General features: G+C 66.9%; 45 protein-coding genes and 1 pseudogene (2 of these 46 cut by a window edge). 31 read left to right on the forward strand and 15 right to left on the reverse strand.

Annotation, left to right across the window (positions count from 1 at the left end; all coding sequences use genetic code 11):
• The 8 genes from carB to WFH44_RS07625 all read left to right on the forward strand — a co-directional run.
• Positions 1-1,061: the end of a carbamoyl-phosphate synthase large subunit gene (gene carB / locus WFH44_RS07590; protein WP_336713009.1), read on the forward strand. It extends 2,236 nt beyond the left edge of the window; only the last 1,061 of its 3,297 coding nucleotides appear in the window; its start codon lies beyond the left edge, outside the window; its stop codon occupies positions 1,059-1,061.
• Positions 1,054-1,902 carry an orotidine-5'-phosphate decarboxylase gene (pyrF, locus tag WFH44_RS07595; protein WP_336713011.1) on the forward strand — a complete coding sequence of 283 codons (849 nt, stop codon included), beginning with the start codon at positions 1,054-1,056 and terminating at the stop codon, positions 1,900-1,902. The genes carB and pyrF overlap by 8 nt, the downstream gene beginning before the upstream one ends.
• Before the next feature lie 124 nt (positions 1,903-2,026).
• Positions 2,027-2,344 carry an integration host factor, actinobacterial type gene (gene mihF, locus WFH44_RS07600; protein ID WP_336713013.1) on the forward strand — a complete coding sequence of 106 codons (318 nt, stop codon included), beginning with the start codon at positions 2,027-2,029 and terminating at the stop codon, positions 2,342-2,344.
• A gap of 19 nt (positions 2,345-2,363) precedes the next feature.
• Entirely contained in the window at positions 2,364-2,936 is a 573-nt protein-coding gene (gene gmk, locus WFH44_RS07605) for a guanylate kinase (protein ID WP_336713015.1), read from the forward strand.
• 48 nt (positions 2,937-2,984) lie between these two features.
• The gene (rpoZ, locus tag WFH44_RS07610) at positions 2,985-3,245 is read left to right on the forward strand and encodes a DNA-directed RNA polymerase subunit omega (protein WP_005268284.1); all 261 of its coding nucleotides are present in this window, start codon (positions 2,985-2,987) and stop codon (positions 3,243-3,245) included.
• A 32-nt stretch (positions 3,246-3,277) separates the two neighbouring features.
• A complete protein-coding gene (gene coaBC / locus WFH44_RS07615; protein WP_336713017.1) occupies positions 3,278-4,498 on the forward strand; it encodes a bifunctional phosphopantothenoylcysteine decarboxylase/phosphopantothenate--cysteine ligase CoaBC in 1,221 nt (406 codons plus the stop codon).
• Positions 4,499-4,544: 46 nt separating this feature from the next.
• Entirely contained in the window at positions 4,545-5,750 is a 1,206-nt protein-coding gene (gene metK / locus WFH44_RS07620; protein ID WP_336713019.1) for a methionine adenosyltransferase, read from the forward strand.
• A 10-nt stretch (positions 5,751-5,760) separates the two neighbouring features.
• On the forward strand, positions 5,761-7,902 hold the full coding sequence (locus tag WFH44_RS07625; RefSeq protein ID WP_336713020.1) for a primosomal protein N': 2,142 nt from the start codon (positions 5,761-5,763) through the stop codon (positions 7,900-7,902).
• Positions 7,903-7,915: 13 nt separating this feature from the next.
• On the opposite strand, the gene WFH44_RS07630 is transcribed toward WFH44_RS07625, so the two are convergent.
• Genes WFH44_RS07630 through WFH44_RS07640 form a run of 3 tightly spaced genes read right to left on the reverse strand, consistent with a single transcriptional unit; the run spans position 7,916 to position 10,724 of the window.
• A complete protein-coding gene (locus WFH44_RS07630) occupies positions 7,916-9,004 on the reverse strand; it encodes a glycosyltransferase family 4 protein (protein WP_336713022.1) in 1,089 nt (362 codons plus the stop codon).
• A complete protein-coding gene (locus tag WFH44_RS07635; RefSeq protein ID WP_336713024.1) occupies positions 9,001-9,882 on the reverse strand; it encodes an alpha/beta fold hydrolase in 882 nt (293 codons plus the stop codon). The genes WFH44_RS07630 and WFH44_RS07635 overlap by 4 nt, the downstream gene beginning before the upstream one ends.
• A complete protein-coding gene (locus WFH44_RS07640; protein ID WP_336713025.1) occupies positions 9,879-10,724 on the reverse strand; it encodes an aldo/keto reductase in 846 nt (281 codons plus the stop codon). The genes WFH44_RS07635 and WFH44_RS07640 overlap by 4 nt, the downstream gene beginning before the upstream one ends.
• 154 nt (positions 10,725-10,878) lie before the next feature.
• On the opposite strand from WFH44_RS07640, the gene glpK reads away from it, so the two are divergent.
• From glpK to WFH44_RS07680, 8 genes are all read left to right on the forward strand, one after another.
• Complete coding sequence (gene glpK, locus WFH44_RS07645; RefSeq protein ID WP_336713027.1) at positions 10,879-12,393, forward strand: glycerol kinase GlpK; 1,515 nt, start codon at positions 10,879-10,881, stop codon at positions 12,391-12,393.
• Between the two features lie 209 nt (positions 12,394-12,602).
• Positions 12,603-15,092 (forward strand): leucine--tRNA ligase, encoded by a 2,490-nt coding sequence (gene leuS, locus WFH44_RS07650; RefSeq protein WP_336713029.1) that lies wholly within the window; start codon positions 12,603-12,605, stop codon positions 15,090-15,092.
• Between the two features lie 13 nt (positions 15,093-15,105).
• A complete protein-coding gene (locus tag WFH44_RS07655; protein WP_336713030.1) occupies positions 15,106-16,059 on the forward strand; it encodes a DegV family protein in 954 nt (317 codons plus the stop codon).
• 107 nt (positions 16,060-16,166) lie between these two features.
• Entirely contained in the window at positions 16,167-16,982 is an 816-nt protein-coding gene (locus WFH44_RS07660) for a ComEA family DNA-binding protein (protein ID WP_336713032.1), read from the forward strand.
• Positions 16,983-17,176: 194 nt separating this feature from the next.
• Positions 17,177-19,756 carry a ComEC/Rec2 family competence protein gene (locus tag WFH44_RS07665; protein WP_336713033.1) on the forward strand — a complete coding sequence of 860 codons (2,580 nt, stop codon included), beginning with the start codon at positions 17,177-17,179 and terminating at the stop codon, positions 19,754-19,756.
• Positions 19,757-19,828: 72 nt separating this feature from the next.
• Complete coding sequence (holA, locus tag WFH44_RS07670) at positions 19,829-20,836, forward strand: DNA polymerase III subunit delta (RefSeq protein WP_336713034.1); 1,008 nt, start codon at positions 19,829-19,831, stop codon at positions 20,834-20,836.
• A 1,323-nt stretch (positions 20,837-22,159) separates the two neighbouring features.
• Positions 22,160-22,990: a hypothetical protein gene (locus tag WFH44_RS07675; RefSeq protein WP_336713035.1), complete on the forward strand. Its 831-nt coding sequence runs from the start codon at positions 22,160-22,162 to the stop codon at positions 22,988-22,990.
• 130 nt (positions 22,991-23,120) lie between these two features.
• Positions 23,121-24,008, forward strand: a complete 888-nt coding sequence (locus WFH44_RS07680) for an SAM-dependent methyltransferase (RefSeq protein ID WP_336713037.1) — start codon at positions 23,121-23,123, stop codon at positions 24,006-24,008.
• 87 nt (positions 24,009-24,095) lie between these two features.
• Here WFH44_RS07680 and WFH44_RS07685 read toward each other — a convergent pair.
• Positions 24,096-24,667 (reverse strand): annotated as a pseudogene (locus tag WFH44_RS07685) (recombinase family protein).
• A 256-nt stretch (positions 24,668-24,923) separates the two neighbouring features.
• Positions 24,924-26,162, reverse strand: a complete 1,239-nt coding sequence (locus WFH44_RS07690; protein WP_336713039.1) for an MFS transporter — start codon at positions 26,160-26,162, stop codon at positions 24,924-24,926.
• A 161-nt stretch (positions 26,163-26,323) separates the two neighbouring features.
• Between WFH44_RS07690 and WFH44_RS07695 the strand changes: the two genes are divergently transcribed.
• Positions 26,324-26,779 (forward strand): DUF3237 domain-containing protein, encoded by a 456-nt coding sequence (locus WFH44_RS07695; RefSeq protein ID WP_336713041.1) that lies wholly within the window; start codon positions 26,324-26,326, stop codon positions 26,777-26,779.
• An 85-nt stretch (positions 26,780-26,864) separates the two neighbouring features.
• Here the strand turns inward: WFH44_RS07695 and WFH44_RS07700 are convergent, their stop codons facing one another.
• Complete coding sequence (locus WFH44_RS07700) at positions 26,865-28,148, reverse strand: PucR family transcriptional regulator (RefSeq protein ID WP_336713042.1); 1,284 nt, start codon at positions 28,146-28,148, stop codon at positions 26,865-26,867.
• Between the two features lie 196 nt (positions 28,149-28,344).
• Between WFH44_RS07700 and WFH44_RS07705 the strand changes: the two genes are divergently transcribed.
• The 3 genes from WFH44_RS07705 (at position 28,345) to WFH44_RS07715 (ending at position 32,951) form a co-directional block, all read left to right on the forward strand.
• Positions 28,345-29,910 carry an FAD-binding oxidoreductase gene (locus WFH44_RS07705; protein WP_336713044.1) on the forward strand — a complete coding sequence of 522 codons (1,566 nt, stop codon included), beginning with the start codon at positions 28,345-28,347 and terminating at the stop codon, positions 29,908-29,910.
• Between the two features lie 66 nt (positions 29,911-29,976).
• Positions 29,977-31,431, forward strand: coding sequence for a carotenoid oxygenase family protein (locus tag WFH44_RS07710; RefSeq protein WP_336713046.1), 1,455 nt, complete (start codon positions 29,977-29,979; stop codon positions 31,429-31,431).
• A 44-nt stretch (positions 31,432-31,475) separates the two neighbouring features.
• Entirely contained in the window at positions 31,476-32,951 is a 1,476-nt protein-coding gene (locus WFH44_RS07715; protein WP_336713047.1) for an aldehyde dehydrogenase family protein, read from the forward strand.
• A gap of 177 nt (positions 32,952-33,128) precedes the next feature.
• On the opposite strand, the gene WFH44_RS07720 is transcribed toward WFH44_RS07715, so the two are convergent.
• The gene (locus WFH44_RS07720; protein WP_336713049.1) at positions 33,129-33,923 is read right to left on the reverse strand and encodes an IclR family transcriptional regulator; all 795 of its coding nucleotides are present in this window, start codon (positions 33,921-33,923) and stop codon (positions 33,129-33,131) included.
• Between the two features lie 128 nt (positions 33,924-34,051).
• On the opposite strand from WFH44_RS07720, the gene WFH44_RS07725 reads away from it, so the two are divergent.
• From WFH44_RS07725 to WFH44_RS07735, 3 genes are read left to right on the forward strand one after another with little or no spacing between them, the layout of a single operon-like run.
• Complete coding sequence (locus WFH44_RS07725) at positions 34,052-35,626, forward strand: bifunctional 3-(3-hydroxy-phenyl)propionate/3-hydroxycinnamic acid hydroxylase (RefSeq protein ID WP_336713050.1); 1,575 nt, start codon at positions 34,052-34,054, stop codon at positions 35,624-35,626.
• A gap of 58 nt (positions 35,627-35,684) precedes the next feature.
• On the forward strand, positions 35,685-36,608 hold the full coding sequence (locus WFH44_RS07730) for a VOC family protein (RefSeq protein WP_336713052.1): 924 nt from the start codon (positions 35,685-35,687) through the stop codon (positions 36,606-36,608).
• Between the two features lie 32 nt (positions 36,609-36,640).
• On the forward strand, positions 36,641-37,468 hold the full coding sequence (locus WFH44_RS07735; RefSeq protein ID WP_336713054.1) for a fumarylacetoacetate hydrolase family protein: 828 nt from the start codon (positions 36,641-36,643) through the stop codon (positions 37,466-37,468).
• A gap of 521 nt (positions 37,469-37,989) precedes the next feature.
• Here the strand turns inward: WFH44_RS07735 and WFH44_RS07740 are convergent.
• The 3 genes from WFH44_RS07740 to WFH44_RS07750 form a co-directional block, all read right to left on the reverse strand.
• Positions 37,990-40,389: a penicillin acylase family protein gene (locus tag WFH44_RS07740; RefSeq protein ID WP_336713056.1), complete on the reverse strand. Its 2,400-nt coding sequence runs from the start codon at positions 40,387-40,389 to the stop codon at positions 37,990-37,992.
• A 361-nt stretch (positions 40,390-40,750) separates the two neighbouring features.
• A complete protein-coding gene (locus WFH44_RS07745; protein WP_336713058.1) occupies positions 40,751-41,449 on the reverse strand; it encodes a GNAT family N-acetyltransferase in 699 nt (232 codons plus the stop codon).
• A gap of 18 nt (positions 41,450-41,467) precedes the next feature.
• A complete protein-coding gene (locus WFH44_RS07750) occupies positions 41,468-41,932 on the reverse strand; it encodes a GNAT family N-acetyltransferase (RefSeq protein ID WP_336713060.1) in 465 nt (154 codons plus the stop codon).
• A 156-nt stretch (positions 41,933-42,088) separates the two neighbouring features.
• On the opposite strand from WFH44_RS07750, the gene pdxR reads away from it, so the two are divergent.
• From pdxR to WFH44_RS07770, 4 genes are all read left to right on the forward strand, one after another.
• Positions 42,089-43,531, forward strand: a complete 1,443-nt coding sequence (gene pdxR / locus WFH44_RS07755) for a MocR-like pyridoxine biosynthesis transcription factor PdxR (RefSeq protein WP_336713062.1) — start codon at positions 42,089-42,091, stop codon at positions 43,529-43,531.
• 482 nt (positions 43,532-44,013) lie between these two features.
• Positions 44,014-44,370: a hypothetical protein gene (locus WFH44_RS07760; protein WP_336713063.1), complete on the forward strand. Its 357-nt coding sequence runs from the start codon at positions 44,014-44,016 to the stop codon at positions 44,368-44,370.
• Positions 44,364-44,915, forward strand: coding sequence for a hypothetical protein (locus tag WFH44_RS07765; RefSeq protein WP_336713064.1), 552 nt, complete (start codon positions 44,364-44,366; stop codon positions 44,913-44,915). The genes WFH44_RS07760 and WFH44_RS07765 overlap by 7 nt, the downstream gene beginning before the upstream one ends.
• Before the next feature lie 9 nt (positions 44,916-44,924).
• Positions 44,925-45,329, forward strand: coding sequence for a hypothetical protein (locus WFH44_RS07770; protein ID WP_336713065.1), 405 nt, complete (start codon positions 44,925-44,927; stop codon positions 45,327-45,329).
• Between the two features lie 226 nt (positions 45,330-45,555).
• On the opposite strand, the gene WFH44_RS07775 is transcribed toward WFH44_RS07770, so the two are convergent.
• The 5 genes from WFH44_RS07775 to WFH44_RS07795 all read right to left on the reverse strand — a co-directional run bounded on the left by WFH44_RS07775 (position 45,556) and on the right by WFH44_RS07795 (position 51,912).
• Positions 45,556-45,837, reverse strand: coding sequence for a winged helix-turn-helix transcriptional regulator (locus WFH44_RS07775; protein ID WP_336713067.1), 282 nt, complete (start codon positions 45,835-45,837; stop codon positions 45,556-45,558).
• The gene (locus tag WFH44_RS07780; protein ID WP_336713068.1) at positions 45,834-46,238 is read right to left on the reverse strand and encodes a VOC family protein; all 405 of its coding nucleotides are present in this window, start codon (positions 46,236-46,238) and stop codon (positions 45,834-45,836) included. The genes WFH44_RS07775 and WFH44_RS07780 overlap by 4 nt, the downstream gene beginning before the upstream one ends.
• A 1,216-nt stretch (positions 46,239-47,454) precedes the next feature.
• A complete protein-coding gene (locus tag WFH44_RS07785; protein ID WP_336713069.1) occupies positions 47,455-48,834 on the reverse strand; it encodes an FAD-binding oxidoreductase in 1,380 nt (459 codons plus the stop codon).
• 40 nt (positions 48,835-48,874) lie between these two features.
• Complete coding sequence (locus WFH44_RS07790; RefSeq protein ID WP_336713071.1) at positions 48,875-50,656, reverse strand: thiamine pyrophosphate-binding protein; 1,782 nt, start codon at positions 50,654-50,656, stop codon at positions 48,875-48,877.
• A 275-nt stretch (positions 50,657-50,931) separates the two neighbouring features.
• Entirely contained in the window at positions 50,932-51,912 is a 981-nt protein-coding gene (locus tag WFH44_RS07795) for a LacI family DNA-binding transcriptional regulator (protein WP_336713072.1), read from the reverse strand.
• Between the two features lie 168 nt (positions 51,913-52,080).
• Between WFH44_RS07795 and WFH44_RS07800 the strand changes: the two genes are divergently transcribed.
• The 4 genes from WFH44_RS07800 to WFH44_RS07815 all read left to right on the forward strand — a co-directional run.
• Positions 52,081-53,010, forward strand: coding sequence for a sugar phosphate isomerase/epimerase family protein (locus WFH44_RS07800; RefSeq protein ID WP_336713074.1), 930 nt, complete (start codon positions 52,081-52,083; stop codon positions 53,008-53,010).
• Positions 53,011-53,061: 51 nt separating this feature from the next.
• Positions 53,062-54,252 (forward strand): Gfo/Idh/MocA family protein, encoded by a 1,191-nt coding sequence (locus WFH44_RS07805; protein WP_336713075.1) that lies wholly within the window; start codon positions 53,062-53,064, stop codon positions 54,250-54,252.
• Positions 54,253-54,316: 64 nt separating this feature from the next.
• Entirely contained in the window at positions 54,317-55,348 is a 1,032-nt protein-coding gene (locus tag WFH44_RS07810) for a substrate-binding domain-containing protein (RefSeq protein ID WP_442892888.1), read from the forward strand.
• A 287-nt stretch (positions 55,349-55,635) separates the two neighbouring features.
• A protein-coding gene (locus WFH44_RS07815) for a Pls/PosA family non-ribosomal peptide synthetase (protein WP_336713077.1) crosses the window boundary here: on the forward strand, positions 55,636-57,671 show its 5' portion. Its footprint extends 823 nt past the window's final position; 2,036 of the gene's 2,859 nt are visible here — the first part of the coding sequence; it begins with the start codon at positions 55,636-55,638; its stop codon lies beyond the right edge, outside the window.

Below are 57,671 nucleotides of genomic sequence, written 5' to 3' on the forward strand. Positions count from 1 at the left end.
ACCCGGTGCTGGTGGACCGGTTCCTCGAGGACGCCATCGAAATCGACGTGGACGCGCTCTTCGACGGCAAGGACCTCTACGTCGGCGGCATCATGGAGCACATCGAGGAAGCGGGCATCCACTCCGGCGACTCCGCCTGCGTGCTGCCCCCGATCACCCTCGGCGCGGACGTCCAGGACCGCGTGGCCCGGGCGACCCGAGCCATCGCCGAGGGCGTCGGCGTGCGCGGCCTGATCAATATCCAGTTCGCGCTGGCCTCGGACGTGCTCTACGTGATCGAGGCGAACCCGCGGGCCTCCCGGACCGTGCCGTTCGTATCCAAGGCCACGGGCGTCCAGCTGGCCAAGGCCGCGGCGCTGATCGGCACCGGGGTGACCATCCACCAGCTGCGGACCGCGTACAAGATGCTGCCCGAGACCGGCGACGGCGCCAGCCTGCCGCTGGAGGCCCCGGTTGCCGTGAAGGAAGCCGTGCTGCCCTTCAGCCGCTTCCGCACGCCGGAAGGCACCGTCGTGGACTCGCTGCTCGGCCCCGAGATGCGGTCCACGGGCGAGGTCATGGGCATCGACAAGTACTTCGACACCGCCTTCGCCAAGAGCCAGGCCGCGGCCAACAACCCGCTGCCCACGGCCGGCAAGGTGTTCGTCTCGGTGGCGAACCGCGACAAGCGCTCGTTCGTCATGCCGGTCAAGCACCTGGCCGACCTCGGCTTCGAGATCGTCTCCACCGGCGGCACCGCCGACGTGCTGCGGCGGAACGGGATCCAGGCCACCGTGGTGCGCAAGGTCCGCGAGGGTACCGCCGAGGGCGAGTCCAACATCGTCGACCTGATCACGGACGGCTCGATCGACATGATCCTGAACACCCCTTCCGGCGGCGACGCCCGCGGGGACGGCTATGAGATCCGTGCCGCCGCGACCTCGGTCGGCACGCCCGTGATCACCACGGTTGCCGAGTTCGGCGCGGCCATCCAGGCCATCGAGGCGATGCGCCAGTACGAATGGGACGTCACCAGCCTGCAGGAACATGCCGCCAAGCTGAAGGCCGGCACCGGTGCCTGAGCCCCGCGCGGGCTTCGGCGCCAGGCTGCAGGCGGCCATGGCCGCCCGCGGCGCGCTGTGCGTCGGCATCGACCCGCATCCGGGCCTCCTGCAGGCGTGGGGGTTGAACGACGACGCCGGGGGACTGGAGCGCTTTTCCCTCACCGTCCTGGAGGCGGTGGGGGAGCAGGCTGCCGCGGTCAAGCCGCAGGTCGCGCTGTTCGAGCGGCACGGTTCGCGCGGACTGGCCGCCCTGGAGAAGGTCCTGGCCGCGGCGGCGGGTGCCGGGGTGTTGACGATCGCCGACGCCAAGCGCGGAGACATCGGCTCCACCATGGCCGCCTACGCGCAGGCCTGGCTCGCCGACGGCGCTCCGCTGGCCGCTGACGCGGTGACGCTGAGCCCCTTCCTCGGGTACGAGTCGCTGCGGCCCGCCCTGGACCTGGCGGAGCAGACCGGCCGCGGGGTGTTCGTCCTGGCGCTGACCTCGAATCCCGAGGGCGCCAGCGTGCAGCACGTCGGCGGCGAGGACTCCGTGGCCCGCCGGATTGTGCGGGCGGCCGCGGCGGACAACGCCGCGGCCCGGGACGCGGGCACGTTGGGTTCGGTGGGCTTGGTCGTCGGCGCGACGGTTGGGGATGCACCGGCCCGCCTGGGCCTGGACCTGGCCGGCCTGAACGGCCCGGTGCTGGCTCCGGGCCTCGGGGCCCAGGGCGCCACCGGCGCGGACCTGCGCCGCTCCTTCGGGCCCGCCTTCGGCCAGGTGCTGGGGACGTCGAGCCGTGACATCCTCAAAGCAGGTCCGGATGCGGCACGCCTTCGCGACGCCGTGGCGCGTACCCTGGAGATGGTCGCCGGCTGAAGCCGGAGACCGCCGGTGGGCCCCGGAAAAGGCATTGCTTTCCCGGGGCCTTACCACTAGGTTCAGTGCAAGTGGATTAGCTCCATGCCGCGGCCGGCGGCAGCGCAACGATGTGGAGAAGCCTGTGAGTCTGAAACCGCTGACGGACAGCGAACGAACGGCAGCCCGCAACAAGGCCACGGCGGCCCGGGCCGAGCGCGCCGAAGCCAAGGCCAAGCTGAAGGACGGACGCACGAGCATCTCCGAAGTCATCGAGCTGGCCAAGACCCAGGAGTCGATTGGCCGGCTGCGCGTGGCCGAGCTCCTGGAGGCACTGCCCGGCATCGGCAAAGTCCGAGCCGCCGGGATCATGGAATCCGTCGGGATCGCACCGACCCGGCGGGTGCGCGGTTTGGGGGTCCATCAGCGTAAGGCGCTGATCGATCTGCTCGAACCGCGCTGAACTGCTATAGATGGAAAGCATGTCTGACAAACCCACCCTGACTGTCCTCGCCGGGCCCACCGCCGTCGGTAAAGGTACGGTCTCCACCTACATCCGCGACCACTACCCCCAAGTCTGGCTCTCCGTCTCGGCGACCACCCGTCCTCCGCGGCCGGGAGAGATCAACGGCGTCCATTACTATTTCGTTTCCGCCAGCGACTTCGATGACCTCGTGGCCAACGGATCGATGCTCGAGTGGGCCGTCGTCCACGGACGCAACCGCTACGGCACCGTCCGCGAGACGGTCGAACGGGCCATGGCCGAGGGCAAGTCGGTCCTGCTGGAGATCGACCTCCAGGGAGCGCGGCAGGTCAAGCAGACCATGCCGGACGCAAATTTCGTCTTCCTGGCACCGCCAAGCTGGGACGAAATGGTGCGCCGGCTCGTGGGCCGCGGCACAGAAACGCCCGAGGAACAGCAGCAGCGTCTGGAAACCGCTAAACTGGAACTTGCTGCCGAATCCGAATTCGACCACACCGTCATTAATGACGACGTCCAGCGGGCGGCGGAAGAGCTTGTTTCGCTGATGGGACTCGTGCCGAACCCGCGTTAGGCACCGGAACAACAGCGCAGCATTACCTACAGAATTTTTGGAGAATACGTGTCGACCAACCTCGAAGGCATCATCAATCCGCCGATCGACTCCCTGCTGGAGACGACGGACTCGAAGTATGCCCTGGTGATCTACGGTGCCAAGCGTGCCCGCCAGATCAACGCCTACTACTCGCAGCTGCATGAGGGGCTCTTCGAGTACGTCGGCCCGCTCGTGGACACCAAGCTGAACGAGAAGCCGCTCTCCATCGCCCTGCGCGAAATCAACGAGGGGCTGCTGGTTTCCAAGCCGGTAGAGAAGAACGACTAGCAGGCCCGGGCAGCGGACCTGGCGGAGCAGGCATGCGGATCATCCTTGGCGTAGGCGGCGGTATCGCCGCCTACAAGTCCGCATTCCTGCTCCGGCTTTTTAAGGAAGCCGGGCACGACGTCACGGTCATCCCGACCGCGGCCGCCGAGCAGTTCGTCGGCCGCCCGACGTGGGAGGCCCTGTCCGGCCGTCCCGTCTCCACCACCGTCTTCGACGCCGTGGACACCGTCAACCACGTCCGGCTCGGACAGGAAGCGGACCTCGTCGTCGTCGCCCCCGCGACCGCTGACCTGTTGGCCCAGGCGGCCGCCGGGCTGGCCGGCGACCTGCTGACCAACACGCTCCTGGTGACGCGCGCCGCCGTCGTTATGGTCCCGGCCATGCACACGGAGATGTGGCAGCACCCGGCCACCGAAGCCAACGTCGCCCTCCTGCGCAGCCGCGGAACCGTCGTCATGGACCCGGCCAGCGGCCGGCTCACCGGCAAGGACACCGGCCCGGGACGGCTGCCGGATCCCGAGGACATCTTCGCCTTCGCCCTCGGGCAGGTCCCCGCGGTTCCCGCGCCGGGTGCGGCGCCCCTGCTGGGCAAGCGCGTCGTTATCACGGCGGGCGGCACCCGGGAGCCGCTGGACCCGGTGCGGTACCTGGGCAACCGCTCCTCAGGCAAGCAGGGTGTCGCCCTGGCCCGCGCGGCGGCCGCGGCCGGCGCCGAGGTGGAGCTGATCGCCGCGCACATGGATGTCGCCCCGCCGGAGGGCGTCAAGACCGCCCGCGTGGAGACGGCCCTGCAGCTGCGTTCCGCGGCCCTCGATGCCGCGGGACGCGCAGACGTGGTCATCATGGCCGCCGCGGTCGCGGATTTCCGGCCGGCCGAGCAGGCCCGGACCAAGATCAAGAAGCGCGACGACACGGCGGATCCGGTGATCACTCTCGTGCGGAATCCGGACATCCTGCAGGAGCTGGTGCAGCAGCGTCTGGACAGCGGCACCGGCCCGGAACTGATCGTCGGCTTTGCCGCCGAGACCGGGGACAGCCGCGGCGACGTGCTCGAGTACGCGCGCCAGAAGCTCGAGCGCAAGGGCTGTGACCTGCTGGTGCTCAACCAGGTGGGACAGGACCTCGTCTTCGGTCAGGACCAGACCTCGGTGAGCATCCTGCACCGCAACGGCGGCGGGCCGCAGACCTTCAGCGGCACCAAGGACGAAGCGGCCCGGGCGATCATCGCCAGCGTGGCCGAAGAACTGGGCTGACGCGCCCGCGCACGGAACCGTCGGCGGGAGCAAGTAAAGTAGGGCTGTGACTTCTTCAGCTACCCCCTTGCGGCTTTTCACGTCCGAGTCCGTTACGGAAGGCCACCCGGACAAAATCTGCGACCAGATTTCCGATGCCATCCTCGACGCCCTCCTGCGCGAGGATCCCGAGTCGCGGGTCGCGGTCGAGACCCTGACCACCACGGGCCTGGTGCACGTGGCCGGCGAAGTCACCACCCAGGGCTACGTGGAGATCCCGCAGATCGTCCGCGACACCGTCCTCAACATCGGCTACAACTCCTCGGACAAGGGGTTCGACGGCGCCCGCTGCGGCGTTTCGGTCTCCATCGGCCAGCAGTCTTCGGACATCGCGTCCGGCGTCTTCAACTCCTGGGAGGCCAAGCAGGGCCTGCTGGTGGACGACTACGATGCGCAGGGCGCGGGGGACCAGGGCATCATGTTCGGCTACGCCAGCGACGAGACTGATGTCTTTATGCCGGCGCCGATCTGGCTGGCCCACCGGCTCTCCGAGAAGCTCACCGAAGTCCGCAAGTCCGGCGTCCTGCCCTACCTCCGCCCGGACGGCAAGACCCAGGTCACCGTGGGGTACGACGGCGACAAGCCGGTATCGGTGGACACGGTGGTTGTGTCCACCCAGCACGAGTCCGGCGTGGACCTGGAGCATCTCGGCCGCGATGTGAGCGCCAAGGTGATCGAACCGGTGCTGGCCGCCTCCAACCTGGACATCTCGAACGTCCGGCACATCCTCAACCCGGGCGGCGAATTCGTCATCGGCGGCCCCGTCGGGGACGCCGGCCTGACCGGCCGGAAGATCATCGTGGACACCTACGGCGGCATGGCCCGCCACGGCGGCGGCGCGTTCAGCGGCAAGGACCCGTCGAAGGTGGACCGCTCGGCCGCCTACGCCATGCGCTGGGTCGCCAAGAACGTGGTCGCTGCCGGCCTGGCCCGCCGCGCGGAAATCCAGATCGCCTACGCCATCGGCATGGCGCGCCCGGTGGGAATCTACGTGGAGACCTTCGGCACCGAGACGGTGGACCCGCTGCGGATCGCAGACGCCATCCACGAGGTGTTCGACCTGCGCCCGCTGGCCATCATCAACGACCTGCAGCTGAAGCGGCCGATCTACCTGCAGACCGCCGCCCACGGCCACTTCGGCCGGGAGCACCACAACTTCACCTGGGAGCGCACCGACCGGGCGGACGCCCTGCGCAGCTTCTTCAACGCGTAGCCGGGGCCACATGCCGCAGGAGCCAGGAGCGGATGAGGCCGTCCAGCTATCCCTGCTGCAGGGGTTCGGCGCGCCGGCCAAGCCGCGGGGCACCACGCAGCCGGCCGCCCAGGACCCGGTGGCCGAGGTCCTGGTCGAATCGGCCGTGCCGCACCTCGACCGTGGTTTCGACTACCTGGTGCCGGCGGAGCTCGCGGCGGACGCGGTTCCCGGAGCGAGGATCAAGGCGCGCTTCGGCGCGCAGGAGGTCACCGGTTACATCACACGCCGCAAGGCCGAGGCGGCCGAGGGCATCAAGCTGAGCCGCCTGGCCAAGGTGGTCTCGCCCCAACCCGTGCTGACGCCCGAGCTGCTGCAGCTGGCGCAGGCCGTTGCCCGGCGCTATGCCGGGACCGTCAGCGACGTGGTCCGCGCCGCCGTCCCGCCGCGCGTGGCCCGCGTGGACAAGGAGTTTCCGCCGGCGGCGGAAGGAACCGAAGTGCAGGCGGGAACGACGACGGACCTACCCGTCGCGTCGAGCACGCCAGACGCCCTCGATCCGGCAGCGCAGGAAACGCGCGGATTGCAGGCGGGGGAAGCGCCCGATCCGGCCGAGGCCTTCGCCGGCTATCCGGCCGCCGGTGCGTTCCTGGCCCATCTGGCCGCCGGGGGCTCGCCGCGTGCGGTCCTGTCGGCGCACAAATCCTACGGCGCCGCCTCCTGGGCGGCCCAGCTGGCCGCCGTCGTCCACGCGACGCATACCAGCGGCCGCGGGGCGCTCGTAGTGGTGCCGGACGCCAAGGACCTGTCGCTGCTCGCGGCGGAGCTGGAACGCAGCATCGGCGCGGACGGCTTTGTCCGGCTGACCGCTGAGGACGGGCCGACGCCCCGCTACCGGAACTACCTGAAGCTGGTGCACGGGCAGGCCAAGGTAGCCATCGGCACGCGGTCGGCGGCCTTCGCGCCCGTGGCCGACCTGGGGTTGGCCGTCATTTGGGACGACGGCGACGACCTCCATGTGGAGCAGCGGGCCCCGTACCAGCACGCCCGGGACGTGCTGCTGCTCCGCGCGGAACAGACCGGCTGCGGGGTGCTGCTCGGCGGCATCAGCCGCAGCACCGAGAGCCAGCGCCTGGTGGAAGCCGGGTGGGCGCAGCCGCTGCAGCCGGAGCGGCCCGCGGTGCGGGCAGCGGCGCCGCGCGTGGTCAACACGGCGGACTCCTTCCAGCAGGAACGTGATCCGCTGCTGCGGCACGCGAGGCTGCCCCACGCGGCCTGGCAGGCGGCGCGCGAGGGGCTTGAACGCGGCCCCGTACTGGTGCAGGTGGCCCGGACCGGCTTCGCACCGGCGCTTGCCTGCCAGGACTGCCGCACGCCGGCCCGCTGCAGCCAGTGCCAGGGCCCGCTCGCGCAGACCGGTCGCGACAGGGTGCCGGCCTGCCGCTGGTGCGGGCGCCTCGCCGCCGGGCACCGCTGCGCCGAGTGCGGATCGCCCCGGCTCCGGGCGCTGGTTGTCGGGGCCTCGCGCACCGCGGAGGAACTCGGCCGGGCCTTTCCGGGGGCCGCGGTGGTTTCCTCGGCCGGAGAGCACGTCAAACAGAGCATCCAGGCGGGGCGCACCCTCGTGGTCGCGACGCCCGGCGCAGAGCCCGCTGTAGATGGCGGCTACGCTGCGGCGCTGCTGCTGGACGGCAACGCCATGCTGGCCCGGGAATCCCTACGCGCCTCCGAGGATGCGCTGCGCCGCTGGTTCACCGCCGCCTCACTGGTACGCCCGGCGAAGGAGGGCGGCGTCGTCGTGATCACCGCCGAACACGACGCCGTGGTCGGGAACCTCGTGCGGTGGGACCCGGCCGGCGCCGCCGCGCGCGAGCTGGAGCTGCGCCGCGAACTGCAGCTGCCGCCGGCCGTGCGTATCGCCGCGCTCACCGGATCCGCGGAGAGCCTCGAGGTCTTCCTCGACGGCCTCGACCTTCCGGAGGACGTGCGTACGGTAGGCCCGGCGGAACTGCCGTTGCCCGGGTCGGCGGGAACGCACCGGACGCTGCTGTTCTTCACCTACCGGCAGGGCAACACGGTGACCCAGGCGCTGCGGGCCCGGAAGGCGGCCGTCTCCGCCCGGCGCCTGGCGGAACCGGTGCAGGTGCGCTGCGACGGGCTGGACCTGCTCTAGCGGCGGACCTGCCCTAGCGGCCCGCGGGGGCCTGCCGCCGGCGCCGGACCTCTTCCGCCATGGCCAGGAGCTGGGCGGCCGAGTGGTCCCAGCTGAACTCCCCGGCCCGGCCGGCCCCTTCCTTGCTGGCCCGCGCGCGCCGGTCCGGATCCTCCAGGGCGCGCACGGCGGCGGCGAACGCCTCCGGCTCGTCCGGGTCGACCAGCAGCGCCGCTTCGTCCGCCACCTCGCGGAAGATGGGGATGTCGCTCGCGATGACGGGTGTGCCCGCGGCCATGGCCTCGATCAGCGGCAAACCGTACCCCTCGTCCCGCGACAGGCTGACCAGCGCGGTGGCACGGTGCAGCAGCTGGCGATACTCGCCGTCGGACACGCCATGGTGGAAGACCAGCTGCCCCGGGTCGGCCGCACCGGCCGCCAGCTCCGCCTCCCGGGCGGCGGACACCGGGCTGAGCAGGTGCAGCCGGTAGTCCGGCAGCAGCGCCATGGCCGCGATGAGCGTCTCGACGTTCTTGTAGGGCATGTAGGAGCCCATGTACACCAGGTCCTTGTCCGCCGGTGCCTGCGGATCCCGGGCAGCGCCGGGGGAGTGCGGCGCATTCGAGACGATCCTGATGTCGCGGCGGGTCAGCCGGGCCTGCTCCAGCAGAGACTTGGTGGTGCGGCTGATGGTGGCCACCATGTCGGCCCGGTTGAGCAGCAGCCGCTGCGGCCAGTAGGCCTTGTGGTACAGCCGCCAGAGGCCCCGGACGGGCAGCGGCAGGAAACCCGGAGGTTTGGGATGCCGGTAGTAGATCAGGTCGTGGATGGTCAGGATCAGACCGTAGCGGCGGCCGAAGCTGCCCATGGTCTGCATCGGGCAGACCACCACGTCGGCCCCCAGCTTGTTGATGCGGCGGGCGACGAACAGTTCGGCGGGGGAGAGCGGGCTGTTGATCTTCACCCACGGGACGTCCGGCAGGAACTGCAGCTGCCGCTCGTCATGGATCAGCATGCGCACGTCCGCCTGCCGGGCCGTGGCCGCGATCAGGTTGGCGCCGTACCGGCTGATCCCGTCGAGCTGGTCCGTACGGGTGTAGCGCGCGTCGATCAGCAGCCTCACGCGGCGAGCTCCCCGAGGAAGCGGTTGATCATCCGCGCTGCGGTTTCGGGCGCCTCGTAGTGGATCAGGTGCCCCACGCCGTCGATAATCTCCAGGTGCGATCCCGGGATGTGCGCGGCAAGGCGCCGTTGGCTGGACACGGAGCCGAGGTCGTCCTTGGCACCGGCGATGAGCAGCACGGGTAGCGTGAGCGCGGGCGCCGCCTCGACGACGTCGTGGGAGATGGACGCGCGGAAGGACTCCAGCACCACCGCACGGTTGGCAAAGGAGCTGAAGTAGGCGTCGTGCTGGGCGTGGATGAAGCTCCGCAGCTGGGGCTCCTTCGTCTTGGCCATCATCATGCTCATGACGCGCACGATCGCCGGATGCTGCAGCAGCGCCAGGCCGGCGCGTTCCGGCAGGCGGGCACCGAGGAAATAGTAGAACTCGGCCAGGCGGGAGGCGGCGGCCCGCGGTCCCTTGAGCGCCGGTTCGCTGATCGGGTTGACCAGGACGGCGGCGGCGAAGGAGCCCGGGCGGGCGGCCAAGTGGTGGGACGCGACGATCGACCCGAAGGAGTGGCCCAGCAGGACCGTCTCGGGTCCGAGGCCCAGCGCCGCCGCGAAGTCCTGCACGAACCCGGCGTAGCTCTCCACGCTGTGCTCCCGGTCGCTGAACGGCTGCGAGGCGCCGAAGCCGGGCAGGTCGGGGGCGATGATGCGGTGCTCCGGCAGCGCGCGGGCCAGCAGGTCCAGGCCGTGGTGGTCGCCGCGGAAGCCGTGGATGAACAGCAGGTCCGCGCCGGCTCCCGGCTGCCGGGCAGGGTACTCCCAGTAGCTCACCTCGCCGGTAGCCAGCGTGACGGTGCCCGCCGTGGCGCGGTCCTTTGTGGCGGTCACGCCCAGTTCACCTCGTCCGGGTGGGAGCCAAGCCGGCCGTTGCGCTCCAGCGCGCCCAGTTGGCGCATGGCGTCCTCGTCCAGGGCGAAGTCACGGACGCGCAAGTTCTCCCGGATGCGTTCCGCCGAGCTGGCCTTCGGGATCACGGTGTTGCCCAGCTGCAGATGCCAGCGGAGGACGACCTGTGCCGGCGTGCGGCCGTACCGCGCGGCGAGGCCGCTCACCACGGGGTCCTCCAGCACGGAGCCGCGGCCGAGCGGGCTCCAGGCCACCGTCCGGATGTTGTGTTCCTCGTGCAGTTCGCGCAGCTCCCGCTGCTGCAGCCACGGGTGCAGCTCCACCTGGTTGACCGCCGGGACTACTTCGGTCGCGGCGAGCAGGGTCTGAAGGTGCTCGGGCTGGAAGTTCGAGACGCCGATCGCCCGCACCCGTCCCTCGTGGTAGAGCTGCTCCAGCGCGCGGTAGGTCTCGACAAAGAGCCCGCGTTCCGGCAGCGGCCAGTGGATCAGGTACAGGTCGGCGTACTCCAGGTCCAGCTGGTCCAGTGACTTCCTGTAGGCGTCCAGGGCGGCCTGGAAACCGTGGCTGTCGTTCCACAGCTTGGTGGTGACGAAGATGTCCTCGCGGCTGACCTCGGGTTCCTCCGCCGTGAACTTGGCCACTGCCTCGCCCACGCCCTGTTCGTTCCCGTAGAACGCGGCCGTGTCGATGTGCCGGTACCCCGCCTCGAGCGCCTGGTAGCACAGGCCCGAAGCGTCCGCCGGCGGGACCTTATAGACGCCGAAGCCCACCTGGTCCATCAGGACGCCATTGTTGAGTGCCACCTTGTGCGCTGTTGCCATAGCAGAAACTCTACCGACCGGCGGCCGTCCCCGCGGACCGACGCTCCCGGCACCGCCATTGACCGCCACCCGCCCGGCGGCTAGGTTCGAGCCCAGTGGGCCGGGCCGCCGGATTGCCGGTCCCGGTATCAGCAGGCAACAGCAAAGGTGGGCCATGCCCGGTTACGTACTGGCCATTGACCAAGGTACGACGTCGTCCCGCGCCATCATCTTCGACCGCGGCGGCAGCATCGTCTCCACCGGGCAAAAGGAACATCGCCAGCTCCTGCCGAGGGCGGGCTGGGTGGAGCACGACGCCGTCGAAATCTGGGACAACGTACGCGAGGTGGTCGGGACCGCGCTCTCCCGCGCGAGCCTGACCCGCCACGACATCGCGGCGGTCGGACTGACGAACCAACGCGAAACCACCGTGGTCTGGAACCGCTCGACCGGCCGGCCGGTCAGCAACGCCATCGTCTGGCAGGACGTGCGCACGCAGGCGATCTGCGACGAGCTCGCCGCCGGGGCGGGCCCGGACCGGTTCAAGGACATCACCGGCCTGCCGCTGACTCCGTACTTCGCGGGCACCAAGCTGCGCTGGATCCTCGACCACGTGCCCGGCGCGCGCGAGCAGGCCGAGGCGGGCGAGCTGCTGTTCGGCACCATGGACAGCTGGGTGGTCTGGAACCTCACCGGCGGGACCGACGGCGGCGTGCACACCACCGACGTGACCAACGCGTCCCGGACGCTGCTGATGGACCTGCGGACGCTCGACTGGTCGCCGGACATCCTGGCGGCCTTCGGAATCCCGGCGGGCATGCTGCCGTCGATCCGCTCATCCTCCGAGGTGTACGGGACGGTCCACGGTTCGCAGCTGCTGCGCGAGGTGCCGATTGCCGGCATCCTGGGGGACCAGCAGGCGGCCGCCTTCGGCCAGGCCGCATTCGGCTCCGGCGACGCCAAGAACACCTACGGCACCGGCTGCTTCGTGCTGGTCAACACCGGCGGGCGGGTTGTGTCGTCGGCGAACGGCCTGCTGGCCACGGTGGCGTACCAGCTGGGCGACCAGGCTCCGAGCTACGCGCTGGAAGGGTCGATCGCCGTCGCCGGTTCCCTGATCCACTGGCTCCGCGACAACCTGGGCATCGTGGCCTCCGCCGCCGAAGCCGAGGAGCTGGCCGGCTCCGTCGCGGACAGCGGCGGCGCCTACTTCGTCCCGGCATTTTCCGGCCTGTTCGCCCCGTACTGGCGCCCGGACGCCCGCGGGGCGTTGGTGGGGCTGACCCGGTTCGTGACCAAGGCGCACATCGCCCGCGCCGCCCTGGAGGCCACGGCCTTCCAGACCCGGGAGGTGCTGGAAGCCGTCAATGCGGATTCCGAGGTGCCGCTGAAGGAACTGAGGGTCGACGGCGGCATGGTCGGCAACGATGCATTGATGCAGTTCCAGGCGGACATCCTCGGCGTGCCCGTGGTCCGGCCTCGGGTCGCCGAGACAACTGCCCTCGGGGCCGCGTACGCCGCCGGGCTCGCCGTGGATTTCTGGCGAGGGCAGGACGAGCTGGCGGCCAACTGGGCCGAAGACCGGCGGTGGGAGCCGGACATGGAGGAGGCGGAGCGGGACCGCCGCATGCGCCTCTGGAGGAAGGCGGTGTCCCGGACGTTCGACTGGGTGGACGAGGACGTGCGCTGAACGTGCCGGTGCGGCCGCCGCGGCCACCGCGGGGAGGGGCCCCGATCTGCGCTAAAGTAGACCTATGTCTGCACTTGAGCTTAGCCAGCCGCGCTGATTTTCGGATTCCAATCCGCAGTGCGGCCGCCCCTCCCGCGTCGAGGGGCTTTTGTGTGTCCGGAACAGTCCGGCAAGTGCACCGCAAACCAAGAGGACGAGGGCAAGGCAACGTGAGTACGCACGCTGGTACGGAACAGAACGAGTACAGCTTTTCAGCGATGGAGGGCAAGTGGCCCGCGGTCTGGGAGGAACTGGGCGTCTTCAACGCCGTCGATGACGGTTCCAAGGAACGCCGCTACGTGCTGGACATGTTCCCGTATCCGTCGGGCGACCTCCACATGGGCCACGCCGAGGCGTTCGCCATGGGCGACGTCGTTGCCCGCTACTGGCGCCTGAAGGGCTTCGATGTCCTGCACCCGATCGGCTGGGACTCCTTCGGGCTCCCGGCGGAGAACGCCGCCATCAAGCGCAACGCCCATCCCTCGGAATGGACGTACGCGAACATCGACACCCAGGCCGCCTCATTCAAGCGGTACGCCATCAGCGCGGACTGGTCCCGCCGGCTGCACACCTCGGACCCCGAGTACTACCGGTGGACCCAGTGGCTCTTCCTGCGGTTCTACGAGCGGGGCCTGGCCTACCGCAAGAACTCGCCGGTGAACTGGTGCCCCAAGGACCTGACCGTGCTCGCCAACGAGCAGGTCGTCAACGGAGCCTGCGAACGGTGCGGGACCACGGTGACCAAGAAGAGCCTGAACCAGTGGTACTTCAAGATCACCGACTATGCCGACCGGCTGCTGCACGACATGGAAGAACTCAGGGGCCACTGGCCGGAGCGCGTGCTGGCGATGCAGCGCAACTGGATCGGCCGCTCCGAGGGCGCGCACGTCAACTTCCGGATCGAGGCCGCCGATAGCCGGCCCGAGCGCGACGTTACGGTCTTCACCACCCGCCCGGACACGCTGCACGGCGCCACGTTCTTCGTGGTCGCGGCGGACGCCCACCTCGCCCTGGACCTGGTCACAGCGGAGCAGCACGACGCGCTGATGCAGTACCGCGAGAAGGTCAAGGCGCTCTCCGACATCGAGCGCCAGTCGACCGAGCGCGAGAAGACGGGCGTCTTCCTGGGCCGCTACGCCGTGAATCCGCTCAACGGCGAGAAGCTGGCGGTGTGGGCCGCCGACTACGTGCTGGCGGACTACGGCACCGGCGCCATCATGGCGGTGCCGGCACACGACCAGCGTGACCTGGACTTCGCGCGCACCTTCGACCTGCCCGTGCGTGCCGTCCTGGATACCGGCGAGGAGGACCCGGCGTCCACCGGCATTGCGACGGCCGGCGAGGGAACCCTCGTCAACTCGGGCGAACTGGACGGACTGTCGAAGACCGAGGGCATTGCCAAGGCCATCGAGATCGTCGAGGCCGCCGGCACGGGCGAGCGGGCGGTGAACTACCGGCTGCGTGACTGGCTGCTGTCCCGCCAGCGCTTCTGGGGCGCGCCCATCCCGATCATCCACTGCGATGAATGCGGCGAGGTCCCGGTCCCGGACAACCAGCTGCCGGTCCGGCTGCCGGACGACCTGCGCGGCGAGGCGCTGTCGCCCAAGGGCACGTCGCCGCTGGCCGCCGCCGTGGACTGGGTCAACGTCGACTGCCCGAGCTGCGGACGCGCCGCCCGCCGGGACACCGACACGATGGATACCTTTGTCGATTCGTCCTGGTACTACCTGCGGTTCGCCTCACCGGACTACACCGAGGGCCCCTTCGACACCGAGGCCGTCAACCGCTGGCTGCCGGTGGGCCAGTACGTCGGCGGCGTCGAGCACGCCATCCTGCACCTGCTCTACAGCCGGTTCTTCACCAAAGTGCTCAAGGACCTGGGCCTGATCGACTTTGACGAGCCGTTCAGCGCCCTGCTGAACCAGGGCCAGGTGCTCAACGGCGGAAAGGCCATGAGCAAGTCGCTCGGCAACGGAGTGGACCTCGGCGAGCAGCTGGACAAGTTCGGCGTGGACGCCGTGCGGCTGACCATGGTGTTCGCTTCGCCGCCCGAAGACGACGTCGACTGGGCCGATGTTTCCCCCTCCGGCAGTGCCAAATTCCTGGCCCGCGCCTGGCGGTTGGGCCAGGACGTTACCTCCGCCGTCGACGTCGACCCTGCCACCGGTGACGCCAAGCTACGCGGCGTGACCCACCGCACGATCGCCGACGCAGCGGACCTGCTGGACCATCACAAATTCAACGTCGTGATCGCGCGGCTGATGGAACTGGTCAACGCCACCCGCAAGGTGATCGACAGCGGTGCCGGGGGAGTGGACCCCGCCGTGCGCGAGGCAGCCGAGGCGGTCGCCGTGATCCTGAGCCTCTTCGCCCCCTACACGGCGGAGGACCTCTGGGCGGCGCTCGGGCACGAGCCCTCGGTGGCGAACGCCAGCTGGCCGGAGGTCGACGAAAGCCTGCTGGTGCAGGCGACCGTCACCGCCGTCGTCCAGGTCCAGGGCAAGGTGCGCGACCGGCTGGAAGTCGCCGCGGACATCACCGAGGAGGAGCTGAAGACGAAGGCGCTGGCCTCCGAACAGATCATTAAGACCTTGGACGGCCGCGGAATCCGGACGGTGATTGTGCGGGCGCCTAAGCTGGTCAACATCGTCCCGGCTTAAGGGCCGGAACCAGGTGGCGTGGCTCGAGGAACTGGTCCGGCGGTCCCGGGCCCTGCTGAACCAGCCGGTCCGGTTCCCCGGACCGAAGCCGGCGCGCCCCTCGGTCGCGGTGGTGACCGATTCGGCGGCCGCGCTGCCTGCGGCCTGGGCGAAGGAACCGGTCACCGCGCTGTGCCTGCAGGTCGTGCCGATGCCGGTGATGGTCTCGGGGCAGATCTACGGCGAGGGCGTGGACGACGTGCCCGCCGCGCTGGCGCTCGGACTTGCGGAGGGTAAGGACCTCAAGACGTCCCGGCCGTCGCCGGGGCTGTTCCGCAAGGCCTACGAAGAGCTGGCTGCGCAGGGGTTCGACGCCGTCGTCTCCGTGCATATTTCGTCGGACCTGTCCGGCACCGTGGAAGCGGCGTCGCTGGCCGCGGCCCACGTGGACATCCCCGTGGAAATCGTGGATACCAGGACGGTGGCCATGGCCGAGGGCTTTGCCGTCATTTCTGCCGTGCTGGCGGCGCAGGCCGGGAAACCGGCGGCAGAGGTGGCGGCCGCGGCCAGGCAGGCGGCGGAGGCCGGACAGGTGCTGTTCTACGTCCCAAGCCTGGAACAGCTGCGAAGGGGCGGCCGGATCAGCCCGGCCAGCGGATACCTGGGAACCCTACTGTCGATCAAGCCCATACTGGGGATCAAGGACGGCGCGGTCGTCGGGCTCGAAAAGATCCGGACCGCGGCCAAGGCGAAGGCCCGGCTCCAGCAATTGGCGGTGCGCGGGATCGAGGAGCTGGACTACGCTCCGCAGCTGGCGGTGCATTACTTCGGCAACGAATCCGAGGCTCGGGAGCTGGCCGACGAGCTGGCGGCGCACGCGAGCAACGAGGTCCTGCTGACGCCGCTGCCGTCCGTGCTCGCGGCGCACGCCGGGCTGGGCGTGCTGGCCGTGGTGATCGGGCCGGCCATGGCGGCCCAGGAATCCTGAGCCCGGCCTGAGGGACCTGATCTCCACAGGCCGGAGCCGGCGCCGGCCCATCCACATCGGGACGGGCGGCTGTCTGCGGCGGACGTTGCGTTGCCTACGGTGGCTGCATGGGCCGCCACCGCTGGGCAGCAGCGTCAACCGATAGCGCGGCCGCCGGGACGCCTAAGCCTGTCCGGCGGCCGCGGTGGAAGATCGCGCTCGGTGCCGCGCTCGTGGCAGCCGGCCTCATCTTGGGCTACGGCATCGTGGTGGTGGCAACCGCAGACCTGCACCGTGCGGAGTCGGATGTGCTGGCCTCGGTGCCCATGGCCAGCCAACCGCCGGGCGAGGGCGGGAAAGGCTCCGGAGCGCCCAGTACCGGGGAGGATGATGCCGCGCGGCCCGGCGACGGCGAGGACACGGCTGTCCCGCCCGAACCGGACCCCGGGCCTTCCGCCGAGGTGTCCGGAGCCGGCGGCCTGGTCGTGCACGTGGCTGGTGCCGTCAAGATGCCTGGCGTCGTCAGGCTCGCGGCCACGGCCCGCGTCTTCGAGGCCTTGGACAAGGCGGGCGGCGCGCTGCCCGAGGCGGATCTGGCCGCGCTGAACCTCGCGGCAAAGGTGAGCGACGGACAGCAGATTTTCGTACCGTCTCCGCAGCACCAGCCCCCGGGCGGGGCCGCTGCCGGCGCTCCTCCGGCTACGTCCGGCGGCCCGGGCGCCGCTGGCGGCCAGGCCGGCAGCGGCAATACCGGCAAGGTCAACCTCAACACCGCGACCATCGAGGAGCTGACCGGACTGCCTCGGGTCGGGCCGGTGCTGGCACAGCGGATCGTCGACTTCCGCGAACAGCACGGCGCGTTCACCCGGCCGGAGGACCTCGACGCGGTGCCCGGGATCGGGGAGGTGATGCTGGCCAACCTGATCGAGCTGGTCACCGTATGACGGCCAGGCCGCGCTGGCACGAGTATGCCGCCGCCGCCCGCACCCGGACGCCGGCCGATCCTGGGAGTCTCCGCGCGGGGGAGTTTCTTGGCGGCGGGGACCTCTCGGAGCATGGAGAGCCGCCGGGCTGCAATGAGCCCAGCGGCCGGATGGTCGCTCGCGGCCGCGGCGCAGGGGACCGCATTCTTGCCCGGATGCTCACCCGCGCCCTGGCTGCCCTGCGTGCCGCCGTTCTCAACAGGGATCGGGAAGTCCCCTCCACCCGGGATCCCGATAGGGCACGGCTTGACCTGCGGCTGGCGGGGGCGGCCCTGCTGGGGTGGCTCGTAGTCCTGGGCCTGCTGCGTGCCGGCACCGGTGTCAGCCTTTCCGCGGCCGGGTTCTGCTGCGGAGCCGCGCTTGTCCTGGCGGGCTGGCTCGTGCTGCGCCGCCGGCGCGGGAAGCAGCTAGGCCTGTTCGCGGGCACCGCCCTGCTGCTGGTGTGCCTGCTGGCGCTGCTGTCGCTGGTCACAGGGGTGCGGCTGGCCGAACGCCTGTCCGGTCCAATCGCCCAAGCCATCGAGGCCCAGGCCTACGTGAGCGTCGAGCTGCAGGCCCTGTCGGACGCTGCCCGCTCCAGGACACCATCCCGGTTCGGGGGCGAGCGGTACCTGGTCTCTGCCAGGATCGTTGCCGCAGCCGGTGGCGGGAGGCAGTTCGAGGCGGCAACTCCGGTACTGGTCCTCGGCAATGCAGCCTGGAAGTCCGTGCGCTACGCGGACCGCATCCGGACGGCCGGGACGCTCACGGCCAGCGAACCGGGGTCGGCCGAGCAGGCGCTGCTGAACGCGTCGGCGGCGCCCGCGGTCACGGGCTCGCCGGCCTCGGCGGAAGCCGTCAACCGCATCCGGGCCGGTTTCATCACCATGACGCAGGCGCTGCCCGAGGACGCCCGCGGGCTGCTGCCGGGAATGGCCTTCGGGGACCGGGAACAGCAGTCGGACGAGCTCGCGGACGCCATGCGGCGCACCGGGCTGACCCACCTGCTTGCCGTGAGCGGTGCAAACTGCAGCTACCTACTGGGTTTCGTGTACCTGCTGGCGCAGTCCTGCCGGCTGCCGCGTTGGAGTGCCGCGCTCTGTGGAGTGGCCGCCTTGGTGGGATTCGTCATGCTGGTGCGGCCCGAGCCCAGCGTGCTGCGCGCAGCGGTGATGGGCGCGGTGGGCGTTGCCGCGCTCCTGACCGGGCGGCGGCGCGCGTCGCTAACGTTCCTGTCGGTGGCAGTCCTGCTGCTGCTGTTGGCCGATCCCTGGCTGGCCGGGGAATACAGCTTCGTCCTCTCTGTCCTGGCGACCCTGGGCCTGGTGCTGTTCGGCAGCAGATGCTCTGAATGGCTGCAGCGGTGGCTGCCGAAACCGCTTGCCGATGCCATGGCCGTCCCAATCGCGGCGCAGGTGTTCTGCACGCCCGTCCTGGTCCTGCTCCGGCCCGAACTGGCCCTCTACTCCATTCCAGCGAATATTCTGGCGGCTCCGGTCGTTCCGATCATTACAGTCGCGGCGATGGCTGCGCTTGGACTCCTGCCGCTCCTGCCGCTGGTTGCGGGCTGGCTGGTATTTGCGGCCGGCCTGCCGACCCTCTGGGTGGCATGGATCGCGCGGACCTTTTCCGAGCTGCCCTTTGCCGCGCTGCCGTGGCTCCAGGGCGGCGCAGGCTCTTTGGCCGCCGCGGCTGCCGGCGGCGGCGTCCTGCTGGCGCTCGGTTTGGCTGCAAAATGGAAGACGCAGGGCGAAAGGCTGAATGCGTTGGCTGGACTTGCGCGGTCCGTGATGCGGCCCCGCCGTGGCGTCCGCGCGGCCAACAGCTCGGCACGGCGGCCCGGGCGGAGGACTGCGCAGGGACCCGCACCGCGAGCAGGCAGACGGAATGACGCCGCGCGGCTGGCCGCCTGGACGTTGGCGCCGGCGCTGGCCGTCGGTTCCCTCGCGGGTTGGCTGGGTGGCCAGCCCTCGGGGAGCTCGTCGGCGGACCGCTGGGACGTGGCCGCATGCGACGTGGGGCAGGGAGACGGGATAGTCATCCGCACGGGACCGTCCAGTGCCATGGTCATCGATGCGGGCCCGGAGCCGGAACTGATGGACGCCTGCCTCGACGCGCTCGGAATCGAGAGGGTTGGGACATTGGTGTTGACGCACATGCACTTGGACCACTACGGCGGCATGACAGGAGTCTTCGACGGCCGTGAGGTCGGGTCGGTGCTCCTCGGCAGTGCGAAGGCGGACCTCCCGAGGGAGGTCGCCGCCGAATTACGGCGCCAGGGTATCAGTCCCGAGCTCGGCGCTGCGGGCTTGCACGGCACGGAAGGATACGTTTCGTGGAACGTGCTCTGGCCGACGAAGTCAGGGAGCGGCGGTAACGAGAATGATTCCAGCATCGTCCTGCTCGTCGAGGTCCGCACGGAGGACGGTGCCGCCCTCCGGCTGCTGCTGACCGGGGACCTGGAATCCGAAGCGGGCGGGGTGATGCTCCGTGGACTCGGCGGGCAAACCCCGGTGATTGACCTGCTCAAGGTCAGCCACCACGGGGCCCGTAACGGCGGCACCGAGATGATCGAGCGCCTGCAGCCCCGTGCCGCGCTGATTTCGGTGGGCAGGGACAACGACTACGGCCACCCCGCCCCGGAAATCCTGTCGGCGCTGTCCCGGCATCAGATCCCTGCCTTCCGGACCGACGAGATCGGGACGGTGCTGCTGGAACTGCGTGGCGGGAGCCTGGTGGTCACTGGCCTCCCCTGAGGCCGATGCCGCACTTGGGAAATCGCCGTCGCCGTGGAAAAGTTGAGGATTGGAATGAGGAGGCCCTGACCAGTGAACCCCAGCCCGGCACGTCCGGCGAACCGCAAGACCGCTGCCCGGACCGTATCCTGGCGGGATGTCGAACCCGCCGGCGTCGTCCTGATCAGCGGGCCCGAAGAGTACCTCGCCCATCGTGCAAAGGACCGGATCCGGTCGCTCGTTCGCGGGATCCATCCGGACGTAGAGCTGACGCAGCTCGACGCTTCCAGCTACGCGGCCGGCCAGCTGACGATGGTCGCGAGCCCGTCGCTGTTCGGCGAGTCCAAGCTGGTTGAAGTCGCCTCCGCTGCCCAAATGAACGACGACTTCCTGTCGGACACCCTGGCGTACCTGAAGACTCCGGCCGAGGAAGTCACGCTGGTCATCCACCATTCCGGCGGGACACGCGGGAAGAAGCTGCTGGATGCGATCAAAGCCAGTGGCGCCCCGGTGGTGGACTGCCAGGCTATGAAGAAGGACTCCGAGAAGCTGGATTTCGTCCGCGCCGAGTTCAAGGCCGCGCGGAAGGGACTCGAGCCTGCCGCCGGGCAGGCACTGGTTGCGGCGGTCGGTGCCTCGCTTCCTGACCTGGCCGCAGCGTGTTCCCAGCTGATCTCGGATGCGCAGGGCACAGTGACCGAAGCGACCGTCGACCAGTACTACGGCGGGCGCGTCGAAGCCACTGGCTTCAAGGTCGCCGACGCAGCCATCGCCGGCCGCGGAGCTGCTGCCCTGTCGATGCTGCGTCATGCCCTGGCGACCGGACTGGACCCGGTGCCCATCGTCGCCGTCCTGGCGATGAAGCTGCGCCAGATCGCCAAGGTCAAGAGCGCCTCGGTCAGCGCCAAGGATGCTGGGATGGCGCCGTGGCAGTTCGACCAGGCACGCAAGGAGGCTCGGGCCTGGGACTCGGCCGCACTCGCACGGTGCATCCAGTTGCTGGCGGAAACCGATGCCCAGGTCAAGGGCGCGGGGCGGGACCCGGAATACGCCGTCGAGCACGCCGTCCGCATCATCGCCTCCAGCGTCGCCCGGCACTGACGCTAAATCTCGGCAGACCTCATGTTCTGGCGCCATGTCGAACCAAAGAAACTGGCTACCCGAAGGCAAGTACCACAGTTTGGCACGTCAGTGGGGGAGGGGAGCCGGCGCTCCTCGGGCATCGCTGTAGAGCGACCCACTCGGCGTAAGGATGCCGTTCACGTCTCCCGCTAGGACCGCGTTCGCAGATTAGGTGGCGCCGGTCCGCGTCCTGGGAATCGCGCCGAACGCACTGCCTTGGGAGAGCTGCACGAACCCAAGCGGGACGGTTACCTTCACTGCACTCTGTCAATCAGTGACCCACCAGCTTGCTGCCGATCAGTTAGCTGCTGCGGCATTGATCAGCTCCGGCTTCGGCCGCGCTCACGTGTCTCATAACTAACGATGAGCACTCGATTTTTGCCAGAAGGTTGCAAGACATAGTTACGAGAATCGCCTTTGCCATCACACTCCCAGGATTCGGCCGAAAAGCTGCAACAACGCAGGTCAGGGCTCCTGCTCGCTCGGTGAGACGTCTCATATCCCAAGGGTTATGAGACGACCTGCTCCGATTGAGGGACCTTCACCGGACGATAAACCGGGCTGGGCGTACGAAGACTAGGCATGAGCGCCCTCACTTGGCTGAGAATTTGAGGGGTGAGTCCTTCTACCGACGGCTTTTTGACTCTAGAACTCAAGGCAGGTTCAAGGAAGCTCTGTTACCGTGAGACATGACCGACGCGCCGACTAGGAAGCCAGCGCCCATTTTGTGGGCGGCGATAATCCTGTTGGTTGTCGGGAGCCTGATAAATACGTTTCTGCGTCCAGGTGAACCATGGATATGGGTTCTTGTGGTTGTGCAGTTCGTTTTGCTCGTTGTTGTCATCACTAGTCTGATGAAGTTCGTCCTGGCTCAACGGGACGACTACTGGCGCGAACGAGGCAAGGATCCGAAACACCCGGAGCTATAACCGCCTGACACTGCGCGGTCACCGACTCTGTTGGTCGAAGGCAATTGCAGCAGGAAACCCAGCCGGCCCCTGTAGCCATCCTCAACCTAGCGCCGCTGGCACGCCCGCTCAAGATTCCCATCCAACTAAGTGTCTCGAAACGTTCCCGTCTCGAATCGCTAGGGATTCGGGCACGACCGTCGTGGGGAACCGTCGTGGGGAACCACAGCGTCGGCCAAGAAAGCTTCGGGCTAGCTGCGCAGGATGCCTTCAGGAAGTTCCAAGCGCCAAATAGCGCTGCGAAAAAGCCGCCATTTATCGCCGAAAGTCACAGCCCCGGATTCCCGGCCCTGGGCTGTCTCAGCAATGCGTCTCACGAGGAGAATTCTCAGAAGTGCAGAAAAGAACCTTTGATGGGCTCGAAGTGTGTGCTTCGGCAATGCCTGGCGCGCAGCGCGCTCCTCGGGCGGCATTGGCAACCGGGCTGCACCGGCTATGCAATACTGCCGAGGTGAAGACCCGGGGGCAGCGGAGCTGGCTTGATGACGTGTCTGGTCCAGGCAAGCCCTGGACTGTGGCTGCTGTGGCTGTGTCGATTATTGGCATCCTGCTGCTTCTCCTGGGGCTGGGGACTCGGCCCGACACAGAGCTGTTGCCCGGATATGTACTTGTCTATGCCGTGATCGGCCTGTTGATGTTCGGCCCCGGGATCAGGGAGGCTTCCTGGAGTCAGCTGCTGGCCTTCGTCCTGCCCGGTTTCGCGATGGTGGCGCTGTGGGCGTTGGGCACCGGCTATTGGGGCGGGCTTTGGCTGCTGGGCCTGCCGGCATGGGCCATCATCTGCCGGCGCTGGCGCAGCTACGACCGAGGACAGCAGAGCGGAAGGCTGGCGGTGTTCCTGCTGCTTCTGGCGGCATCGTCGTTGGTCTTCGTCGCATATGGGTTCCTTCCGATTTTCGGTTCCGTTCTGCTCGCCGTTGTGCCGGCGGTACCGCTGGCACTCTTTATCGCATCGCCCGTATATAGGCGGCGGCCGCTGCGGGCTGCCACTGAGTTCCTGCTGTCCTGCGCAGTGGTAGTCGTGGCTCTGACCCTGCCGGAGTCGGGTTGGACTTCGCCAGTCGGTTTTGCAAGCGCAGGTGTCCTGCTAGGGCAATTGATGGCGGGCTGGGCCGGACGCAGCCCGAGCCATTCGACGAACCAGCCATTGAGTGCGCATCGTTAGTTATGAGACAGGTGACGCCGGCACCCGAACGAGGGTATCGGCGCCCGAATTTCCCCGCCATGAGTTCAAAAGCCGACAGGCGTGAGTGAGGACCTTACGAGGGCACGGATCGGCGTTATAGCGTGATGGCGTGATCGTCCCCACTACTTCTCTGACCGCCGTAGCGGTCGCGGATCACTACGACGAGCTCGATCCGATTTATCGTCAGGTGTGGGGTGAGCATGTCCATCACGGATTGTGGGCGACCGGTCGCGAGACGCCAGTCGAAGCCGTCGAGGCGCTCAGCGACACGGTTGCCGATCGGCTGGGCCTTATGCCCGGGGAGGCGTGCATCGACATCGGGTGCGGCTACGGCTCTACTGCAAGGCAGCTCGCGGTGACCCGCAGGGTACGCGTCACCGGTTTCACGCTTTCCGGAGCCCAGGCCGACTACGCCGCCGCGCATCCCGAACCCGACGTAGACATCCGTGTCCGTGACTGGCTCGATAACGGGTTGACCGATGACTCGGCTGATGCCGCATGGGCGATCGAGTCGAGTGAGCACATGGTCGACAAGCCCAGGTTTTTCGCCGAAGCGCATCGGGTGCTGTCGCCTGGTGGCCGATTGGTCGTCTGCGTGTGGCTCGCCGAGTCACATGCCAGCCGTTGGAAAGTCCGCCACCTGCTCGAGCCGATTTGCCGGGAGGGGCGCCTGCCCTCCATGGGCACGCGCGCGGACTATGAAGAGATGGCAATAGCGGCAGGCTTTGCAATCGCTGGCTATGAGGATGTCAGCCGCCGCGTCGCGCGAACCTGGACCATCTGCGCCCGTCGACTCGTGAAGGCCTTGCTCGTCGACCGCGAGGCCCGCCGCTTCGCCCTCAGCGCACGCAATCGCATCTTCCTTCTGACCATCCCTCGCCTGATCCTGGCCTACCGCACCGGTGCGATGAGCTATGGGATATTCACGCTGACGAAGGCCGGGAAGAACGGGCCGCCACACGAACCCGGCAAATCAATGCAGCAGGAGGAAGCCTGACGGCCTGCACCTTCCACGGCAAATTTCCGGAGGAACGGAACACGGCAAGGGCAGCGCGCCGAGACCTGCCATGCCGGGAGTGACAGGCTACGACGTGCGTTGGACGATGCGGTATACCGTGCTGCGCGCGACCTTGAACAGTTCGGCGATTTCCGCGGTGGTGTGCTGACCTCCCTTATAGAGGGACACGAGGTGGGCTTCCTGGCTCTTGGAGAGTTTGGGCTGCTTCCCACGGAGCCGGCCTTTGGCCTTGGCAACCTGCATGCCTTCGCGGGTGCGGGCCCGGATGAGGTCGGTTTCGAATTCGGCGACCATGGCCAGGACGTTAAAGAGGAGCCGGCCGACCGGGTCCGTTGGGTCGTGCACGGATCCGCCGATGCTCAGTTTCACGTTCTTTTTTGTCAGCTCTTCGACGATGTCCCGTGCATAGGGGACGGAGCGGGCGAGCCGGTCCAGTTTGGCACGACCAGGGTGTCGCCGGCGCGGACCGCGGCAATGGCTTCGCGCAGTCCGGGGCGCGCGCGGTTTGTGCCGGTCAGCCCGTGGTCGGTGTAGATCCGATCTTCGGGGACGCCGAGGGCAGCTAGTCCATTGCGCTGTGCGGTCAGGTCCTGCTGATTGGTTGATACGCGGGCGTATCCGACGAGATGCGCGGTCACGCGGCCGAGTGTAGCGGTTAGGGTGCCTTCACCGGGCTTTTTTGCGGGCGGGGTATATGCGAATCGGTGAAGCCAGCGTTTGTAAGGAATTTTCTTGAGTAGGGGAGTAAGGGTGAAGCGTCGCGGTGAAGGACCCATAAATGGGACGGTCAGAATTGCGCCAGTGCCTGGTGTCGACACTCCTGTGAGGGGTGCGTCATGCAATTTGCGCACCCCTCACAGGAGCAGATTGATGGTTAAAGCTGTTGGGCATTCTTCACGCCGCGGCCTTCGTTGCCGCCGTGCGGTGATTGGATCGGCGCGTGAAGGCGAAAGCCGTGGCGGCGGCCGCGACAAGGGTGAGGGCGCCGAGGAATCCGAGCCCGGGTTGCAGCCCTCCTGCCATGCCGCCCAGTGCGGCGATGACGATGGGCGTCAGGAACTGGCCTGACCAAAAGGCCGCCGTCCAGATGCCGGTTCCGCGTCCGCGTTCGCTGAAACTCAGGCCCGACAGGGCCCAGGTGAGGAGGGTGGGGAGCAGCACTCCGGTGCCCAGTCCGGCGACAACTGCACCGAGGATTGCCAGTGCGGGTGAGGGGGCCAGCCAGACGGCCAGGAGTCCGATGGCTGCCACTGCAAGGGCTGCAGGCAGCAGTTTTCCGGTCCCTGCCCGCACCAACCAGCGGAAGGAAATCGAGCCGAGGGCGGTGGCGAACGCGGCAATGGCGGCGCCCATGCCGATGAAGGACACGTCGGTGGCACCGAGGCCGGCGATGACGAAGGGGAGGTGGACCACGAGTGCATAGAAGACTATGCCGCCGAAGAGGCTGACGAGGGCGGGAACACCGACGGCGTGCCAAGGTACCGGCACCTTCGCCTCAGGCGCGTCTGCTTTCCCGGGTTCCCAGAGCAGGAATAGCATTGCAGCGGCGATGACGAGGCTGACCGCGTAAATGCCAAACGGTATCTGCCAGCCTCCGCTGCCGAGCGCACCGCCCAGTGCCATGAAGGCCGTTGCGGCCAGGGTGCCCAACATGGCCTGGAGTCCGAGGTACTTGTTCCGGCGTTCGCCCACGAAGTAGTCGGCGATGAGCGTTGTGCAGCATGTCATGATGGCGGCCTCCGTTATGCCCACGCCGACCCGGGTGGCCACGATTGCGGCCAGGGAGTCGAGCCAGACCGGAGCGGTTCCCAGGAAGGCATAGGCGATCATGGCTGCAATCAGGAGTCTTTTTCTCCCGGTCCGGTCCGCAATGGCACCGGCAAATGGTGCCAGCAGCGCCATCATCAGGGCGGGGGCGGTGAGTACCAGCGGCACCAGAATTTCGGACCCTGGTGTGCCTGCGAACTCTTGGCCCATGCGGGGCAGCACCGGTGCGAGCAGCACCGAGCCCATGATGGGCATGCAGCTGCCGGCGAGCAGCAGAATCGCCTGGGGGACTCCGGCACGGCGGCCCGGCCGGCCGGATGGATCAAGCGGACGCTTCGTTGCGTCTTCGGCGATGACATTATCCATGGAGTTCCTTCGGAGTGAGTCTCGGAATGAAGGCAGACAAGGAATGTTGTGATTGCCTTCACATTCGCCGATAACTATGCTGTCCTGTATTGCGCAAGTCAAGACCTATTTTTCAGGACACCGCATACTGGGGTATCTGACGGCAGGAAACAGGAGCAGTTATGGAACTGGAATTGGCATTTACGCTGTACGTGGATCTTGATGCTCCCGTGGAGGTGGGGGCCACCCCGCAGGGAACCCGGCGCATCATTCCCATTACCGGCGGCCGCTTTGAGGGGCCATTGCTCAAGGGAGACATTCTTCCCGGCGGAGCCGACTGGAATCTCGTGCGCCCGGATGGAATCGTCCACTTGTGGGCACGCTATACGATCAGGGCGGACGACGGTGCCCTGATCATGGTCACCAACGAAGGTTGGGGAACCCAGGATGACGCCACGATGCAGCAGATCTTTTCCGGGGTCCCCATGGACCCGGCAGGCTGGTACTGCCGCACCCAGCCCCGGTTCGAGGCGGACATGGGCCGCCATCAATGGCTGAATGAGTCGGTATTCGCCGGGGATCTGCGTCCCCCGACACGGGCTGACCAGGTCGTGGTTGATATTTACCGGATACCGTGACGTCCCCGGACGATCAAAGCGGCAATCCCAGGCATTGTCCCGGCGGCCTGCTCGGCGCCGACCGGATGTCTGCTCCCGGAGCCGGTTAGTTCTCCATTAACTTGGGGAACGCGTGGGCAAGTTCCAGGGCCATCAGCGTCTGGATGGGCCGTTCACCGGCAGGCCTGGCCAATTGCTCGCCGGCGCGTTTGACCCGGTAGGCGACCGTGTTGGTTGCCAGGTGCAGGGCCTGGGCGGCCGCTACCCGGCTGCTGCCGGAGAGTAGGAAGTGCCTGAGGGTTTCACGGATGTCGGCGGTCTTCGGATCCTGGCCGAGCAGGCCTGACAGTTCCGTCCGGACGAACCGTCCGGCCGCTTCCCGGTCCGCGGTCAGCAGTGCCAGCAGGCCGGCCTCTTCGTAGGCCCAGAAGGTTCCTTCGGCTGCGAGGCGTCCTACCGCCGCTGCCTGCAGGGAGTCAAAGTAGCTGACGCGGAGTCCCGCAAGTCCCGGCCTGACGGTTCCTAGGGCGAGCTTCATCCAAGGCGGCCGGGGAGCGTCCCGGGCAATGGAAACGATGTCGCCTGCCGGCTTGGAATTGAATGTCCACCAGAAGCGCGTGGTGCCTTCGTGCTGGAGGATTAGCGTTCCCGCGGCTCCGAGCAGGCGCCCGGTTTCGGTGCCGTACCGGTTGAGGACGGCCTCGCGGTCGGGCAGGTGCCCGCTGGTGGATGGCCAGGCCACGCCGAGGAGATGGTGGTTGCCCAGCCGCAGTCCCAGGATCTGTTCTGCGTCGGCGGGAGGGTCTTCGCCTTCGAGCAGAGCCGTCATGATCCGCAGCCGTTCGGCGGGCAGTCGGCCGTGCCAGAGGGAGAGCTCGTCCTCATAGCCGGCCATGAGGTCGCGGATGTAGGAGTTCACGTATGAAAAGAGCGCAGCGTTCAATTCCCGGACTTCCGTCACGAGGCGTTCGGGTCCGACCTCGCGCTCCAGCACGGACAGCAGCGCGTCCTGCACCCGGGTGTGGCAGGCCCACACCGTGCGCAGCACGGTGCCGATGGGCACGCCCTGACGGACCGAGAGCCGAATATTCTCCTGGGCTCCGGCGGGCGCAGTGATTTGCGAAGCGGGAGTGCCATTGCGCAGGCCGATCAGGGTGGTCAGAAGGCAGGCTTCGCAGCCTTCCCGCTCCGATCCGGTCATCATGCCCGGCGTTCCTGCGGCACTGAAATCGGCCTCAACCTGTTCAACGATCTCTGCCGCGGCCTCCACGGCCCAGGCCGTTGCCGACGGGCCGATTTCCTCGCGGGCGCCGGTAATGACCTGCGGGGCGGAAGCCGGCGCAGCGGGGTATTCACGTTCCGGCGGCTGCAGTCCCTCCAACCACGTCATCTGCTTTGTTTCCTCGTTTCTGAATGGACTGCACACCTGAGCGGATGCCGGTGTCCGGCTCTTTTGGCTTCACACACCAAACCGGGCAGCTTTTCTTGCCGCTGCAGGGCAAGAACCGGGCATGTGCCCCGAACCACAATAGCTGTGCGAGGCGCTTGAGGTGGAGCGCCGGCAGAAGTTTGGGAAGGACGTCAGCGTGACACAAACAGCTGGTCTTAAGGGTTCATCATCGATGCTGGACCAGGCCCGGGAACGGATGGCCGAGGTTCTCGGCGAAGACACCGTACTCGACGAGGAAAGCCGGGTCAGGGAGTTCCACGACCCGTACGAGGGCGGGAACGCGAAGGACTACCAGCCGTCGTTCGTGGTCCAGCCGGCGACGGTCGAGGAAGTCCAGGCCATCGTGCAGATCGCCTCCGAATTCGGTATCCACCTGTGGACCTCTTCGATGGGCCGCAACTTCGGCTATGGCGGATCCGCCCCGGTGGTCAACGGCTCCGTCGTACTGAACCTGCGCCGGATGAACCGGATCCTGGAAATCAACGAAGAGGCCGGCTACGCCCTGGTCGAACCCGGCGTCAGGTTCTTCGACCTCTACAACGAGCTGAAGGCCCGGGGCAGCAAACTGATGATGTCCGTGCCGGATCTGGGCTGGGGCAGCATCATCGGCAACACGCTCGAGCACGGCTACGGCTACACCGTCAACGGCGACAATGCCTCCGCCGCGTGCGGCATGGAAGTGGTCCTGGCCAGCGGCGATGTGGTCCGCACCGGCCAAGGTGCGATCACCGACAGCCCGTTGTGGCAGCGGCACAAGCGCGGCTTCGGCCCGTCCCTGGACAGCCTGTTCATGCAGTCCAACTTCGGCATCGTGACCAAAATGGGCCTGTGGCTGATGCCCGAACCCGAAATCTTCACGACCGGGTCGGTCATCTGCCACAACGACGAGGACATTGCCGGGCTCATCGACGCACTCCGCCCGCTGATGCTCGACGGCACCATCCAGGGCCATCCGTTGATTGTCAGCTCCCCGGAACCGCCCGAAGGCCGCCGGTTCAGCCCGATGGATGACACCACGGGGCAATCGAAGAAGGCCAGGCTCTCGGCCACCCTGCCGCCGGGACGCTGGGACGCCCGGGTGTCCTTCTACGGGCCGTCCGCGATCGTCAAGGCGCGCGAGGAAACGCTGCGGGCCGCCGTCTCCCACCTGCCCGGAGTCACCGTGGAGCTGCGCACCTACCCGGGCGGAGTCGACCCCGACCAGGTCCACCCACTGGACCTGGTCCCGGCCGGCATCCCGAACATGTTCCTGCTGGACATGATGCACAAGCACTTCGGGGAAAGCATCGGGCACATCGATTTCTCACCCGTCATCCCGTTCACCGGGGAGGCCGCCGCCCGCCACGAGGCCATGGTGCAGCAGATCCTGGACGAGGCGGGCCTGGTGGCAGGCTTCGGCTGGATCGCCAACAGCCGCAGCCTGGTCGGGGCGTGCATGGTGTTCTTCGATGTCAACGACGCAGGCGAGGCCCGGGCGGCCAGGGACGCGGTAAGGAAGATGTGCGCCCGGGCCGCCGAATGGGGCTGGACCGAGTACCGGGCCCACCCGGCCCTCATCGAGGACATCACCTCCCGCTTCGATTTCAACAACCATGCCCTGCATCGGCTCTACACCAGCCTCAAGGATGCCCTCGACCCGGCCGGGATCCTCTCGCCGGGCAACCACGGCATCTGGGGTACCGCAAACCGTCTCGCCGACTGAGACCCGACCGAACGGGCCGCTCCGGCCCGGCCCTCCCCTTCAGCAACCATCCAAGGAGAACCCACCATGTGGGAGACAGACAACAAATTCCTCAACGGACCCTTTACCCCCTGGCACGAGGAGACCGAGGCCTTCGACCTCGAAGTCATCGGCAAGATCCCCGAAGACCTGGACGGCGCGCTCTTCCGTACCGGGTCCAACCCCAGGTTCAAGCCCCGCAACACCGACCGCTACCACTGGTTCGAAGGCGACGGCATGGTCTACGCCACCTACCTGCGCGACGGCAAGGCGGCCTACCGGAACAAGTGGGTCATGACCGACGCGCTGAAGATCGAGATGGAGGCCGGCGAAGCGATCTACTCCGGCTTCGTCAACGGCGGCACTGCCCCGGCCCTGCCGGCCGGTGCTCCGCCGATGAAGAACGTGCCCAACACCAACGTCGGCGTCCTGGCCGACCGCCTGCTCGTCTTCTTCGAGGGCGGGCTGCCGCACCAAATGAACCCGCAGTCCTTGGAAACGTACGGCACATACGACTTCAACGGCGACGTCCCGTTCACCTGCACCGCTCACTACAAGATCGACCCGGACACCGGGAACATGCTCTTCTACTCCTACATGGGCAACAACGTCACCTGGTACGAGGCCGACCGGCACGGAAAGGTGCTCGACACCTTCTCCTTCAGCACCAGCGCGCCCTCGATGTTCCACGACTTCGCGGTCAGCCGGAACTACGCGATCTTCTTCGTCACCCCGGGCCTGTTCCTCGCGCCCAACATCGGACAGGGCAAACCTGGACTGGTGTGGGACCCCGCAGCCACGAACAACGGCGTCGAAATCGTCACCATGCACCGGACCACCCACGAAGTGCGCACCTACCGGGTCGACGAGACGTTCTTCCCCACGCACTTCTTCAACGCCTACGAACGCGGAGACGAAATCGTCATCGAGGCCCCGCGCATCAAGGAACGCTTCGGCACCCCCGCCGACCGCATCACCCGCCCGGTCGCCTCACACGAGTGGTTCATGAACGCAATCCCGTGGCGCTGGACCGTCAACACCGCCACCGGCAGGGTCACCAACCAGGCCACCAGCCACGTCGCCGGCGAATTCCCCGCGATCAACCCGAACAAGGTTGGGCTGGAACACAAGTTCGGCTACTTCGCCACCACCCGCGGCCGGGACGCCGACACCATGAGCGACGGCCTGGCCAAGACCGACCTCACGAAGGAAACCGTCACCGTCATCGAGGGACTGGATGACCTGACCAACCCCTCCGAACCGATCTTCGTGCCCCGGGCCGGAGCCGTGAACGAAGACGACGGCTACCTGCTCTCAATCTGGTGGAACCGGCAGACCGAACTGAGCGAGCTGTGCATCTACGACACCGCCGATTTCGGGCGCACACCGCTGGCCCGTGTCAAGCTGCCCGGCCGCGTGCCCTTCGGCTTCCACGGCAGCTGGTCCGACCGCGAGGACATCGAAGACTCCCTGCGCGTCCTCGCCAGCGAACACGCCAACTAGACAACCCCCTACCTTCCACGCTTACCGCGACAGGAGCGACACCCATGAGCATCACCACCACCGAGGCCCCGGCGGTCTTCGCCGGACAGGACACCTCCCTGCAGTACATCGCCGGGCAATGGCGCGAGGGCCGGTCCGCAAAGACCCTCACCGTGACCAACCCCTACGACGACAGCGTGCTGACCACCATCCGCCAGGCCTCCGTCGCCGACGTCGAAGACGCCTACCGCGCCGCCGAGACCGCACAGGCGCAATGGGCCGCCCGGCCCCCGGCCGAGCGCCAGGCCGTCATGCGCCGCGCCGCGCAAATCCTCGAGGAACGCCGCGAGGAAATCGTGGACTGGCTGGTCCGGGAATCCGGTTCCACCGTCCTGAAGGCCAACATCGAGATCTCCCTCGCCGCCGGTATCACACAAGAGGCCGCTTCCTTCCCCTCCCGCGTCCACGGCAGGATCTTCGAGTCCAACACCCCCAACCGGGAAATGCGGGTCTACCGCAAGCCCATCGGCGTTGTCGGTGTGATCAGCCCCTGGAACTTCCCCCTGCACCTGTCCCAGCGCTCGGTCGCACCCGCCCTGGCCCTGGGCAACGCCGTGGTCATCAAACCGGCCAGCGACACCCCCGTCACCGGCGGGCTCATCCTGGCCCGGATCTTCGAAGAGGCGGGCCTGCCCGCAGGCGTACTCTCCGTGGTCATCGGCGCCGGCTCCGAGATCGGCGACGACTTCGTCGCCCACCCCGTGCCGGGGCTGATCTCCTTCACCGGCTCCACCCCCGTGGGCCAGAACGTCGGCACCGTGGCCACCGGCGGGCAGCACCTGAAGAAGGTCGCCCTGGAACTGGGCGGCAACGCCCCGCTGGTGGTGCTCGACGACGCCGACCTGGACGCGGCCGTGGCTGCCGCCGTCCCCGGCGCCTTCCTGCACTCGGGCCAGATCTGCATGTCCGTGAACCGGATCATCGTCGAAGCCCCCGTCTACGACGAATTCGTCGCCCGCTTCACCGAGGCCGCCAAGTCCGTACCCTACGGCGACCCTGCGGGAGAAGGCACCCTGGTGGGCCCGGTGGTCAACGACTCCCAGCTCGCCGGCCTGAAGCAGAAGATCGCCTGGGCCAAGGAAGCCGGCGCCCGCACCGTCGTCGAAGGCCAGATCAACGGCCGGGTGGTGCCCCCGCACGTGTTCGCCGACGTCACCCCGGACATGGAAATCGCCCGCGAAGAGATCTTCGGACCCATGGTCGCCATCCTGCGCGCCGAGGACGAGACCCACGCCCTCCGGCTGGCCAACGACCACGTCTTCGGCCTCTCCAGCGCGGTTTTCACCCAGAACCTCGACCGCGGCCTGCAGTTCGCCCACCAGGTCAAGGCAGGCATGACCTTCATTAACGAGATGACCATCCAGGACGAGGCACACGTGGCCTTCGGCGGGGAACGCAACTCCGGCCTGGGCCGCTTCAACGGCGACTGGGCCATCGAGGAATTCACCACTGACCACACCATCGGCGTCACCCGCCTCTGACACGGGCGGGAACAAAGGAGGGCGGTCTGCCCCGGACAACCATGTCCGGGACAGACCGCCCTCGTCCTGTTTGAAGGTCGCCGGCGCGCCGCCAAACCGTGTCCCGGGGACTGCACCCGAAAACTGCATGGCAGCCACGACCGAATGTAGGAGCCCGGAGGAAGCCCCCGCGGCCGGTTATCCTTCGGCGAGGCCGAGAACCTTGCTGATCTCAGCGGCCGCCGAACGCAGCCCTTCGATGATGTCGGCCCGTTCGCTTTCGCTGACCCGGCTGCCCAGCGCAACGACGCTGATTCCGGCAGCCGCGTTTCCGCCCTGGTCGAAGATGGGGGCTGCGATGCCGAGCGCGTCCGGGTCGACCTCGGCGTAGGTGACGCTGTAGCCGTCGGAGCGGATCTGCCGCAGCCGCCCCATCAGTTCCTCCACGCCAGAGAGCGTATTCGGCGTGAAGCGGGGCCGCTCGGCCGACTCGAGCAGGGAGCGGGCCTCATCCTCGGGCAGCCAGCCCAGCAGGACCAGCGCGGAGGCCCCCGCGGTTAGGGGCAGCTGGCTGCCGCGTTCGTAAGAGATCCGCAGCAACTGGCCCGCGGGCACTTCGCGTTCCAGGCACACCACGGAGGTGCCTGCGCGGCGGGTCAGCAGTACCGTCTGCCCGAACTCTTCACACAGCCGACGCATTCGGGGCAGTGCCACTTCGGACAGGCCGTATCCCTGGCGCGCCAGCCGGGCCAGTTCCAGGACCCTCAGGCCGAGCCGGAAGCCCCCGCCGGGGGACTCCTCAAGGAATCCGCGCGAGACAAGCGACTCGAGGTAGCGGTAAGCGGTCGAGCGGGCCACCGAAAGTTCGGACGCGACTTCGACGGCCGAAACATGGAGCTGCTGCTCGCTGAACATTTCGAGGATCGTCAGAGCCTTGTCCGCGGTGCTGTTCCGGTCGCGGTAGCCGCTAGCCGTCGTTGTTTCTGCTGCCATGCGCTTCAGCATATCCATCCTTCCCGCCCACTCCTTGCCATCTAATCCTATTTTACAGGACATGTGACCTTGAAAATAGGACACATTGGCTTTAGGCTGATTGCACGCTTGGCAGAGAGGACACCGAAATGGACAAGCGAAAAGGAAGCGTCGACACGGACGTCCTTGTCGTGGGCGCCGGTCCCGTCGGAATGACCGTGGCCGCCCTGCTGGCCGCCCGCGGCATCGGGGTGACGGTGCTGGAGCAGCGGGAGGGCACCAGTGAGGAACCCAAGGCGATCAGCATTGATGACGAGGCGCTGCGCACCTACCAGCAGGCAGGCATTGCCGGGGACGTCCTGGGCATCATCGTTCCGGGCACCGGGACGCGCTATTACGACGCAGAGAACAAAACGCTGTTCCAGGCCCGCGCGGCGGTGCCTTACCGCCTTGGCTATCCGTTCAAGAACCCGTTCGCACAGCCTGACCTGGAACAAGTGCTGGCAGATGCCCTGAACCGGTCCGCGTGCGTGGACCTGCGCTTCCGGACGCGGGTGACCGGCGTCGAGCAGGACGCCGACCGCGCCCAGCTCACCGCGGAAGGGCCGGAAGGGACCGTGCGCTTTGCGGCCCGGTACGTGCTGGGCGCCGACGGCGGCCGGTCCATTGTGCGCGGACTCTTCGGAAACGTCATGACCGGACGCAGCTATCCGGATGTGTGGCTGGTCGCCGACACCCTCGAGGATCCGCACACCGAGCGCTACGGAATGCACCACGGCGATCCGGTCCGCCCGCACGTGATCGTCCCCGGCCTGGACGGACGCTGCCGCTATGAGTTCAGACTCTTCGACGGCGAAGGTGAACCGGAGACGGGCCCGGAGTTCGAACTGATCCGCAAGCTCGTCGCACCCTACCGTGACCTGGAGCCGCACCATGTGGAACGAGCGGTCAACTACCGGTTCAACGCCGTCAACGCCAACCGATGGCGCGAGGGCCGGTTCTTCCTCCTGGGAGATGCCGCCCACATGATGCCCCCGTTCGCCGGACAAGGCCTGAACTCGGGGATCCGCGATGCCGCGAACCTCGCCTGGAAAATCGCCGAGGTGGTTTCCGGCAAGGCCCCCGACGTCATCCTCGACAGCTACGAGACCGAGCGGAAGCCACACGCCGCCGCCATCATCGCCCAGTCCGTCCGCCTCGGCAGCGTGGTCATGACCACCTCCACCCGGGTAGCGGCACGCCGCGACGAACTGGTCCGGGCAGCACTGGAGACCGAAGAAGGCCGCGCCTTCTTTGAGGAAATGCGCTACCGCCCGATGGCGCGTTACAGCCAGGGACTCACCGCGACCGCTGATGCCGGCCTGGCCATCGGCCAGCCGCTGGTCTTCGAAGCCACAACCCACACCGCGGCCCGGCTGGACCAAATCGTCGGTAACGGCTGGTCACTGTTCGGCGTGGACACAGACCCGGCAGCCTGGAATGACGTTGCCGAACTCGCCAAACGGTTCGGCGCTACCGAATGGCACGTGCCCATGGGCGACACTCAGCCCCGGGACACCGGCGCCGCCGGCGTCCTGATGGATCTCGACGGCGGACTGTACCGGGAGTTCGAGCGCTACCGAGGCTGTTTCGTGCTGCTGCGGCCCGACCGGTTCACCGCGGCTGTATGGAACCCGGCCGATACCCCCGCCGTCATCGCCACCACCTCCGCCTGGCGCGCCTGATCCGGCACCGACTACCAGCAGCTACCACATCCGCCCCCGTCCGAGAGGAAACAACATCATGGAACGACCCACCCGTACCGTCCTGCAGGAAAAGGGCGCCGTCGGCACCCTGCGCGAAACGGCCGTCTCGCACATCGGCTTTTATGTGCCAGATATCGAGGCCGCCGAAGCCTTCTACGGACGCGTCCTCGGCCTCATCCGGCATGAGGAACTGACCAACGGGGTCCGGCTCGGCTGGGGCGGCGGCCACCACGTCATCGACCTGCTCGAAGGACCCAAGGGACTGGCCTACTACGCCTTCGAAGTACGCGACTCCAACGGTCTCGCCGGGATCCGGGAACGTCTGGAAGCAGCCGGGCATGCCGTCCGTGAGCTTGAAGCCGGACACATCACAGCACCGGTCGGCAAACCGCAGGGAATCGCGGTCCTCGACCCCGACGGCACCGAAGTGCACTTCCACTCCCAGGTCCAGCGCCAGGGCGAAAACGCCGCCGACACCGGCCGCCGCCCGATCAAGTTCCAGCACACCACCCTGGGCAGCGGCAACGTCCCCCGGATGGTCTCCTTCTACACGGACACGGTCGGCTTCCGAATCTCAGACCAGCTCCAGGACGGCAACTTCTGCTGGCTCCGCTCCGACAGAGACCACCACACCCTCGCCGTCGTCTACACCGGCAAGGGCGGAGACATCGACCACTACTCCTACGACCTGGCCGAATGGGAAGACTTCAAAGCCTGGTGCGACCGGCTCACCGAGCTGGGAGTCAACGTCGCCTGGGGCCCCGGCCGCCACGGCCCGGGCAACAACCTGTTCGTCTTCTTCGACGACCCCGCCGGCAACCACATCGAGCTCTCGGCCGAAATGGAGAAGTTCCACGACGACCGCGTCACCTACGTTCCGCGCCGCTGGGAACCCATCCCCAACAGCGTGAACCTCTGGGGCGGGCAGCTGCCCACCTGGCGCAAAGTCAGCGCCAGCTAACGACAGCCTCTAGACAACGAAGGAAACCACCAATGGCATACGCAAACTATGAACACAATGGCCGCTGCTACGTCGGTGAGGTCGACGGCTCCCACCTGATCCCGCTGGCCGGCATCACGGAGATCGGTCCGGACACCCCTACCGAGGTCCTCGAGGCAGCCGAACGGCTGGTCCAGGACAAAGTGGCGGCCGACGACGTGAAGATGCGGCCGGTCTCGCCCAGGGCGGGAAAGATCATCTGCGTTGGCTTGAACTACAAGTCCCACATCGAAGAGACCAAGCGCGATCTGCCAACCTATCCGGTGATGTTCCCCAAATACGCCTCCAGCCTCATCGGCCCCAACGACGACATCATTCTCCCGCCTGAAGGCCGTCAGGTCGACTACGAGGGCGAACTCGCCGTCGTGATCGGCCGGGGCGGGCGCCGCATTACGGAAGAGAACGCACCGGACCACGTGCTGGGCTACTCGGTCTGCAACGACGTGACCGTCCGCGACTACCAGTACAAGACCCACCAATGGATGCAGGGCAAGGCCTGGGACAACTCCACCCCCATCGGCCCCTGGATCGTCACCCCCGGGGAAGTGGACCTCACCGCCGCCGGCATCAGCACCACTCTAAACGGGCAGGTCGTGCAGAAATCGGACCTGTCCTGCCTGATCTTCAGCATCGGTAGGCTCATCGCCACCGTTTCCGAATTCACCACCCTCGAACCCGGCGACATCATCCTCACCGGCACTCCCTCCGGAGTCGGCTACCGCCGCGACCCGCAGCTGTTCCTGCACGACGGCGATACCGTCACCGTTGAGATCGAAGGCGTCGGGAGCATCACCAACAAGGTAGTCGCCGAAACCATTTAACGCGCCACCCCGAACAAAATCGACGCCGGAGCCTGGCATCGAGGCCCCTCGGTTGACGGGCCGAAGATCAGCGCCTTCCCGATAAGGGAAGGCGCTGATCTTCAATAGTCGCCTGTGGCTATGTCACAGTCATTGAGGCCTCGCCACGAATCCGGCCATACCTGCCTCAGCCGCGCAGCATTGAGCCCGGCCAACTACAGCGGTCAAAACGCAGCCGGCACCTACTTCCTCAAAGCGCCGCACCTGGGATCACGGTAATCGCCGATAACCGTGACTATGTCGACCGGGAATTCTTGGCCGCACCGACACATGCTTGGGGGAGTGGAGCGCTGGAGAATACTCCAACGGGACAGCAACGAGATGCGGTAGGCCTGGAATTCAAGGCCCTAGCGTCCCATGCAGGCCATGCATAAGTGCTCGGGTTTTGCTGTCGCGTAACGGCACCGGCTTATGCGACATGCCTTGGAAGCGGAAGGCGGCAGGTCACTATGTGACCTGCCGCCTTCGTTCTTCTCGGTGCGTTACTTCAGAACGGTGGTGTTTTCCAGATTTGCCTCGAGCTGCCGCGGGTACAGATTCTCCGTCTTGCAGTCGAAATCCGCATACATTTGCAGCTGGTCCGCGTAGTGCTCGGATTTCGTGCCGTCGGGTGCGATGAAACCGCTCTGCCCCGGAGGTGCGACCGTACACATGCCGGCTTCCGAACCGAAGAGCGAGACGATGTCGTTCTGTGTGCCGCGGTTCATGTAGGCGGGTCCGGTCAGGTTTTCTTCCGGATTCGCCTGGGGGACGCCGATGAAGTTCTTGTAGGAGAACTCATGCTGGGGTGTCGGCACGCTCCATGCTGAGCGGTCCGCGCCCTGCTCGGCGCCCAACTGGGCCAGCGCCTGGCGGTAAGTGTCCAGCAACACCTTCTTTTTGTCGGCGCCGTTGAAGAAGTCAACGCTTTGCTTGACGCCGGCGTCCTCGCCCAGCAGGGCGTTGTAGACGAGTTTGCTGCCGTTAGCGGGCCGCGCCAGGCCGGTGCCCGGAGCGTAGTTCGCGAACACCGAGGCCGGAAGGTCGTCCTTGAGCACGGATTCGAAGAGGATGGGCAACCAGGTGTCCATGATCGGTGCCTGCGGCCCATCCAGGTTGCCGTCGTCGTCCCTATCGCGCCGCTGGCCGTCCCACTTGGTGAGGAGCCGGACATCCTGGGCCAGGGAATCCTTCGCTGGGAGCGTCTTCACTGCCTCTTCGAGGAACGGGCGGAAGTAGCGGATATTCAGGTCAGCGAAGGACGTTTCCTCGTTGATATCCCAGATCTCGTCGGTGGTGAACTTCTGCTTTTCCTCCAGTCGCTCGATGATCTCGTTTACCCGGTCGACGGGGGACCAGTTGCCGGAGCCGGCATTGAATCCGGCGGCCGACTGGTTATTCCAGTTGACGATGTAGCCCTGCTTGGGGTTGTAGACCTTGGGGTTTTGGGAGAAGGGGCGGATGCCCTCCCACTCCATGGAGCCATCGCCGACGGCGGGCAGCCGCGGGTCGTGGCCTTCGGCGCGGATTGGCAGCTTTCCGGGAGAGACGTAGCCGATGTTGCCTTCTTTGTCGGCGTAGTACCAGTTGATCGTGATGCCGACCTTCTCGGCCTGTTCCAGGTACTCTGCCCAGTTCTGCGCCTTCATGATCTTGATCCAGGCCATGAAGGACTGGATTTCCGTGCCGGCCCAGCTGCGCTTCTTCGAGTAGGCGGTGTTGTTCGCTGCGTCGAAGCTGGTCACGTAGCCGTGGACGGTGGAGTAGACCTGATGTTCGACGGGTTCCTGTCCGGCGACCTCGATCTTTTCGGTGCGCACGTCCATGGGGCGCCACTGGCCGTCGTACCTGTACTCTTGGGGGTTCTCCGGGTTTAGCTGTTCCTGGTAGACGTCGTTGACGTCAAGCGGCCCTGCGGTGGAGCCCCAGCTGATGTTCTTGTTGGTGCCGAACAGGATCGTCGGGTGTGCAAACGGGGTGTTGCCGGTGACATCGAATCCGGCTCCATGCAGGCCGATGCCGTAGACGTACGAGGGATTGAACCAAGAGAATTGCGGGCCGTTCAGGAGGATGGAGCCCTTTTCCTTGGACTTCTTGTTGCCCACGATCCAGAGGTTGCTGGCTTCGGGTTTCACTGCGGGCCAGTCACCGCCGCCGAACTGTTTCATGGACGCCAGCCCGGTGTCTTCCAGGTCCGGTGAGACCTTGGCAAGATCGGCCAGCTGGGAAGGGCTGTCCACGGCCAGCTTGTTCGGGTGCTTCTTGTCCTCGCGGGGTACCGTGGTGGGCGCTGTTGGATCTTCGGTCCACTGCAACTGGTCAAACAGCAGTTGGCCCTGCTCCGCGCCGTACTCGGCGGTGAGTTGCTGGAGGACCTGGAGGTTGGACAGCTCGCCGGCGCTGTCCGAGAAGCGGTTGGCCATGGTGCCCACCCAGATCATGGCGACGTCGTAACCGCTCCAGATGCTGGGCTCGAAGCCGTAATCGGTGAACTGCTTCGGCAGCAGGTTCTCCTGGTTCGCCATGACCTCATGAACGCGCTCGTTGAAGCCGGCGGCGTAACCTTCGAGAATGTCGCGGTCTTCCTGCGGCAGAGCCTCGATCTGGGCCTCAATGGCCTCAGGATCGAAGGAGGCACGGGAACGCTTGTCAATCTCCACGTAGTCTGGCCCAAGCACCTCGGCGGAGGTCCCGAGGACGGCCCGCTTTGCCATTTCGAGTTGGAACATCCGGTCTTCGGCGACGGCGTAGCCATAACCGTAAAAGAGATCGCGGGTGGTTTCCGCATAAACATGGGGAACGCCGTAGCTGTCCCGTTTGATGGTTGCTTTACCTGCTTCGGAGACCTGGGGGCTGACCTGCGCTGCCGTTGGTTCCTGGGCTATGGCGCCGGGAGCAGCCATCCCGGAAACTAGGCTGGTTGACAGGATTAATGAAATTGCCGCTAACGCGGACTTCTTCGTCATCAGACTCCTCGTTGAATCAGATTGGAGCACGCCTCAAAGCGAGGCGGAGGGAGGGGAGGAGCCGGCACTGCGGGGCTTATGGCGTGCAGGGCCGACGGGACCCGCGGCGGAGCGGGATGGCATCCCGCCGCAGGCCTACCTAGTGTTGCGTCGGAAGGATCCGAGGGCAAGGTAGCTGGTCTTAATTCCTGACCGTCCGTTCAATCAAGAACTCTACTCTTGAAACGCATGGATGAGATCAGTAGCATTTCGGCCCTTGCGGTTGCGGGGCGTCCTTATGGTGGTCCGGCAGGGCCGGTCAGCGTGTCCGCAGGGGTTCGCGCTGGCGGCCGTCGGTGTCGAAGTTGGTGGGGTCGAGCCACTTCTCGAAGGCGTCGCGCACGGGCGGCCAGTCGCGGTCGGTGAGGGCGAACCAGGCGGTGTCGCGGTTGCGTCCCCTGTAGACGACGGCGTGGCGGAACGTGCCTTCGTAGGTGAAGCCGAGCCGCTCGGCGGCCCTGCGGGAGGGTTCGTTGAGGCTGTCGCATTTCCACTCGTACCGGCGGTACCCGAGGTCGTCGAAGGCGTACCGCATGAGCAGGAACTGCGCTTCCGTGGAGGCTGGGGTGCGCTGGAGGGCGCGGGAGAAGGCGACGCAGCCGACCTCGATGGCCCCGTTGGCGGGGTCGTGCCGCATGAGCGAGAGCGTGCCGAGGGCACGGCCGGTGGCGTTGTTGATGAGGGCGTAGTGCCTGGGGTCGCGGCTCTTCGCGGCGGCCATCGCCCAGTCGCGGTAGGAGTCCAACGTAGGGAACGGGCCGTACGGCAAGTAGGTCCAGTCCCGGTCGTCGGAGGCGGCCGCGTAGGCGGTATGGAGGTCGCCGGCGTGCCGGTCGGCGTCGAGAAGTTCGAGTGTGCAGTATCGTCCGGGAAGCGTGTGAGTGTCCGGAAGTGCGGCCGGTGTCCAGTCCGGAACCGGATCACCGATGGGCTGCCCGTACTGGTTCGTCGTCGTCATCGGGGTTCTTCCCACAGCTCAGGAGCTGGCCGCCGCGGCGTCGTAGGTGACCCAGTGGGTGCGGGCCGCGACCTGGTTGTAGAGCGCCTGGGCCTGGTGGTTGTCATCCGCGGTGATCCACCGCAGGACTGAGTGCCCCTGCGATCCTGCGATCTCGGTGAGGCGGCGGATCAATGCACGTGCGGCGCCCTTGCCCCGGGCTTCGGGTGCAGTGAAGAGGTCATCGAGCCAGATGCCGACAGTGCCGGTGGAGGGGCGCGGGAAGCGGCGGTAGTGGCCGATCGCCACGATGCCGTCCGCGGCCTCGGCAACCAGGGCCTGGCATTCGTGTCCAGGGTCCATGAGCCAGTCCCACACCCGCGCCACGACTTCCTCGGATTCGTCCAGGCGGTAGAAGTCGCGGTAGCCGCGGAACAGCTCGCGCCAGCGGGGTTCGTCGGAGGGATCGAGCGGACGGACGGAAACGGTCGTGGCATCAGTCATGAGCGGTGCGGTTCTTCCTGGCTCTCGTAGTGGTACTGGAACATTGGCAGCGGGGCCTGACCGGCCTTGTGCTGCCGCGGTTACACGGTACGAAGGTTTCCGGTCCGGCCACAATGCCGGAAAGGAGCCAAATGGTTGGACCAGTAAGGTGGGGGTATGCGCCATGCGTTCCCGATGAACCTCGTGCTCCAGACCGCGCGACCGCCAGGGCATACCGCGCGCGAGCATCTGATCGGGCAGCTGCGTGCGGCGCTGCTGTCGGGGCAGGTGGCCGCAGGTGATCCGCTGCCCTCAACCCGGGCCCTTGCCGCGGCGATGGGGGTCTCACGCGGCACCGTGGTCTCGGTATACGAGGACCTGGCCGGGGAAGGGTACCTGGTCAGTGCGCCGGGCGCCGGCACCTTCGTCGCGGATGACCTGCCCGCCACCGCAGTGCAGCCCATACCGGCCCGGCCGGGGCGGGCACCGGGGGCCGCTTCCCCGCCCGACCGCGCTTCCGGGGTGATCAATCTGTCGCCGGGGAGCCCGTCGACCAGCTTTCACACCAATCGCGACTGGGTGGCGGCCTGGCGCAATGCGGTCAAGCGCGAGATGCCCTCCCTTCCGCCGCCGCCTGCGGGTGACGAGGGTCTGCGTTTGCTGATCGCCGATCACCTGCGCGCCGCCCGGGGCGTGCAGTGCGGTGCCGGTGAGATCGTGGTGACCGCCGGCACGAGCGACGGCCTCGGACTGCTGCTTCACGGGCTGCGCGCGGAAGGTCCGGCAGGTGCGCGTATCGCAACCGAGGACCCGGGCTATCCCACGGCGCAAAAGGTGATCGCCCGCCTAGGAGCAACCCCGGTCCCGATCCCGGTCAGGGAGGGCGGCATGGACCCGGACGCACTCGTCCGGGAACCGGGACCGTTCGCCGCAGTGCTGCTCACCCCGAGCCACCAGTACCCTTTGGGCGGCAGGCTGCCGGTCGCGGCGCGTCTGGCAATGCTCGCCTGGGCGAATGACATGGGCGCGGTCATTCTCGAGGACGACTACGACAGCGAGTTCCGGCACGGTGCACCGTCGCTGCCCGCCATCGCCTCCCTCGATAGCGGGCACCGGGTGACGCTGATCGGCAGCTACTCCAAGACACTCACCCCCTGGCTGCGCTGCGGCTATCTCGTCATCCCGGACCCCGGTCTGCGCGCCCGGGTCCTCGAGGTCCGTGAAACCCTCGGGCAGCCCGTGTCCGGTCTGGTCCAGACGGCCCTCGCGGAGTTTCTGCGCAATGGCGGCCTGCGCCGTCATCTGGTCCGCGTCGGGCGGGAATACGCGCACCGGCGTTCCCTCGTCATCACCGCTACCGCCAACCTCGCCCCGCACATCCAACTGGACGCGATCGAGGGCGGCCTGCACGCCGCCCTCTCTTGGGAAGACGGGAAACCGGCCGGACATATCGTCACGCTCCTCGCCGAGCGCGGCATCCAGGTCGCCCCACTTGAGACCTACTACCACGCCGGCACCCAGCCACGACGTAACGGCATCGTATTCGGCTACGGCGCCCCTACCGACCTGCAGCTGCGCCTCGCCCTGCAGGAGATCGCCGACCTCCTCAACACCGAATAGCCACGGATCAGCCAGCAATCCGGTCCTACAATCCGGGCGGAGCCGCTGAAGTGCTGCTTTCCCTCAAACCCAACGGGAAACCGGGGCCGTGAAGTCTCGGGAGCAACCATGAGGAAGTCCAGATGTGCGCAGTGCATACTGCCCGGCCAACCGGGGCAGTCCTCGTCATTGCGGACATCAGCCGTATTACTTGGGGAAGCAGGCTACGCGGCGCCTCTTTTCAGGGCGCCGCGTAGGCTTTCGGCGGGTTGGTGCTTTCAGCGGGGGCTGGGCGACTATGGCCAGAGCGGACCTCGGCATCGCGCTGCCGCCCGGCTCCGCGCGTGGCGCGGCCAGGGACGCCAAGCTTCCCGCCCGGCTCCGCGCGTGGCGCGGCCAGGGACGCCAAGCTTCCCGCCCGGCTCCGCGCGTGGCGCGGCCAGGGACGCCAAGCTTCCCGCCCGGCTCCGCGTTCAGGGCTGAGGCATGGCTAGGCTGATGCCATGAAGCCGACGCGTCCGCAGCAGTCCCTCTTCGGTCAGCTCGTCGGGCGCGCCGGCGGACTGGCGCCGGTGCTTGAGGCCCAATTGGCGTCGTGCAGCACGATGCCGGAGGAACACTGTCCGGAATGCTTCACTGTCCAGGTGACCGGTGACGTGCCCCTGCTCCCGCCGGACACCGAGTGCCCGCTGTCTTTCGAAGCAGACATCCGGGGAAGGACGGACCCTGGCGACATAGCGCTGGTGCTGCTCTGGCATGAGGACGGACGCATCACCGACGTCGAGATCTCCTGGTTCGAGGACCCGCACCCGGCCCTACCCGACCTTCACGTATCGGAGCCTGGGGCGAACCAATGCTGACCAGCAGGACCGGCATCCTGGTCCGCGCGGTCGAGGGCCGCGACGACTTCGCCGCGCGCCCCGAGACGTACCTGGCGGACCTGTTCGGTGACGAGGATGCTGCGGCCGAGGCGTGGCTGCGCATCGGCGTCTGTCACAAGCTCCGGTACAACGACGGCGTCGTCAGGCTCGCATGGGACGGAATTCCGCTGCTCGGTGTCCCGAATTGGGACGACGTCTGCGGCATCTGGCACAGCCTGGTCGGCACGGTCGACGGCTACCTGTCCAGCGGACGCGGCGAGACGGTGTTCCCGGACCAGCCGCTGCAGGTCATCCTGGAACGCATTCGCGGCGGCGCCCTTGTCACCGTCGGCGACACCCGGCTGCGCCTCGACCCGGCCGCGTTCTGTGTGGCGCTGCTCGATGAAGCCGAACGGTTCTGGTCCTGGACCGAACGGCATGATATCCCCGTCGACGCCGCCTGGGCGCTGACAGACGTTGCCAGGATCCGCCGATACCAAGCTGCAACAGGGGGCGGCAGCTCCCGCTCGACCGAAGTCCGCTAGGCTGCGGCCATGACAGTCCGTCCGGTCCTCAGCTCCCTGGCCATGGCCCTGCTCCTGGCGGTGACCGCGTGCACCGGCGGGACCGAGGACGCGCCCTCGGCTGCTGATCACGGCGACTGGGCGAGCCAGCAGTTCAATGAAGAGCGCTGGGGGTCGCCCGGAGCTTCGATTGCCTCCGGGTATATCACTCCCGGCAGCGAAGTAGGCACCCAGTTCACGCCAACGGCGGCAGGCTGGCAGGCGATCGGCATCGCCTGCCAGGGCCCGGGCTCGGTCACCGTGACGGTCAGCAACGCGGACGGCGAACTCGGCTCCGGTACCGTGGGCTGCGGCACCGAGGTGACGACCACCATGGAGCTTCCCGTCGGGCAGGTCACCATCACAGTGGACAGAGCCACGAGTAGAGGGATGTGAGCCCTCGCCGTCGCCCCAACCGACGCACCGAAGCAGTAACCGCCCCGGCCCCGGGGTGAAAACTGCTCGTTCGCGCGTGCGGCGGTAGACCAGCTCAAAGCGGTCCCGGTAGGCGGACTCTCCCTCGTGTGCCAGGGTCTTCAGCCCGGGGTCGATGGCCGCGACGATCGCGCGGGTCGAGCTGTCGGGGGAGCTTGTAGGAGTGCATCGCGACTCCGCCCTCAACTTAGGCCTCCTCGCCGCCCCAGCGTGCCAGTGCGACGATCGCCTCACGCAGGGCGAGCCCGCGATCAGTCAGCGCGTAGGCCCGGGTGTTGTGCCGGAGGGGCATGCGGGACAGCACGCCGGCGGCCTCGAGCTCGCGCAGGCGGGTCGCGAGCATGTTCGTCGGCACTCCGAGGTCACGCTGCAGATCGCCGTAGCGCTGTGGCCCGTCGAGCAGCCGCTCCACAATGAGCAGGGCCCACCGTGCTCCGACGATGTCGAGGGCCGCGGCGAGGTCGCTCACGCAGTCGGATCGGCGTCCGGCTTCATCCAAAACGGCGAGTAGTGGTAGCCGTCGGGGTCGTCGAATTGGCGCTGGTACATGAAGGGGTAGTCGTCGGTGTCACCGATGCGCCCGCCGGCGGCGCCGGCGCGTTCGATGAGCTCGTCGACCGCCTCGCGGCTGCCGAGGTCGAATGAGACCGTGACCTTCGAGGGGGTTTCGGGTCCGCCGACCAGCTCCTCGGGGCCACCGATGCTCGCGTACATCTCGCGGCTGCCGAGCATGACGAACTGCTCGGGCGCGATCGCGAAGCATGACACGTTGTGATCGGACATCTTGGCGTTGAGGGTCCAGCCGAGGGAGGTATAGAAGGCGGTCGCACGCTCGACGCTCTCAACCGGGCAGGTGATGAAAAGGCTCATACGGCTCATGCTTGCAAAATGCAAGTGCGACGTCAAGCCTATGCCGCGCTAATGATTTGTTGGCTTGTGCGCCCATTCAGAGGTGCAGGGGAGCGTATCGTCATGGGATGGGCGGGCATCGGACGATTGCCCGACTGAGGATGGTCCGCCGGCTATGACTCCTGCCGGCGCCTTGGTTTCTCCGGCTTGAAAGTGCGGACACCGCCGCTGGACAGCTCCGTAATGGTGTGGCCTTCCGGGGCTGTCAGCGCCATTTCCCACACGTGGATTGCGGCGGGCAGAGATGGGGCGGGGCTGGTGCTTCCCCACAGTCGCCATGGCCTGGAGGCCCGGCAATCGAAGGCCAGGGACGGACTTGCCCGTGGGTCTGAAGCCAGCCGGGAATGGCTCTCCGCGACGGCCGCGGTGCCCGGGCTATGAGTTGTTACATGGGCGGCATCCCCGTACTGCTACCTGGGGTTATCTATCCGTGTGGCCGGCGGCTGTTGCTGGATTGCCCGGCCTACGCCACACTATACGGAAGTGCACGGACGAGGGCTGGGAGGCTCTCCTGAGCATTGGGGGAAATCATGAGCACTGGACGTTGGGGTTTCGCCGCAATCGTGGCTGTCCTCACTGTATTGGGAGCGATCTTTATATCGTGGGCGTGGCTGTCGAATTTCGGCTGATTCACTGATCCCTACAGTTCAGAGCAGCGTGAGTTCACGTCTCACAGCTGCCCGGATGCCGTCCGGCTGTGTACCCGGCGCGGGTGCAGGCACGGGCTGGGATTGCCGTGCCTAACCTTTGCGCAGTGGAGGGTGCGGACGCAGGCGGGCTAAGACCCGTTGTCCAGCCTTCTCAAACTTGGCCGCGCTGCGCATGCGCGGGCTCTAGCCAGGTTAAGTCTGTACCTGAACACGCATATCGAGCAGCAGGATAACCGGACCCGGCATCGCCAGCGGGGGCGGAAGACGAAACCGGGTCCGGATCGTGGCCAAGCATCCATTCGGGAATGTCGGCAACCACCTTCGGCCACACCAAGAGGATGGCCTATTGATCTTGTGAAAACATCAGCCCCCCACTTCGGGGAAAAGTCAATGCCCCTCCTTTGGGGGACGCAAGGCCGTGGAAGAAGCGAATGCATGTCGCTGTCAAGAATGGACTGCGGCTGTTGCCACCCGGAACCCAAACAGGCAGATCTTCACGGCCCGGCAAATAGGTGCCCAGGGCGCTTTCAAGCTTCCGGAGGAAAGACTTTGCCGGGGTTGAGGATGTTGAGCGGGTCGAAGACCTGTTTGATCCTGCGCTGGATCTCGTACTGGTCCTGGCCGAGTTCGTCCTGCAGCCAGTCGCGTTTGAGCAGGCCGATGCCGTGTTCTCCGGTGAGTGTACCGCCGAGGTCGAGTGCGGTGGTGAACAGTTCGCCCGCCGCTGCCCAGATTGCGGAGGGCACTTCCTCTCCCTGGAAGACAAAGGTGGGGTGCAGGTTTCCGTCGCCGGCGTGGCAGGTCGTGGGGATCAGTACGCCGTATTTGTCCTCAAGCGACCGGATCGCGGCGAACGCGGCCGCCATGCGGTCACGGGGCACGGCAATGTCCTCGACCAGCATGGTGCCCATGGCTTCCAAGGCGGGGAAGGCGCTGCGGCGGAAGTTGAGCAGGCGGTGCGATTCGTCGGGATCCGTGGTGATCTCGACGGCCCCGCCGGCATTCGCAGCAACACTGGCGATGTGCTGGGCTGTCTTTGCTGCGGCCGGCCCATCGCACTGGATGAGGAGGTAGGCACCACGATCGGAGATGTCCTGCCCGGCATAGCGCGCGACACATTCGAGCGTCCGATTGTCCATCAGCTCCATGATGGCTGGTACATGCCCCCGCCGGGTGACCGAGGAAGCCGCGGCCGCGGCCTCCTCGACCGTGGTGAAAAACGCGCCGATCGTGACCGTCTCGCCTTCGGTGACAGGCAGAAGTTTGAGCGTGGCCTCCACGATGATGCCCAGCGTCCCTTCGGACCCGATCATTAGCGCGCACAGGTCGTAGCCCGTGACGCCTTTGACGGTTCGGTGTCCCACCGAGAGCAGGGTTCCGTCGGCGAGGACGACCTTAAGGGCCAGGACCGCTTCCCGGGTGACTCCGTACTTGGCGCAGAGCAGGCCGCCGGCGTTCATGGCGATGTTCCCGCCGACAGTGGAGATGTCCTTGCTGGCCGGATCGGGAGCCCACCAGAGGCCGTAATCGGCGAGTACGGCGTTGAGGCGGCCGTTCAGGATGCCGGGCTCGACGATGGCCAGCCGGTTTTCTTCCGAAATTTCCAGGACGCGGTCCATCTCGGCCAGGGAGAGGATGATTTCGCCGGGCCCGGCGATTGCACCGCCGGCCAGGCCGCTCCCGGCACCGCGCGTGACCACGGGGATGCTCGCGGCCGAAGCGATCCGGCAGACGGCCTGGACGTCTTCGACGCTGCGGGCCCGGACCGCGGCCAGCGGCGTCCCGGAGGAGCGGTGGCCGGAACGATCGGCGGTGTAAGGGGCGAGCAGGGCAGGGTCGCTGTCTACCCGGCCGGGCAGAGCAGTATGCAGGGCTTCGACGGTGTCGGGGAGCTGGTCGACGGGCATAGGTCCTCGGAGTGTAGTGGCGTGCAGAAATGAGTAATTTTCATGAATCTATAGCGGAAACAGTGCATGAGCCCACCGGCAGCGGACGTGGCGCCGGCCGGGCACCGGCCATCGACTCAGCCATGTACTCGGCGACCACGGCCTGGGAGATCGGCAAGTCCAGCACGAACACGCCCTCAGCGCCGCGGGACACCCAGTCTTTGAGGGCATCCAAGTCCTGTAGACTCCGGACCTTAATGCCGTCGGCGCCGAAGGCGCGGCCGAGGGCGGCGAAGTCCACCTCCTCGATGAGCATGGCCGCTTCATCCAGTCCGCGGGCGGCGTACTGGTGCAGTTCGGCACCATAGGCGGCATCGTTAAAAACGACCACAACCCCGCTGCGCGCCTGGCGTACGAAGCTTTCGAAGTCGGGCAGCGCCATCAGCCCTCCGCCATCACCGGTCACCAGCACTGTGGTCCGGTTGGGACGGGCCACCGCGGCACCCACGGCCGAGGGAAAGCCCAACCCGATCGACTGGAAAGCCGTGCCTACGAACAGATGGGAACGCGCATCCGGTACGGAGCACATCAGCGGGATCCACCCGATGAAATGTCCGCCATCCTGCACGAAAGTCCGCTCGCGGGGCAGGATGTCCTCCAGCGCCAGCGCCATCGTCCGCGGGTTCAGCCGACCGTCCTCGGCCAGCCCGTCCTCCATGGAGCCGTCCGCGCGCATGCCTTCCACGCGCGGGGCCGCCGACAGGGACTGTCGGCCCCGCCAGCCGCCGTCGGGCCGGCCGTTCTCCTGCGGGGTGGCGCCGAACGCCGCCGCCAGGGCCGCCAGCGCGGCACCTGCGTCCGCGACGAGGAAGCGGTCCGTGCGCTCACCGCGCTGGCCGGCGCGGGAGTCTACCTGAAGCACGAGGGCGTCCTCGGACACGAGGGTGCCATAGCGCATCTGGAACGGGTTCATGCCCGCTCCGACCACCAGCACGACGTCGGCCTGTCGCATGATCTCCACGCGTTCGAGCCGGGCGAAGCCGCCGGCGATGCCCAGGTCGCCCTCGGGCCCGGCCACCTGGCGGGCCATCACAGAGGTGGCGATAAAGGCTCCCAGCCCGTCGGCCAGTCGGCGCAGGGCCTCTGGGGCCCCGGCGGAGTCGACGACGCCGCGGCCGGCAATGATCAGCGGCTTCTCTGCGCCGCGCAGCGCGGCGACCAGCGGCTCGAGTTCCGTGGCCGCCGGCGTGGCAGCGGCCAGCGTCGTGAGCTGCGGTGCTTCGGCCGGCTGCGTGGCGGCCTGCACCGGGGCCTCCACCAGGTCATAGGGGATGGCGACGACGATCGGCCGGGACTCCGCCGCGGCGCGGTCGTAGGCCTCACGGATCTGGGCGGCCGGGTCCTGCGCGTCCAGGCGTACCGTCTCGACGCCGGCAGCAGCGGCCATGCCGACCTGGTCGACATCGAAGAAGCGCGGCCCGGAGGTGGGAGCGTCGCCGACGATCAGGATCAGCGGGATACGGGCGATAGCGGCCTCGGACAGGGCAGTGAGGGTGTTCGTGAACCCGGCACCGTAGGTGACGGTGGCCGTGCCAAGCTTGCCCGACGCGCGGAAGAACGCGTCCGCCGCGGCCACGGCGCCGGCCTCATGGCGCACGGTGACAAACGGGAAACCCGTGCTGGTCAGCTCGCTGATCAGATGGGCATTGCCGTTGCCCATCAGCCCGAAGAGGGTCGTAGCACGCTCACGCACGACCTGGGCCACGGCCTGCGGGACGGTGGCGGTGGCCTCGGTAGCGAAGGGGGCGGCGGCTTTCGCACGGTGGCCTGCAACGGCGGTCATGGGACTCCTCAGTACTCGCGGACATCATGGTCTTGTCTGAGTGTGACCTGCACCCATCGGCTGCGCAATCAGTCCTCAATGGAGTAAACAGTCTGTGCATTTTGGCCCCATGATCCTGAAATGGGCATCGCAAACTGTCTACTTAATGGGCAATAGCGGTAAGGTCCCGCCTCTGCGTGCGGACGCGCAGGCCTGGGAGGACAAGGTGCGTGCGCCGCCAAGCACTCGGGAGAACGGGGGGTGAAGCGCCGCAGTCTGGCGCGTGTTGCGCTTGTCTATGAGGCGTGCGGAGGAGGGCCTGTGGTGCCGCGGACGATCAGGGTCGGTTCCGAGGCCAAATCAATAATCGGCGCTCCGGGGTCGGTTAGTCGTTGTAGGGCTTTCTCGGCAGCGGTCCTTCCCAAGTCCTGTGCATGAATGTCGACTGTTGTCAGCGCTATGCCTGGGGGAGTGCTTGCGGAAGTGTTGTCGTATCCGACCACGGAAATATCGGATGGTGCGCGCATTCCCCTGGCGGCGATGGCATCGAGGACACCGAGAGCGGACTGGTCGTTGTGGGCGAAGATTGCCGTGGGACGGTCGGGGTGGTCGAGCAGGGGGCCGATATCTCGCGCGGCCTGCGTCCGTGAGTACGCGGAGGGCTGGATTTCGGGCGTTAGCCCGGCCTCTTTCATGACGGTTACGAAACCCTTTTGACGTTCGAGGTAGCCGTCGGTCTGAGGGTTGGCCAGGAAGACAACACGGCGGTGCCCGAGGTTGAGCAGGTGTCGGGTGGCGGCTTGCGCTCCGCTCAGATTGTCGGAATAGACGCTGTCGAGTCCCGGTACACGTCGGGCGGTGCTGAGGATGGGGACACTACGGGAGAACTTCAGGAGGTCCTCGTCCGGCAGCAGGAGGCCGGCGGCTATGATGATGCCCACGCGCGACTGGATCAGGGCATTGAGCGCGGTTGCATCGAGTTCGCCTTCGACGGACCCGACGGATAGGACCATGTGCTTGCCGGACCCGGCGATAGCTTTCCGGATGCCGTCGTGAACGTCCGCGAACAGGTCATTGTGCAGGTCGAGGAGGAAGACGCCGATGGAACTTGTGGACTTGCTGGCCAGCAGGGAAGCGATGCGGTTGGGCTGGTAGTTCAACCGCTGAGCCGCGGCGAAAATGTGTTCCCGGGTCTCGTCGCTGACTCCGGACACCCCGCGGAAAGCAATCGAAACCAAGGCCCGCGAGACACCAGCTTCCCGGGCGACGTCCTCCATAGTGGCGGATTTCAAAAGACAACCTCCTGCTCCCGGTGCACGGACACCCTGCGCTATTGCCGATGTTAGTACAGGAAAAACATCTATTGACGATCCTACTAGAGCGCTCTAGTGTGGTGTGCATCGCATTCGTACAGGAGCCGAATGCCCTGAGGGAAGGGAGCAGCGTTGCTCACATCCACGGCAATAGATACCGGTGTCCGCGTGGGAACGGCGCCGGACTCCTGGGGTGTATGGAACCCGCAGGATCCTGCGCAGCCGCCCGCGGAGCAGTACCTGCGGGAGGTCCATGAGGCCGGCTACCACTGGACCGAACTCGGTCCCTTCGGCTATCTCGGTACGGACGCTGCCAAGCTTCGGGACCAGCTGTCCCGGTTCGACCTCTCGCTTTCGGGCGGAACGGTCTTCACTGCACTTCACAAGGGCGCCGGGGCGCTGGAGGCTGTCTGGCCGTCCGTCCGCGAAGTCGCAGCTTTGGTGCAATCTTTGGGTGCGCGGCATTTGATCGTGATCCCCGAGCTGTGGGTCCGCGGCCCGGACGGCGCTGTACAGGGATCCCGGACTTTCAGCGTCGATGAGTGGGACCGCTTTTTTGCCGGACACGAGGAACTCGGGCGCCGGCTTCTGGAGGAATTCGGACTGCGCCAGCAGTTCCACTCCCATGCCGAGAGTCCGGTCGGGACCTACGGGGAAGTCTCCAGACTGGTCCAGGCAACGGACCCCGAATTCGTTAACCTGTGCCTGGACACCGGTCATTTCGCCTACTACCTGGGCGACAGCCTGCGGCTGGTCCGCGAGTTCCCGGACAGGATCGGCTACCTGCACCTGAAGCAGGTCGATCCCGTGCTTCTGGCTGACGTGCTCAAGAACGATATACCGTTCGCAGATGCCGTCCGGCAGGGCATCATGACGGAACCGCCTAACGGGGTTCCGGACTTCGCGCCCATTCTGGACGCGGTAACCGACATCGATCCAGACATCTTCGCGATCGTCGAACAGGACCTTTACCCGGTGCGCGACTTCGGTGTTCCGCTGCCCATCGCCACCCGCACCCTGCAGCACATCACATCCTGCGGCGCCCGTACCCGCGTCCGCTGACGCACCGGCCTAATCCAAATCCGCCCTTTTTCTCACTGATCAGGAGTACCCGTGTCACGTCCCCTGCGTATTGGCATCATTGGAGCCGGAATGGCCGGACAGGCCCATGCCTTCGGCTTCCGGAACGCAATGATGGCCCGTTCCGAAACGCCCATCTCGATCGAGCTGGACACCATCGCCGACCCCAACCTGGACCTCGCGCAGTCCGTTGCCCGCCGTTACGGCTTCGCCCGCGCAACCGCCGACGTCGATGCCCTCATCGCCTCGGACGTCGACGTCATCAGCGTCGCCCTGCCGAACTTCCTGCACAGCGACGTGCTCTCCCGCGTCATCGCCTCCGGTAAGCACGTGTTCGCCGAAAAACCGATCGGTCGCACGCCGGAAGAGTCCGCGGCTCTAGCTGAACTGGCTGCGGCATCCCCGGCCGTTACGGGTGTTGGATTCTCTTTCCGCCGCCTGCCCGGGCTGGCGGCGCTTCAGCAGGCCGTCGAGCATGGCCTGCTGGGCGAGGTCCACACTGTGCGGGCCTGGTACAACGCGGACTACGCAGCCGACCCCTCCGGCGCCCTGACCTGGCGCTACTCCCAGGAGCAAGCGGGCGGCGGGGCTTTACTGGATATCGGAGCCCACGCCATCGACGCGCTCCAGTTCGTTGCCGGAACGATCAGCGAGGTCAGCAGCGCCACTCTGCGCACCGTTATCACCGAACGACCACTCGCTGCGGCGGGAGCCATCGGACACGGCGGCGCGACTTCCAGCGAAACGGGTCCGGTGACCAACGACGACATCGCACTGCTGACCGTGGCCCTGGAAACCGGGGCCATCGGCCAGATCACTCTCAGCCGTATCGCTACCGGCATTCCCAACTCCCTAGGCGTCGAGGTCTTCGGCTCCCGGGGCCACGCCCACTTCGACTCCATCAGTTCCGGCGAGTTCAGCATCTTCCGTGCGGAATCCGGGGACACGGCCTTCAACGGGCCCCGCCGGGTCTTTACCGGTCCGGCCCACCCGTACTTTCTTGATGTGGCGGCCATGCCCGGTGCGGGCGTGGGGACCGGCTACGCCGAGGCGTTCATTGCCGAGATCCAGGAGTTCCTGCGCAGTGTCCAGGCAGCGGCCCCTATGGACACCGATTTCAACACCGCCCTGCGGATGATGAAGGTCGTCGGTGCCGCCCTGAAGTCCAGCAAAGATGGCCGCAGTGTTCCGGTGAACGACCTGGTTGGCCAGCCCGTCGGGTGATCCCGGCACCTTCCGCCTGAAGTAATGGACCCGGCAACGGGATCCGCCCCGAAAGGAAAGATTCATGAAACTGCAACAGCGTGGTCGCAGGCAGAAAGCAGCATCTAGAACGTCGGCCCGGTACTTCGCGGCGGGCGCAGTGCTTGCCGCCGCCCTCGCCATGGCGGGCTGCTCCAGCACCGGCGGACGGCCGCAGAATAACGACGGCGGCGAAGCCGCCGGTCAGGTTGCCCAGACCGAGCGGATGAAGATCGCGATGATCACGCATGCCGCCCCCGGAAACACGTTCTGGGACACGATACGCAAAGGCGCCGAGGAAGCCGCAGCCAAGGACAACGCTGAACTGCTCTACGCCTCCGACCCGGAAGGCGGGCGCCAGTCACAGCTTGTGCAGCAGTACATCGAGCAGGACGTTGACGGCATTGCGGTCACCCTGGCCAAACCCGATGCCCTGCAGGACGTCCTGAAAAATGCAGAGAAAGCCGGTATCCCGGTTGTCACCTTGAATTCCGGTACAGACCAGTTCCAAGACTTCGGCGCCTTCGCCCACTTCGGCAGCGACGAACGTCTCGCGGGCGAAGCTGCAGGTGAAAAGCTTAAGGAAGAAGGGCTGCAGAACCCGATCTGCGTGATCCACGAACAGGGCAACGTCGGCCTGGAAACGCGTTGTGAGGGTTTAAAGGAAGTCCTGCCGAAAACCGAGATCCTATACGTTCAGGGCAGCGACATGACTCAGGTCGCCTCCACCACTACCGCGAAACTGCAGACAGCTTCGGACGCCGATTCGGTGGTGGCTCTGGACGCTCCGATTGCTTTGACGGTGCTGGCATCGCGTGAAGAGGCCGGCAGCGATGTAAAGGCCGGATCCTTTGACATGAACGGCGAGTTGGCCCAAGCCATCGTCGATGGGGATATTCTCTTCACGGTCGATCAGCAACCGTGGCTCCAGGGATACCTGTCCGTCGACGCACTGTGGCAGAACCACCGCGGCGCATTCAAAGTAGGTGGCGGGCAGGCCACCCTCACCGGACCAGCCGTTGTCGATCAATCCAACGCACAGGCCGTGTTGGAGTACGCGCAGGAAGGCATACGCTAACGCCCCACCCCAGGATCCTCATCTGCTGGCCGGCTCCGCCGTCCAAGCCCGCCAGCAGATGCGGGACCCGGACGTCTCCGCGGGGTCGAATCAGGAGCGCAGGTGCGGGGGCCTCCGAGGCGAAGCCGCCGCAGATCCCGTCCCCGGCCGGCGAAGGTTCCGCGGGCCGGGGCGGAACTCGTTGTCAGGACACCCTGACAGTGGCCGGTGCAGCCAAGCTCCTACTCCACAGCAGGTTCACAGTTCCGCCACAGTAGGGGCTTACGGCTGGGCCCAACGGTTGAGATATGACGAGCAACCTTGAAAGAGCCCACCGTTTCCACCCGCGTCCCCCGGCTCCCGCAGCTCCGCCGGGGAGCGAGTCTCCAGTCCCCCCGGCCACGGGGTCGGCCGGTGACCTTGAGCGCCGGCTGGCTGAACTTCTCGCAGCGGTAGTGGAAAAGGATGGTGTCCCCTCGGATGCCGACTTCTTCCAGGACCTGGGTGCGGATTCGCTGGTGATGGCGCGGTTCTGTGCGCGGGTGCGCAAGGAGCCGGATCTGCCGTCGGTGTCGATGAGAGATATCTACCAGAGCCCTTCGATTTCGGCGCTGGCCGCGGCGCTGGCACCAGCGGAAGCGGCGCCGGCGGCTGCGCGGGTGCAGGTCCGGCTGGCGGAGGTGTTGTCCGGTGTGCTCGGCGTGGAGCAGGTCCCGGCGGATGCCGACTTCTTCCAGGACCTGGGCGCGGATTCTCTGGTGATGGCGCGGTTCTGTGCGCGGGTGCGGAAGGAGCCGGACCTGCCCTCGGTGTCGATGAAGGACGTGTATGCCAGCCCGAGTGTCTCTGCCCTGGCTGCTGCTTTGGCACCGGCGGAGCAGGAGAAGCCGCAGGAGCCTTCACCGGCGGTGGCGTCCGTCCCGGAGACGCCTGCGCCGATGGACGCGCGGACCTGGGAGTACATTTTATGCGGCGTGTTGCAGACGCTGGTCTACCTCGGCTACTGCGTGGTCGCCGGCCTGCTGACGGTCGTGTGGTACCAGTGGGTGTTCCCGGAGTCGGGGCCGGGCAACCACCAGTGGCAGGAGCACGGCCTGAGCTTCCTGGAGATCTACCTGCGCTCGACGGCCTACGCGGCGGCGGTGTTCCTGATCATGTGCATCCTGCCGGTGGCGGCGAAGTGGATCATCGTCGGGCGCTTCCGTCCCCAGGAGATCCGCATCTGGAGCCTGGCTTACTTCCGCTTCTGGCTGGTCAAGACGCTGATGCGCACCTCCCCCCTGATGTTGCTCAGGGGCTCGCCGGTGATGACCTTCTATCTGCGGGCGATGGGCGCCAAGGTGGGCCGCAACGTGACGATCCTGACCACCCGGCTGCCGATCTGCACCGACCTGCTCACGATCGGGGAGGGGACGGTGATCCGCAAGGACGTGTTCGCCAACGGCTACCGCGCCCACGGCGGCGTCATCCAGACAGGTGCCGTGACGCTGGGCCGCGACGTTATTGTGGGGGAGGGGAGCGTCCTGGACATCGACACGGCGATGGGGGACGGCTCGCAGCTGGGCCACCGGTCCACCCTGTATACCGGCCAGTCCGTTCCCGCGGGCGAGCGGTGGCACGGCTCCCCGGGCAGGCGAACGGACGTGGACTACGGCGGAGTCGAGGCCAGGCCTTACCGGCCGTGGCGCCGCGGTTGGTTCGCCACGTCCCAGGTCATCGGCATGATCGGTTTGGGTCGCATTCTGCTGGGTCAGGTGGTCATGCTGATCGTTCTGGCGGATCCGAACGTGGCGGCGCTGCTGGAGCCGCAGGCCTGGGCGTTCGGCAGCTGGGTTTTCTACGGGGACGCTCTTTTCTATGCCGGCCTATCCGTCTTCGGTGGGACGGTCGTGGTGTTGCTTTTGATCTCGACCGTGCCGCGGGTGCTCCAGCTCGCGCTGAAGCCGGACACGGTGTATCCGATGTTCGGCCTGCGGCACGCGGCCGAGCAGGCAGTGTCGAGGATGACGAACAGCCGCTTCCTGCCGTCGTTGTTCGGCGACAGTTCCTACGTCGTGGACTTCGTTGGGGCCCTCGGCTACAAGCAGGGCAAGGTCGAGCAGACCGGATCGAACCTGGGCACAATGTTCAAGCACGACAACCCGTACCTGACTGAGATCGGCACGGGAAGCATGATCGCCGACGGGGTCTCGTTCATGAACACGGACTACTCGGCGACGTCGTTCAAGGTCAGCCGGACAGCCGTCGGTCCACGCAACTTCCTGGGCAACTTCGTGCTTTACCCGGCCGGCGCAAAGACCGGAGACAACTGCCTGCTCGCGACCAAGGTAATGGTTCCCCTCGA

The organism is Arthrobacter sp. USHLN218 (assembly GCF_037144715.1).
Classification (GTDB): Bacteria; Actinomycetota; Actinomycetes; order Actinomycetales; family Micrococcaceae; genus Crystallibacter.

What these genes read in the sequence shown, in the direction of transcription:
- WFH44_RS07730 (WP_336713052.1), top strand. Translation starts at nt 35,685, where the DNA reads ATGGAACGACCCACCCGTACCGTCCTGCAGGAAAAGGGCGCCGTCGGC.
- WFH44_RS07720 (WP_336713049.1), bottom strand. Translation starts at nt 33,923, where the DNA reads ATGGCAGCAGAAACAACGACGGCTAGCGGCTACCGCGACCGGAACAGC.
- WFH44_RS07750 (WP_336713060.1), bottom strand. Translation starts at nt 41,932, where the DNA reads ATGACTGATGCCACGACCGTTTCCGTCCGTCCGCTCGATCCCTCCGAC.
- WFH44_RS07780 (WP_336713068.1), bottom strand. Translation starts at nt 46,238, where the DNA reads ATGAGCCTTTTCATCACCTGCCCGGTTGAGAGCGTCGAGCGTGCGACC.
- WFH44_RS07640 (WP_336713025.1), bottom strand. Translation starts at nt 10,724, where the DNA reads ATGGCAACAGCGCACAAGGTGGCACTCAACAATGGCGTCCTGATGGAC.
- WFH44_RS07790 (WP_336713071.1), bottom strand. Translation starts at nt 50,656, where the DNA reads ATGACCGCCGTTGCAGGCCACCGTGCGAAAGCCGCCGCCCCCTTCGCT.
- gmk (WP_336713015.1), top strand. Translation starts at nt 2,364, where the DNA reads ATGTCTGACAAACCCACCCTGACTGTCCTCGCCGGGCCCACCGCCGTC.
- WFH44_RS07660 (WP_336713032.1), top strand. Translation starts at nt 16,167, where the DNA reads ATGGGCCGCCACCGCTGGGCAGCAGCGTCAACCGATAGCGCGGCCGCC.
- coaBC (WP_336713017.1), top strand. Translation starts at nt 3,278, where the DNA reads ATGCGGATCATCCTTGGCGTAGGCGGCGGTATCGCCGCCTACAAGTCC.
- WFH44_RS07785 (WP_336713069.1), bottom strand. Translation starts at nt 48,834, where the DNA reads ATGCCCGTCGACCAGCTCCCCGACACCGTCGAAGCCCTGCATACTGCT.
- WFH44_RS07810 (WP_442892888.1), top strand. Translation starts at nt 54,317, where the DNA reads ATGAAACTGCAACAGCGTGGTCGCAGGCAGAAAGCAGCATCTAGAACG.
- WFH44_RS07745 (WP_336713058.1), bottom strand. Translation starts at nt 41,449, where the DNA reads ATGACGACGACGAACCAGTACGGGCAGCCCATCGGTGATCCGGTTCCG.
- WFH44_RS07690 (WP_336713039.1), bottom strand. Translation starts at nt 26,162, where the DNA reads ATGGATAATGTCATCGCCGAAGACGCAACGAAGCGTCCGCTTGATCCA.
- WFH44_RS07740 (WP_336713056.1), bottom strand. Translation starts at nt 40,389, where the DNA reads ATGGCTGCTCCCGGCGCCATAGCCCAGGAACCAACGGCAGCGCAGGTC.
- WFH44_RS07715 (WP_336713047.1), top strand. Translation starts at nt 31,476, where the DNA reads ATGAGCATCACCACCACCGAGGCCCCGGCGGTCTTCGCCGGACAGGAC.
- glpK (WP_336713027.1), top strand. Translation starts at nt 10,879, where the DNA reads ATGCCCGGTTACGTACTGGCCATTGACCAAGGTACGACGTCGTCCCGC.
- WFH44_RS07735 (WP_336713054.1), top strand. Translation starts at nt 36,641, where the DNA reads ATGGCATACGCAAACTATGAACACAATGGCCGCTGCTACGTCGGTGAG.
- pdxR (WP_336713062.1), top strand. Translation starts at nt 42,089, where the DNA reads ATGCGCCATGCGTTCCCGATGAACCTCGTGCTCCAGACCGCGCGACCG.
- WFH44_RS07710 (WP_336713046.1), top strand. Translation starts at nt 29,977, where the DNA reads ATGTGGGAGACAGACAACAAATTCCTCAACGGACCCTTTACCCCCTGG.
- WFH44_RS07770 (WP_336713065.1), top strand. Translation starts at nt 44,925, where the DNA reads ATGACAGTCCGTCCGGTCCTCAGCTCCCTGGCCATGGCCCTGCTCCTG.
- WFH44_RS07760 (WP_336713063.1), top strand. Translation starts at nt 44,014, where the DNA reads ATGAAGCCGACGCGTCCGCAGCAGTCCCTCTTCGGTCAGCTCGTCGGG.
- WFH44_RS07695 (WP_336713041.1), top strand. Translation starts at nt 26,324, where the DNA reads ATGGAACTGGAATTGGCATTTACGCTGTACGTGGATCTTGATGCTCCC.
- WFH44_RS07665 (WP_336713033.1), top strand. Translation starts at nt 17,177, where the DNA reads ATGCTCACCCGCGCCCTGGCTGCCCTGCGTGCCGCCGTTCTCAACAGG.
- WFH44_RS07765 (WP_336713064.1), top strand. Translation starts at nt 44,364, where the DNA reads ATGCTGACCAGCAGGACCGGCATCCTGGTCCGCGCGGTCGAGGGCCGC.
- WFH44_RS07625 (WP_336713020.1), top strand. Translation starts at nt 5,761, where the DNA reads ATGCCGCAGGAGCCAGGAGCGGATGAGGCCGTCCAGCTATCCCTGCTG.
- WFH44_RS07700 (WP_336713042.1), bottom strand. Translation starts at nt 28,148, where the DNA reads ATGACGTGGTTGGAGGGACTGCAGCCGCCGGAACGTGAATACCCCGCT.
- WFH44_RS07725 (WP_336713050.1), top strand. Translation starts at nt 34,052, where the DNA reads ATGGACAAGCGAAAAGGAAGCGTCGACACGGACGTCCTTGTCGTGGGC.
- WFH44_RS07795 (WP_336713072.1), bottom strand. Translation starts at nt 51,912, where the DNA reads ATGGAGGACGTCGCCCGGGAAGCTGGTGTCTCGCGGGCCTTGGTTTCG.